We start from the raw sequence: 56,363 nt of genomic DNA on the forward strand, positions 1-56,363 counted from the left end.
GACCCCTCTTGTAGATTTGGAGCGGCATGCCTGGCCTCCTTCAAAAATCTTGTCGATTTGCGCGGGCGTGATCAGCATGGTCCGCCCCAACCGGTAGAATGCCCCAGATTCATTTGCCCGCTCGCGCAACGTTCGCTCTGAGATATCGATCCCCATGTCCGACATGACCGCGACCCATTGGGCAGGCGTCTTTCCCAGCCCCAAGATTTGAGAACCGTCAGCAGCATCTTGGTTAGGCATGGATCAACACTCCCTGCGCGAGGTTGCGGCTTTAGGTTCAGCTTTGACCGTGAACTGGGCCACATACTTTTCCCAAGCCCCGATGGGGATTTTCGGGTTCCGTTTGCCAGGCGCGGTGTAGATGTGATCCAGCATATCCTCACGGATCAGGTAGCGAACGTTGGTCACAGGAATGCCGACGCGCTCAGCAAGTTCTTTCGGTGTTTCAAGGAGTTTCATCATGCGTCACCTCTGGCTGTCTCGACCACAAAACGAAGCAAAAGATTCTGTTTTGCCTTCAGGATGAAACAAACGTACGCTCGGTATGTAAGAAACGAACGCATAGCCGCGATTTATGGTCATATTTTATATATATGACCATAATCGTGGTCAGTGCAACTAATTTTGGGGTTGCGCATGACTGTTGAAGGCCTAGGACATCGGTTGTCGGCGATAAGACGACAAGCAGAACTCTCGCAAGAAGAGATGGCGGAAAGGCTGGGAATCAGCAGAAGCGCCTATCAATACTACGAAAGAGGCGAACGGGACCTGACGGGTTCGCTGCTCCTAAAGGTATTCCGGCTGTTCGACGTTGACCCCCTTTGGGTGCTCGAGGGCGATTCCGAAAATGGTGTGAGCAGACGTGAGAGAGAGATTAGTCAGGCATACCGAAAGATCGGCTTGGCTGTGGAGCGACGTATCGAAGATCGCGGTCTGCCGGTGGCACCTGCGAAGAAGTGGGATGCAATCGACTTTCTCTTCTTCGAGTTTCTTCAGTCTGAGCCAGCCGTTGTTGTGGATACTACGCCAGACACTCATCGGATCGATAGCGTATTGAGGTTGGTTGCATGAATAGCAATGAGATGTTCCCGTCCAATATCCATTTTCTTAAGCCACGCAAGTTGGTCTTGTCAGATAGGCTGGACCGTTTTTTGAATGAGAATGCCTTAGCTCCCAAAGTCGCACCGACACGTTGCGATCCAACCCGACCAAAAGCGAATGGGATCAATGCGATCACTTGCACTTCATGCGGTCAAACGGAGTACATTCATCGCGACCACTGTCGATGTGGTCACTACTTACGCGGCCAGCTTGAGGATGAATACCTTGAATGGGAAAGCCGAATCCACTCCTGTCACGGATCACTTTCTGAGCAAACGGATAAGAAGCTTTGCAGACTTCGTCTAATATTGCTGCTAGCAATGCCCTTCTTGGTCGTTCCACTACTCCTGCTAGCGCTACAGCCTGGGAACGCTGCGTTGACTTCCCTACTATGGATGATACCGGGATTGCTTATTCTCGGGGCTTTCGCGATTATTGAGCAGATTATGACGCGGGCCTTGCGTGCGAGCGCCAGCTTCATTGGCAGCTATACATTCGATGATTTTGTTGAGCAAAAGCACCAATTTCGAAATACCACCACTGTTGGAATAGATGGCCAGTGGACAGCGACGCACAATTCGAAGACAACACCGTTATGACATTGAACTACAACAATTCTTGGAAAAATGAGAGCGTGTTTCAACAAGGACAACTTGAAGCAACCTTGGCGGCGTTCAACCAAGACACACCGCGGAACTGGCTCGTGAGCGGAGAAAAGTCCCGCCATGATTTGCATGGCTTGATCAGGTACCCCGCCATGATGGTGCCTAGCATGCAGGGTGATATTCTTGATGCAATATTGCGAGAAGTCGGAACAGATGTGCATGTAATCGACCCTTTTGTTGGGTCGGGCACGGTGATGACAGAAGCTGTCCGTAGGGGCCTGGAATTCACCGGGATAGACATCAATCCATTGGCGATCCTTATATGCCAAGCGAAGTCATCCGTGGAAGCAGGCAACTGTTTGGACTCTGCCGTTGTTCAAGTTCTTGAAGCAGTTAAGTCTGATTGGAGCGAGGTTGTCGAAGTTGATTTCCACAAGCGAGACAAATGGTTTGAGCCACATCAACTAATTCTGTTTTCTCGTTTTAGACGGGCAATATTGGGTATAAGTGACCGTGCGAAACGAGGCTGTCTTTGGGTGGTTTTCGCTGAAACTATTCGTTCTTGTTCTCGCACTAGAACAAGCACTTATAAACTACACAAGAGACCTGACGGCGAAGTTGTTTCCGAAAAGGCCATCTTGGACACGTTCGAAAGAAATCTCTATTCTCTTTTGGATCGGGTAGCTGAATATAAGGCTGATCGCGCCTTGGCCCTACAAAGTGCACCAACTCCCGAGCTCATTTGTAGCGCAACAGAGAATGCATCCTTTAAGAGACGGGGCTCTCATCGAGTGGTCATAACGTCTCCGCCCTATGGGGATAATCGAACAACGATTCCTTACGGGCAGTTCAGTTACCTCGCTTTGAATTGGATTCCATGTTCCGATCTACCCAAGGTTCCAGTGTCCACCGGTCTGGCAAACCCTGCTGCGATTGATTTTGCCAGCCTTGGCGGATCGCTGAAAGATGCTCAACAGAAGACGGAGAAGATCGAGGCGATTTCGACAACTGCAAAGGAGTTCTTTGAGAGTGCACGCGCTGCGAAAAATGAAGAAAAACTACGCAAAGTAGGAGCATTTCTTTGGGATTATTATGTAGCGTTAAAGAAAGTAAATGAGTGCGTAGGGACACCTAGCCACTGGGTGATAACTTCCGGGAATCGCACTTCAGCGGAAACGCTTGTTCCTTTTGATCTGATTGGACGAGAAATCATCGAGTCTTTCGGGGGAAAGTGGATCAAAAACGTTGAAAGGCGGCTTCCAGTCAAACGTATGCCGAGCAAGAACAATCGTGGGGATATGATAACGACTGAATCAACGTTGGTGGCCTCTTTTGGTTAGCGATACGCGAAACAACCCGCAGCTCCGAGTTGGTGCACATGTTCTGGTCCAACTCGGTCGAGAACTGGTGACCGACCCAGAACAAGCAATCCTGGAGATTGTGAAAAACGCTTATGATGCAGACTCAAAAGACTGCACAATCGAAGTGGATACTCGCGCAACTGGCACCCTCGAGCACACCTCCGTGGCCTCGGTTCTATCTAGGTTCGGCGAGTCGACAGATACTGTTGAAGCAGAGCTATTTGCTCCTGAAGAATATTCGGGACAAGAAGCCAGCGATGAAAGCGACCCGCCACTTTCTCGAAAGCTAAGTTACACCGGAAAAATCTGCATCCGTGATCAGGGTGACGGGCTATCCGCTGAAGCTGTGAGAGACTCATGGTTGGTTGTCAGTAACTCGATCAAGCGTGTCGAGTCTGGAATGCCAAAACCAAAGACAGATGAAGGAAGGACCCCGCTTGGTGACAAGGGGCTTGGTCGACTTGGTACAATGCGGTTGGGCGATATCCTGCTTCTACGATCAGCACAGGAAGGTTCGTCTACAATAAATATCGCTTGGTTTCGTTGGAAAGACTGTGATGGTGCCGAGACCTTGGACACCATTCCGGTCCAAATTTCAGCGGAGCCAAACACAGGTGGTTTCAAGGGGACCGAGGTAATCGTGCTTGGTCTCAATGATCTCGCCAAGTGGCGCGATGAACGCCGAGCTGCTGAGATTGCCTTCTCAATCGCGGCAATCGTATCTCCATTTGAATCTATCAAAACCTTCCCGGTCAGTGTGCGCATCGATGGGAAATCCTATGACATGGAGCAAGTGACGAGCGATCTCTTGGCTCAAGCCGTCTCATCGTTCGACTTCAAGTTCCAAAAGGATGATGGCCAGAGTGACGACTACCACCTCCTTGCCAAAGCTACGTTTAGACAGAGTGTCTTTACAGCTTCTGCCAACCCAGAGGCTGTAGACAGAGCGAGAAGCGTTTTCTCAAAAGACCATGGCAAAGACTTTCTTGCATGGCTCAAGCAAAGCAAGAAGCTCAACAAGAAATATGATAGCTTAGAAATTTCTCCGGGCGGTGACTGGGTAATCGAGATCAAGGACCGAACACCCTTTTCAAGAATAATCAAGGGGAACCAGTCTGTTATCGGAAATCCTGGCCAGTTCTCAGGTGCTCTACACTACTTCAATTTTGGCAGAAGTGGACCAGCCGCCGCAGGTTCGGGTGCAACGAGTGCCCGCCTGAAGAGAGTTGGCGGCATAGCAATTTTGCGTGACGGCTTTCGTGTCCGAGCAGGGGACGATTGGCTGGACTTAGCGAGAAGCATGACATCGGGTAGCACCTACCACCTTCGTGTCGACAACACGATTGGCTACTTCGCACTGAGTGGCGAGCACAACTTCAGACTAACGGAAAAGTCTGATCGTGAGGGATTTGTTGGTGATCAATACTACCGTGGCTTTGAAGAGATTGCCAAAAAATGCAGGGACTTCTCAAACAAAGCGCAAGAAGATGTAAGGCGCGGACTGGATCAGTATCTTCGGGAAATCGAAATCTCAGAGAACAACGCGGCTGGTATGTCATCAAAGGCTGCTGTCAAAACGGTAAAGAGTTCAGCGAGTAGCATCAACGCTGCGGCAAAAACCGTCGCTGCGATAGCGGAAACCCAACGAACCGCTATCGCAACATTGAATAGCAAGGTCTCTCCGGTTGAGCGGGCGGATGAGGCATTGGGTTTAGCCCAGCAAAATCTTGCAACTATGGAAAAATTGGCCGCCGATTTTGACAAAATGCGCGACCTCGCTGCTGCGGGTGCCGTCGTTGCACAGGAGATTGGGATGCGCAGCGAACAAGTTGCCGCTCTGGTTGAAAGTGCTGCTGTTGGCTTGGCAGCGCGTGGGTTGACTCACGAGTTGCACACACACCTTTCCGAAATTGAAAGAAGTACGAGTCTAATTCGAAAAACGTTGCAGGGCACTGAATGTGCCGAGAAAATTAGACTTCAGCTACGCCATATCGATCTTGCGCGTCGTGCAATGTCCGGTGCCGCAGCCCAGATTGACCCCATGTTGCCTCGTACACGAGCGGTCAAAGAGCAACTTGATGTAGCCAACTTCATTGGCGAATACTTTGCTGCCAGAAAGTCTGATCTTGAGCGTGAAGGGACACGGGCTGAAGTCGTCAGGCTTGATGGTGCTTTGGTAGTGCGGATGAATCGCAATCGATTGCTTCAGGTTGTAGACAATCTTGTTCTAAATAGCCGCTACTGGCTTCAGGATGACGGCGCTCCTGAAACAGGCCACCGACACATCACGGCAACGGTTGACTCCAGAGGCTTTACAATCTCCGACAACGGGCCCGGAGTTGAGCCAAAGCTCGAAGAAACTCTTTTTGAACTGTTTGTGACTGAAAAACCCAACAGCGAGGTGGGTCAAGGACTTGGGTTGTACATCACTACCCAACTACTTCAGCTCGACGGATGTACTATCGAGTTATTGGCCGAACGGAACGCGAAGGGTCGTCGCCACCAGTTCCGAGTAGATTTATCAAAATTAGTTGACACTAAGGCAAATTAGATGACCACAGCTGAAACGCATTCATTGCTCGACGATCTGGGTCTCGGGCGAATGATTTGGATTGATGATTTTTTTGAGGCCTCAGTTGATCGCATCAAAAATAGCCTGATGCGAGACCCAGCACCGCTCTTAGACCTTGGGCTCAAGGGTTTTGGTGAGGTGGCGGCGCTCTCAGCTGACGACGACAAACTAGCCCAGTTTGAAGAAGCACTGATTACGGCCTTGAATGCCGCCTCGCAAACAGACCTCGCGACGCTAAACGCCGCCATTAGAAATCGCGCAGCACGCCAAGAAAATGAGCAAAGCGATGTTCCGTCACCTGATGAAGACTTGCCGTCAGAAACCATTCTAGCAGCTTGCGAAATGCTACGAGTTGACGAGAATGACAGACTGGGTTTCGAAGCTGGCTTGGCTTTTCTTGAATCTCTTGACGAAGACGAGGCACAAAAAGTGTCATTTGTCGTTGATCTGCAAGATGCCTTCCAAGTTAAGGGTATCGGGGCAACAGCAGGCGTGACCATCTTAAAGAAGATCTATACACGGGGCCGCTCGGAAACGGTTTTCATTCTGACCCATGAAGCAGAAATTGCTTCCGAAGCGGCAAAAGAGGACGAAATCGCTGAGGCCTTGGTTGAAGAACTCTCTTCCAAGCCGTTGCCATGCGTGATTTCCAAACAGCGTATCTCAGTGACTGAGCAAGCCGATTTGGCAAGTGGTATCCAGGTTGCACTCAAGCGCGCTTCGTTGCGCCAAGAGGTCTATAGAGTTGGACAAGCAGCTGAGAAACATGCCGCTTCTGCTGTTGCGGAAGCTCGCAAGAACATGTGCCGCATTCCACCTGAAGAACTCGACAATTTTTTCGTAGCTCGAGCGATACGAGACGGTGCCTCAGACCTTCACATGATTGAGCGGATTTACTCTGCGCAGGTCGAAAAGAGCGTACGTCATATGTTCGTCGAAGATAGCGAAGTGAAATCTGCGGTGAGTAGAATAAGACGGTTGAGAGACGTTCCTCTGCAAACGCCCGCAAGTCCAACTCATCCCGCGATAGCGAAGTTTAGGCTGGATGAAATGTGGTTAGACGGCAATTTTTTGCAGACAAGCTTCTCGCCCCTATCATTGGGGGACATTTTCCAGACTAACGACGCAGCAAAACGCCAATTCATCCTTCTGGGACAACTATGCGACCTCACGCTTAGAGAAGATGGTAACCGAGCTGCTTTCTCTAGTGATCTTGTGCATTTCAAACCCATTGCTGAACCTGAGAAGAAATTGAAGACCATTGACCTGAAGGTCGGCCCAGATGGTGGGTTCATGCGATTTGACTTTAATAGCGCATCCCCAGCAAATTTAAGAATTCTTGACCTAGCCAGCATGAACAAGGACGGCGCAGTAAAGATCTCTACTGTTCAAGCCCCCGAAGCGGGAATGCTCCCTGGTCAGAGAACAGGCCTCGAAAAGACGTTAAAGTTGCTAAAAGCGGTACTCGGCAATGAAAAGGCGAAGGCTGCGGAGATCACAAAGGCGCATGCCCGATGCCAGCTTACTATGAAAATTGACAATCCGTTCAATGGTATAGCCAAACCTTCCCTTACGGACAAAAATGGTGTGAAGGAACTAAGTTGGAACTTAATACGTACTGGCCGCCTCCAGTCACCATACATTGATCAACTTATGGATCGACAACTAATGCTTGTTGGACGGCGCGCTCTGGACATTGAGTATCTTCCAGAGTGATGGCAGCAGCTCGACAGGGCGTCTCGACTTAGATTAAGAAAGTGTGATCGAGATTTGGGCGGTTTCAGTCCTTTCATAATCGCGTTTCAAGGATATTTTGATCCCAGTCAGGCAACCACCGGGGAGAACTGAAAAGGGACCAAGCCTAGCAACAATCTGTGCGGATCAATAGACAATGGCGCATCTGCTTTGTCTGGCCTCCAAACGGCCCCGCCGATGTCGAGGTAGTGGACTACCATTGAGAGGATAAGCTGATGAAAGTGCTTGACGTCCCGATGCACCCCGGTGAAGTGCTGAAGGAGCTATATCTCGACCCCTTGGAGATGGGGGTCATCGAATTTGCGAGGCATCTCGGCATATCTCGGACTCGGATGGAGCGGTTGATCGAAGGCACGAGCGGGATCACGCCTGACACGGCGCTACATCTGGCCCGCGAATTTAACACGAGCCCAGACTACTGGGTGAACTTGCAGACGAGCTACGACATGTCGCTGGCGGCAAACAAAAACAAATGACTGGCGACAACGGCAGGTTGTGGATCGCTCCGCGCGATGGTCAAGGTTGGCGTGATGAATACGTTCTGGCCGCCGTGAATTGGCTTTGTCAGTCATTGCCGTCGGCAGAAATTGATATACGTATGGCTTCGACTGAAAGCTACTTCCAAACTGCTAAGCAAAGGTGGGCGCAAGGCGATCGCGTACCATTGTTTGACAAAAAGGACACGATTTCTTGGTACTTACATCAGGCCGTACGATATGCTGATCCCAATTTGAGGCCAGACTTTTTCTTGCCAGAAGGGTACCGGATTGCACCACTCTTTCGTCGGCTAGGCCAACTCTTGCCCAACTTGCTTGAAGTGGAGGCGGTAGAAGAGCGTGCAGCCCGTATATTGAAAAAGGACAGAGGCCAGCCAGACGATGCGCTGTACGAACTGCTGGTAGCCGGTGCTTACAAAAGCCGTGGCTGGGATAAGGTCGAATTCTTGGACGAAACTCCCGGGCTCGGAAAGCGCAACGACCTATTTGTCGAGCGCGGCCCAGAGCACTGGGCAATAGAATGCAAGCGCACTGGGCGGTCAGGGTACGCGTATGAAGAGCGCGTCGCCGCCGAAAAGATCGCGCAAAATGCGCATTCTCTATCCAAAAGACTAGGGAAATCGTTCGTTGCACTCGTCCAGTACAAAGAAGAAGTCATTGAGCTGGCAGAGAATTATCTAGAGAGTAAGATCGAACGATTCCTTGAGAGTTCGGGTCCATTCGAATGGGATGAAGCCAGTAGCCGAGGGGTGGTTTTCGATCTGACTTGGCACGATCTTTATGTCGTTCTCAACCACGACGACATCTACTTTGGCTCGAGTCGTATGGTGGAACTCATACTTGGACAGTATGATCCAATCATGGACTTCACGATGGATGGAACTTGGACGCCGGCGGAAGGCCGCCCTTTGCACGCTACATGGGTAGATCAAGCAAGTCTTGTGGTTTGGAGAAGCACATCTGAGGTTGCGGAACAGCGAAAAGCGCGGCACTTTCGTAGCGTGGTTGGGCGCGCGTCTCAACAACTTCCGGGCAATTCTCCAGGTGCAGTTCATGTCGGTTATGAAAACGCGGGCGGCAACGGCGTTGAAAGACTTCGTCACCAGCTCAATCGACAGACTATGTTGGACTTTGACCCAGGCAAGACTGGTTTGCGCATGGTCTACGGCAATTATTTCATGCCCGAACTCGTGACCTCTCGGAACGAAAGCTGCGCGGTATCGGAAACTCTCGCTTGGTATCCTGTGGGCGGGGGACGCGAAGTTCACCCATTGCCTGAACATATGCTCTTTTCAGATGAAGATGGCTTGCCCGGCGAGCACTTTTGATCCCTCGAACTAAGCTGTGCGGGGATCGACTGCGAACGTGAACTCAATGCCGCAACCCTCGCTCCGCATGAGCCTCCTGGCTGTCTAGCTGTCCCTCAATCTCTCGGCGGCGGCTTTCGCTAAGGTCAAGCTCTGCTGCAAGGTCTCGTTCAGCGTCTTGTAGCTCGCCTCGTCGTTCAGCAATCCGCTCAAGGCCTTCATGGATGCGGCTTGTGAACGAATGAGCAAGGTCACGCAGTCTTTCAAACCAGCCAGTTCCCTCTCGATCCTGCCGGTCGAGCGTGACTCCAAGGTGGTCAAGTCCTTCGCTGAGGTTTCTGAGGCCGTGACCAACCGCTCGACGCAGGCGAGCAAGTCGCGTTCCAAGGCTGTCAGTTGGGTCATCTAATCCTCCTCGATCCGAATGCAGGTGACGTGCCTCTCGCCCATCGTGCAGGTCCTGAGCCGCGTCTTCGATGGGTCCAGGATCAGCCAGGTCCCCTCGGGCCGCTCGATCCGTGTCAGTCCCAGTTCCGTCAGCTCCGAGCGCGTCAGATGCACCGTCCAGAAAAAGCTCGCGGCCATCATCAAGGCGATCCCCGTCAGCACCATCCCCGCGATCAGCCAAGGCGAGATCGTCAGCCAGAGGCGGATCGACCTCAGCCGCGTCTCGAACATGCTCGCCGTCTCGGTCTGAAATCGGCGCGTATCGCTCGCGATGGTATGCTGCGCGGCGCCCACAATGTTCTTCAAAACGATCCTGAAGCTCTTGAGCTGGGACGAGATCGAGGCGACGTGCTCGGCCCGGATCGTGTCGAGTTCCGCATTCAGTTTCTCGCTCAGGCGGGTCGGCTTGCCAGTCTTCATGGAAAATCTCTCCTTTCAGCCGCCAGCGCTCGCCCGTGTCCGGGTCTCGCGCGGTGATGTAGGCCTTGCCGGTGCGTGGCAGGTCGAAGCCTGCGTCGGTGAGCGCCTCGATCATGGTGGCGCGGTCTGTGATCAGGCCGAGATCGATCTGGTCCTGTATCCAAGCGTGCAGCTCATCCCGGCCCTGGGCGCGGGTCGGGGCCTCAACGGTGTCGCGGACCTCCTGCGCGCGGTCCACATCCATCGGATCGGCCCAGCCGTGGCGCTGGTTCATGACGTCCCGCAGGCTGTCATAGGCATCCTGGTAACCCGGTGGTGCAATATTGAGGCTCTTGCCTGTGGTCAGCTCCAGGCGCGGCGTGCAGAAGTGAAGCTCGACCCGGCCTTCGTGGCGATGGCGGACCCAGAGCACCTCATATTGCTCAGGGTCCAGCCCCGCGAAGGCCAGCCGCTCAAACTGGTCCATGACCTCGGCCTGTTGGTCCTCAGTCGGGTTGTCGCTATCCGCGAAGCTGATCACGCCCGCGCGATAGGTCCACTGATGACGGCTGGCGTCGATCAGGGCCTCGGTGCGCTCGGGGTTGCCTCGCAGGACTTCTGGCAAAGGGTCGCGGGTGACGGTCAATGGCTGGCCGTCCTCATCGCGGATCAGGTCGCGGTTGCCGTCATAGGCCAAGACTCGCTCGGCCACGATATAGCCGACCGGCCCCGCGCCTGCGCCTTTGCCATTGGGGAAGAACTTGATCAGCACCGCCGCGCCTCATCGAGGAGCGCGGCGAGCTGGCGTTCGATCACCACAAGGCGGCGGGCGACGGTCAGCGTGTCGAGGTCCGTGCGCCCGACCTTCATGGCGTGGTTCAGCCAGCGGGCGATCTGGTTGAGGTTGCCGCCGATGCGCCCGACCGCCAGCACCAGCGCCGGATCGACGCGCGGCACGGGCTTGCGGCGGCGCGCCTCGGTCAGGCCAAGCGCCTCGCGCAGGAGCGTTGCTGCGGGCAGGCCTGCGGCCTCGGCCTTGGCGCGTAGCTCGGCCTTCTCGGCCGCCGTGCACCGGAAGACGAAGGTCTCCGTCAGCGGCTCCTTTGCGCGGGTCTTGCCCGCGCCGGTGGGGTTCGAAGGGGAGGCTTGCCGCCCCTCGCAAGGTCCCGTGTCAGAAGCGCCAGCGTATGACATGGGTCGCCTTGCTGTTTGCTCTTCGCTGGGATCGGTTGCGGTCATGATCTGAGGCCCGCTGCTTGGATTTGCGCCTTGGTCACCAGCTCTGCGGTCAAAAGCGCATCGATCTGGCCGGGCGTGATGTGGCGGCAAAGTGGATGGCGATCTGTGATCCATGTTGCCAAGCCTGCCAGCATCTGATCTTCCTTGGCCTTCGTCTCTTCGCGGTTCTTGGTGATGTCCTCCACGTAAGCGCGCCACCGTCCCGACCTGAACCAGTTGTCTGAGAAACAAACCTTGGAGCGGGTGAAGCCCGCGCTGTCCGCCGCGTAGGCCTTCACGGCCTGCAACAGGTCCTCGACCTCTGTCCCAGCGTCCAAAGCCTCCCTGATCCGACTGAGGCACTCAGCCTTCCCGCGCAGACGGTCGCGCGGATAGGAGGCCAAAATCTTCTCAGCATCTTCATCCACTGCCGCCACGCGCTCGCGCGTAGGGGGTTTATGGATGGTTTTAGGATGGTTTGGGGGCCGTGGTGGCCCCGGTACCCCGGCCACTGTGGCCCCCGTTCTGGGTCCAGTCTGGACGGGGTCCACTGTGGCCCCCGTCTCAATCTCGGGCTCGGCGGTCAGTTCAAGCGCCTCGATCCGAGCCAGATCGATCCGGTAAACGACGGTGAATCCGTTCTTGCACCCGCGCGCGCCAGTTTCGATCAGGATGCCTTCCTTCAGGAACTCCCGGATTGTCCGCTTGACGGTGGTCTCCCCCAGCTCCGTGTGCCGCTGGATCGTCCCCTTCGAACACCAGATGCCGGAACCATCATCAGAGGCCTTGTCCGCCAGAAACATGATGATCTGCTTACGCGTCGCACTCCCGAACTTCCGCTCCGCACACGTATTCGCCACCCGCCAGCTCATCGGATGGCCCCAAAAGCCGCACAGACGTGCGAATTTTGTACAGGTTTTGTACGAGATTTCGGTCGTTTTCGGAGAAATCGGCGGAAATCCAAACGGGACTTTCTGCACACTGCTGCAGAACCCCTTGCAAATAAGCCATATTTTTCAGGTAGTTTTGGCGACCCCGGCAGGATTCGAACCTGCAACCTGCCCCTTAGGAGGGGGCTGCTCTATCCAGTTGAGCCACGGGGCCACGCCTCCATTCCATGCCCGGCTTTGTTCAGCCCGTCAACGTCGCTTGGACAAGCCCGTCGCCTCGCCCTATAGCTCTGGCACCCATTCCATCCCCGGACCCTGCCCATGACCATCCCGCCCCGCCGCCCCCTCACCCTGCGCGACGTCTCCGAGGCTTCGGGCGTCAGCGAGATGACGGTGAGCCGGGTGCTGCGCAACAAGGGCGACGTGAGCGAGGCCACCCGCGCCAAGGTGCGCGCGGCGGCCAAGAAGCTCGGCTACGTGCCCAACCGCATCGCGGGATCATTGGCGTCGAGCCGGGTCAACCTCGTGGCCGTGATCATCCCCTCCTTGGGCAACATGGTGTTCCCCGAGGTGCTGTCGGGCATCTCCGAGACGCTGGCGGGGACCGGGTTGCAGCCGGTGTTCGGCGTCACCGACTACCTGCCCGAGACCGAGGAGCGGGTGCTCTTCGAGATGCTGTCTTGGCGCCCCTCGGGGGTGATCATCGCCGGGCTGGAGCACACCGAGGCAAGCCGGGCGATGCTGATGCGCGCCGAGATCCCGGTGGTCGAGATCATGGACAGCGACGGCGCGCCGATCGACGCCTGCGTCGGCATCAGCCATCGCCGCGCCGGACGCGAGATGGCCGAGGCGATCCTGCGCGAGGGGTATCGCCGCATCGGGTTTCTGGGCACCAAGATGCCCGCCGATCACCGGGCCCGCAAACGCTTCGAAGGGTTCACCCGTCACCTCGCCCGCGCAGGCGTCGAGATCGCGGATCAGGAGTTCTATTCGGGCGGCTCGGCCCTCAAGAAGGGCCGCGAGATGACCGAGGCGCTGCTGTCCCGGACGCCCGATCTCGACTTCCTCTATTTCTCCAACGACATGATCGGCGCGGGCGGGCTGTTGTGGCTGCTCGAACAGGGCTTCGATATCCCCGGCCAGATCGGGCTCGCGGGGTTCAACGGGGTCGAGCTTCTCGACGGGTTGCCGCGCCAGCTGGCCACCATGGACGCCTGCCGCCGCGAGATCGGTCGCGAGGCGGCGCGGATCATCGCGGCGCGCTGCGCCAACCCCGCCGAGGGCGGCGCCGAACGGGTCGAGCTGACGCCGCTGATCGCGCGCGGCGACACGCTCCGGCGACGCTGAGAGGCCGTCTCGCAGCGCGTACGAAGCCGGACATCCCCGGCTTTGCGGACAATACCCCCTTCGCATAGGTTGTCACTTGGCCTAGCGTCTTATCCACAGTCGCATCGAGGTTGGACGAGTGCCGGGAGATGCCCGGACGAAGGGGGCGCGGGCCATGACGAAAATGCCGCTGCAGATGACACCGCGCGAGATCGATTCCATCTTGGGTTTTCTGGCCGACGGGTTCTGCCTGTGCGAGATGCTGACCGATGCGCAGGGGCGCCCGGTCGATTACCGGTTCCTGCAGACCAACCCGCAGTTCGAGGAAATGACCGGGTTGCACGACGCCATCGGACGCACTGCGCGTGAGATGGTCCCCGATCTCGAACCCTTTTGGGTCGAAACCTATGGGCAGATCGCCTTCGACGGCGAATCCCGGCGATTTCAACACGAATCCCCCGCCATGGGCCGGTATTTCGACGTCCATGCCATGCCCACCGAGCCGCTCGGTTGCTTCGCGCTGCATTTTCGCGACATCACCGAGACCAAGCGCATCGAGGCCGAGCGCGAGCAGGCGCTGGCCGAGGCCCGGCAGCTCTTGATCGAGTTGAACCACCGCGTGATGAACAGCCTCGGCACCATCTCCTCGATCATCTCGATGGAATCGCGTGCCCGCCCCGAAGGCGAGGGGCGGCTGGCGCTGGGGCGAATCGGCCGACGGGTGCAGGCGGTGGCCAATCTCTACCGCAGGCTCAACGCCTCGGATTCGATCGACACCGTTTGCTCGCGGGACTATCTCGGCCAGATCGTAGCCGGGCTCACCGCCTCGATCGGCCGCGACGACGTGCGGATCGAGGCCCGTATCGCACCCGTGCGCCTCTCGACCCGGATCGCGGTGCCGCTGGGGCTGATCGTCAACGAGCTGGTGACCAACAGCCTGAAATACGCCTTTGCCCCCGGCATCGACGGGACCGTGATCGTGGCGCTCGACACCATCGGGACGGACGAGCTGCGTCTTGAGATCCGCGACGATGGCCGCGGCCTCGCCTCGGAGGCGCGCGATGCCGAAGCCAGCGGCATCGGCCAGAAGCTGGTCCGGTCCTTCGCCACCCAGCTTGGCGGCGACCCGGTGATCGACACCGGCCCCGAGGGTACGGCGGTGACGCTGCGCTTCCCGACCGGCTAGGCCCGCGCACCACCCGGCCACCGCGGCCGGCTGCGACAAACTGCGACAATGCCGTGCTGGAATTCGCGGCCCGTGCCTGCGATCTCTTTACAGGTCATCCGCGTTGCGCGGCGCGCCGTCGTCGGCGGCGGACGTGCCCGATGACGGATCGACCGACTGCCACGGGGGCGGGCGGCGCAGAGCGAGCGGATCCCATGGGCCATTTCTTGAGAACCTGCCTTGCCATAGCGGCCCTCCTCGGGGCCTATGCCTTCGCCTTCGGCCTGCCCTTCGGCAACGAAGGCGCGCAGCTGCCGGACACGCAGGCCGCCCCGACGGGGCGCGGGCCGGGCCGGGGCGGGGCCGGTAGGCCCGGTGGCGGCGGTGGTGGCCGTGAAACGGTCGCCGTGCTCGAAATCGTCGAAGTCACCCCCTATTCGCAGCGGATCACCGCGCTGGGCACCGCGCAGTCACGCGCCAGCGTGGCGCTCGTGGCCGAGGTGTCGGGCCGGATCACGGCACTGTCCCTGCCGGCCGATCGGCAGGTCGCCGAAGGCGCAGCGCTGGTCACGCTCGATTCCGAACGAGAGGCCGCCGAGCTGCGCATCGCCGAGGCCGAGCTGGCCCGCACCACCGACGCGCTCGACCGCTACGAAACCCTCGCCGCGAGCAATAGCGGCGCGGTTCAGGCCAGCGCACTCAGCGAAGCGCGCGCGGCCCAGCAGACCGCGCAGGCGCGGCTTGAACTGGCCCGCATCGCCCTCGACGAGCGGGTGATCCGCGCGCCGATTTCAGGCCGTGCGAGCCTCAGTGACCTCAGCGTCGGCCAGAGCCTGTCATCAGACGATGCGGTGACGACCATCGACGACACGGCCCGGCTCGTGGTCTCCTTCGAACTGCCCGAAAAGGCGCTCGACCTGCTCGACATCGGCACGACCATCGAAGCGCGCGCCCCCGCCCGACCGGGCGAAGTCTATGTGGCGCGCATCAGCGCCATCGACAGCCGGGTCGACCCGGTAACGCGCGGTGTCGCGCTGCGGGCCGAGATCGACAACGCGAAAGGCGACCTCAGACCGGGCACGGCGCTGCACCTGTCGGTGGCGGCCGAGGGCGAGGCGCTGCCGGTCGTGCCGGAAACGGCGCTCGGATACACGGCGCAGGGCATCCGGGTTTGGGAGGTCGAGGACGGGCTGGCGCGCGAGCGGTCCGTGCTGATCCGCGCGCGGCAGGATGGCCGCGTCTGGGTCGAGGCCGATCTGCAGACGGGGGCGACGGTGGTGGCCGACGGGGCCACGCGGCTGCGCGAAGGTGCTGCGGTGACCGGCCTCGGGGCGACAGCCGCCGACCCCACGCGCCGTGGCGAGGGCGATGGCCCGGCACCGACGACGCGGCGCACCCCCGACGGGCAGGACATCGCGGACGAAACCGTCGACAGCCCGAACGACGCCGCGCGATCGGCCCCGTCGCCCCGGCCGGAGGGCCGGGGATGAGTGCGGCCCCGCAGGGCGGCGTCACCGCCATCTTCGTCAAGCGCCCGATTCTCGCTCTGGTCTTGAACCTGCTGGTGCTGATCGCGGGCGGGCTGGCCTTTCTGGGCGTCGATCTGCGCGAGCTACCCAGCGTCGAGCTGCCGGTGCTGTCGGTACGCGCCAGTTATGACGGGGCCGCCCCCGAGGTCGTCGAGCGCGAGGTGACGGCGGTACTGGAACAGGCGCTGCGGCGGCTCGAAGGGGTCGAGACGATCTCGGCCAGCTCGGACTACGGCAGCGCGAGGCTGGTGCTCGACCTCGCAGCGGGCAGCGACGTGGACGCCAGCGCCAACGACGCGCGCGAAATCATCGCCCAGACGCTGCGCGAACTTCCCGATATCGAGACGCCCACCGTGGCGCAGAACGACACCGACGCCGACCCGATTCTGAGACTGGCGCTGACCGGCGCGGCAGGCCTGCCGGAGCTGACCGATTTGGCCGAGGGGCTGGTGAGCGAGCGGCTCACTTCGGTCGAGGGCGTGGCCGAGGTGACCGTGACGGGCAGCCAGTCGCGGCTCTTCAGGGTCGAGGTCGACATGACGGCGCTGCTGACGCGTGGCCTCGGGCTGTCGGACATCGCCACGGCACTCGACGCTCTCGACGGCACCGCGCCACTGGGCGCGCTCGAAAGCGACACCGGCACGCTGGCGTTGCGCGCCGCCGCCACCGCCATCGACACCGAAAGCCTGTCGCAGACCCGCATCGACGCGCGCACCCGGCTGGGCGACGTGGCGACGGTGCGGCTCGCGGTCGAGACGGGGCGCGGCGGGGCCAGCATCGACGGGCAGGCCTCGGTCGGGCTCGATATCGTGCGCCGGTCCGTCGGCAACACGCTGGCGATCTCGCGCGCCGTGCGCGCCGAGGTGGCGGCCCTCGCCCCCGCCCTGCCCGAGGGCGTGAGCCTCATGGTGACATCCGACGACGGCGTCTTCATCGAGGGCGCGCTGCGCGAGGTCGCAGGCTCGATCGCCGTGGCGACGGGGATCGTGATCGTCACGATCTATGCCTTTCTAGGCTCGATGCGGGCCACGCTGATCCCGGCTGTGACGATTCCCGTGGCGCTCACCGGGACCATCGCGGCGATCTGGCTGGCGGGGTTCTCGGTCAACACCATCACGCTTCTGGCGCTCGTGCTGGCCACCGGCATGGTTGTCGACGACGCCATCGTCGTGGTCGAGAACGTGGTGCGCCGCAGGCGCGAGGGGTTGGGCCCGCGCGCCGCCGCGATCCTTGGCACGCGCGAGGTCTTCTTCGCGGTGATCTCGACCACCGCGACACTGGCGGCGGTGTTCATCCCGATCTCCTTCCTGCCCGGACAGGCGGGCGGCATTTTTTCCGAGTTCGGCTTCGTGCTGGCCTTCGCGGTGAGCCTGTCGTCGCTGGCCGCGCTGACTCTGGCGCCGATGCTCGCGGGGCTTCTCGATCCGGGCCGCACCGCGCCGGGCACCGAAGCCATGGCCCGCCCCCCCTCCTGGGCCGAACGCGGTATCGACCGTCTCGTAGGCTGGATCGTCCGCGCGCCGGTGCTGACGCTGGCGCTGTGCGGCGCGCTCGCGATCCTCGCGCTGGGAACGGCGCGCGACCTGCCCGTGGCGATCACCCCGGACGAGGATCGCGGCGGCTTTGTGGTGTTCATGCGCGCGGCGGCGGGGCAGACCGCCGACAGCCTCGACGAGGGCGTGGCGCAGGTCGAGACGGTCCTCGCCCCCTACCGCGCGGCGGGGGTGGTCGATCTGGTGCAGAGCCTGAGCGGGCGCGGCGGCGCAAACACGGCCTTCATCATCGTCAAGCTCGCCCCTTGGGAGGAACGCGCCACGGCGCAGGCCGAGGTAATGCGCGACCTTTCGGCCCGACTGTCGGGCATCCCCGGCCTCAACGCCCGCGTCATCGGCGGCAACAGCCTCGGGATTCGCGGCGCTTCGGGCAGCGGCTCTCTCGACGTGGCCGTGGCGAGCACCGACCGCGCCGCCCTGCCGGGTGCCGCCGAGGCGCTGCTCGCCGCGATGTTCGACGATCCGGCCTTTACCGCGCCGCAACTGGCCAGCGACGCATGGGAGCCGATGCTCGAAGTCAGTCTCGACCACGAGGCGCTGCGCGATCTGGGCCTCGACGAGGCCGCGGTTTCGGCCACCGTCAACGCGATGCTCGAAGGGGTGAGCGCGGGGCCGGTGTTCCTCGGCGGCGAGGAAATGGAGATCGAGATCGTCCCCGCCGGCCCTGCGATCAACGATCCCGGCGATCTGGCGGGGGTCTTCCTGCGCGCCGAGGATGGACGACACCTATCGCTCGGCAGCGTGGTCACACTTGACACGGTGGTCGCCCCCGCCGACCTCCTGCGCGAGGATTCGGCCCCGGCGCTGGAGCTTCAGGCCGGAATGGGCGATGGCTACAGGCTGGCCGACGCGGTGGCGCGACTCGAGACGCTGGCCGCCGAAACGCTGCCCGATGGCACCCGGCTGGTGCTTCTGGGCGAGGCGGCGGCGCTGGGCGAGACCACGCGCGGCTTCACGATGGTCTTCGGCGCGGCCTTCGTGATCGTGCTGCTGGTTCTCGCGGCGCAGTTCGAAAGCTTCGGCAGCGCCATCGTGATCATGCTGACCGTGCCCTTCGGCCTTGCGGCGGCGGCACTGGCGATCGCGTTCACGGGTGGATCTCTCAACTATTACAGCCAGATCGGCCTCGTCCTCCTTGTCGGGGTGATGGCCAAGAACGGCATCCTGATCGTGGAGTTCGCCAACACGCAGCGCGCCTTGGGCCTCGAGCGCGAGGCGGCGATCCGCACGGCGCTGCGGCTGCGGCTGCGTCCGGTGATGATGACGATGATCTCGACCGTGCTGGGCGCGCTGCCGCTGGTTCTGTCGAGCGGCGCGGGCGCCGAGGCGCGCGCTGCCGTCGGTTGGGTGATCATCGGCGGGCTGGGCATGGCGACGCTGTTCACACTGTTCCTGACCCCGGCGCTCTACACGCTCATCTCGCGGTTCGGCCCCCGCCCCGGGATGCGGGCGCGGCAGGCCGATGACGAATTGACCATGGCCGAGCGCGCCGTGGCCGAAAGCGGATAAGGCTTCGGGTTCGAACGAGGAATGAAGGGAGGGATGATCCTGCCTGACGGCATGCCGCGGCTGGGGAAGGCATGCGCTCCCGCCCCGTCCGCGATCGATGATCCTAGAGTGATCAGTGGTGAGCCGTGCAGGATTCGAACCTGCGACCCACTGATTAAAAGTCAGTTGCTCTACCAACTGAGCTAACGGCCCACTGGGCGGGTCTCTAAGGGGAGTGGCGGGGGGGGTCAACCGCAAAATTACCCTTTCTCTGGATTAAGTTCGCTGGCTTTGCTATTGGCCCGCCATGCAGGAAAACACCCCCTCCGGCCTGCCGTTCATGAAGATGCACGGGCTTGGCAACGACTTCGTCGTGATCGACGCGCGCGGGCCCGTGACGGCCGTGGCGCCCGACCTCGCGCGCGCCATCGCCGACCGGCATCGCGGCGTCGGCTTCGATCAGCTGGCGACGATCCACACGGCCAAAGACGCGGATCTGCATCTCGTGTTCTGGAACGCCGACGGCTCGCAATCTGCGGCCTGCGGCAACGCCACGCGCTGCATTGCGGCGTGGGAGATGGCCCGCACGGGCAAACCCGCCCTCGACATCACCACCGAGCGTGGCCGCCTAGCCGCGCGCGGTGCGGGCAATGGGCTGGTGGCGGTCAACATGGGCCAGCCGCAGCTGCGCTGGGACGAGATTCCGCTGGCGCGCGAGATGGACACGCTCACCCTGCCGATCGAGGGCGGGCCCACCGCCACCGGCATGGGCAACCCGCATTGCAGCTTCTTCGTGGACAACGTTTCTGCCATCGACATCGAGAGCTTCGGCGCGGCGCATGAGCATCATCCGCTCTACCCCGAGCGCACCAACGTACAGGTGGCGCAGGTCACGGGTCCCGACCGCATCCGCATGCGGGTCTGGGAGCGCGGCGCGGGGCTGACGCTGGCCTCCGGGTCCTCCTCCTGCGCCGTGGCCGTGGCGGCGGCGCGGCGGGGGCTGACGGGCCGGGCCGTCAGCATCGATCTCGACGGCGGCACGCTTCACATCGACTGGCGCGAGGACGGGGTCTGGATGACCGGTCCGACGGCGCATGTCTTCGACGGGGTCTGGAGGCTCTGATGGACCGAAAAGCACCGATCTTCGCCACCATGGGGTGCCGCCTCAACGCCTATGAGACCGAGGCGATGAAGGATCTCGCCACGCGCGCGGGCGTCGAGGACGCCGTGGTGGTCAACACCTGCGCCGTCACCGCCGAGGCCGTGCGCAAGGCGGGCCAGGAGATTCGCCGCCTGCGGCGCGAAAATCCGACCGCGAAGATCATCGTGACCGGCTGTGCCGCACAGACCGATCCCAAGCGGTTCTCGGACATGGACGAGGTCGACCTCGTCATCGGCAACACCGAGAAGATGAACCCCGAGACATGGAAGGGCATGGCCCCTGATCTGATCGGCGCGACCGAGCCGGTGCAGGTCGACGACATCATGAGCGTGACCGAGACAGCCGGTCACCTGATCGACGGCTTCGGCAGCCGCAGCCGCGCCTATGTGCAGGTGCAGAACGGCTGCGACCACCGCTGCACCTTCTGCATCATCCCCTATGGCCGGGGCAATTCGCGCTCGGTCCCGGCGGGCGTGGTGGTCGAACAGATCCGAAGGCTCGTGGATCGCGGCTATGAGGAGGTGGTGCTGACCGGTGTCGACCTGACCTCATGGGGGGCCGACCTGCCCGCCAGGCCGCGGCTGGGCGATCTGGTGATGCGCATTCTCAAGCTGATCCCCGACCTGCCGCGCCTGCGCATCTCCTCGATCGATTCGATCGAGGTGGACGAGAACCTGATGCAGGCCATCGCCACCGAACCACGGCTGATGCCGCATCTGCATCTGAGCCTCCAGCATGGCGACGACCTGATCCTCAAACGGATGAAGCGTCGCCACCTGCGCGACGACGCGATCCGCTTTGCCGAAGAGGCGCGGCGGCTGCGCCCCGACATGACCTTTGGCGCCGACATCATCGCCGGTTTCCCGACCGAAACCGAGGCGATGTTCGAGAACTCGCTCAGGCTGGTCGAGGAGTGCGGCCTCACCTGGCTGCATGTCTTTCCCTATTCGCCCCGCCCCGGCACCCCGGCGGCGCGGATGCCGCAGGTCAGGGGGCCCGCGATCAAGGCGCGCGCGGCCCGGTTGCGGGCGGCGGGAGAGCGGGCGGCGCAGGCGCATCTCGCGGCACAGGTCGGCCGGACGCACCGCATCCTCATGGAAAGCCCGCGCATGGGGCGGACCGAGCATTTCGCCGAGGTTGATTTTGCCACCGACCAGCCCGAGGGCCGGATCGTCGAGGCGCGGATCACCGGGGTGGGCGGGAGCCGGCTGACCGCCTGAGCGCGGATCGCCTCGATCGGCGTCCGGCCCTCGCCCCATTCGTGGCCGTGCGAAACCACGCAGTTCGGAGAGCGGCGAAGGAGAGCCCCTCACCGATCTCCTCGCTGCGCCCCTTGCGGGCCGCGAAGGACACTGCTTGACTGCCCGGGGCCAACCGGAGTGTTCCACATGAAACTTCTCACCTCCCCCGCCTCGCCCTTTGCGCGCAAGGTTCGTGTGGTGCTGATCGAGACAGGTCAGGCCGATCAGGTCACGGAGATCGCCGCCGCGACCGACCCGCTTGGCGATCCGGTGGACGTGATCCACGCCAATCCCTTGGGCAAGATCCCCGCATTGGTGCGCGACGATGGCCCTGCGCTTTATGACAGCCGCGTCATCACCCGGTATCTCGACGCCCGCGCAGGGGCGCGCCTCTACCCCGAGGCCCGGATCTGGGAGGTTCTGACGCTCGAGGCGACCGCCGATGGGATCATGGACGCGGCGCTGTCGATGGTGCTCGAGACCCGTATCCGTGCGGAGACCGAACGCTCGGCAAAATGGGTCGAGGGACAATGGCGCAAGGTGGAACGCGGGCTGGATGCGATCGAGGCACGTTGGATCAGCCATCTCGAGGGTCAGATCGACATTGGCCAGATCGCCGTGGCCTGTGCGCTGGGCTATCTCGACCTGCGGCATGGCGGGCGCGACTGGCGCGCGGGACGACCGCAGCTCGCCGCATGGGCCGAGCGCTTCGCAGCCCGTGACAGCATGGTGAACACGGCTCCGCCTGCCTGAGGCGAAAGGACAAGACGTGGCAATCGGGGTGAGCAAGCTGGCCGAAGGCCGAGCCGGGCCTAGCCCCTTGCGGAATCAGAAGTTGAAGCTGACGCCGAGGTTGAGCGCGTTGGTGACGATGTCCGATTCCAGCGTGCCGCCCCCCACGAGGTCGGCCTCGTTCTGCGAATAGGTGCCCTTGTACTCGCCGAAGACCGACATGCTGTCGGTGACGGAGTAGCTTGCCCCCGCCATCAGCGCGACCGCCGGGCCGGTAAGCTGGTACTCGTCTGTGCGGCCCTCGCCATCGTCATACTCGACCCGCGGCGCCGCGACACCGAAGCCGCCGCCCACATAGGGCGTCAGCCCGTAGGCGGCGTCGGGAAAGCGGCGATAGGCGTTCAATGTCAGGATGTTCAGCCCGTCGGTGAACTCCAACGTATCGAGCCCCTGTTCCGCGCGGGTTTCCGCGTCGGAATAGACCTTGGTATGGTTGAAATCGACACCGAAGCCGAGGTTGTTCTCGCGCCACCAGGTCGCGCGCAGGCCGTAATAGGGCGGCGCGTCGAAGGAGTTGCCCTCCCAGCCGGCGGTAAAATCGCGGTCGCTTGCGGTGCCGGGCCGGTCGACCGTGACGCCCGAATGCGGCGCGCCCTGCACGCCGCCATAGAAACTCAACTCGACCTCGGCATGCGCGAGGGCGGGAAGAAGGATCAGGATCAGCGAAGCGGCAAGGCGGGACATCGGATTGACTTTCGGTCGGACGGTGGCGGACGGGGATCGGCGGTACGGGGCAGGCGCAGCAGACTCGCGCCACTATCACCCGAATCTGGAGATCACAGATACAAACTCCAACAGGGAAACGTTTCAATTTTCCGTTGTCGCATTCCCGCAACGGCAGGCGGGTTTCTCCCCCTTGTCGGTGCGGGACCCAAGACCTAGCTCGGCCCTCGGGTGCCCCGCCCTGCGCGGTATTGTCCGCTGGACGGGCGCGGGATTGATGGCTAAACAGCGCCAAAACGCCAAGCGGGTCACGGCCCGCGGTCTTTTGCCGTCCGGGCGACGCCGCCCCAGCCATACCGGAGATCAACCCGTGTCACACGCCGACGATCATCAGGGCACCCGCCGCGATTTTCTCTACTATGCCACCGCCGGCGCGGGGGCGGTCGTGGCCGGTGCCGCAGTCTGGCCGCTGGTCAACCAGATGAACCCCTCGGCCGACGTGCTGGCGCTCGCCTCGATCCGGGTAGACGTCTCGGGCGTCCAGCCGGGCACCCAGCTCACCGTGCTGTGGCAGGGCAAGCCGGTATTCATCCGCTCGCGCACCGAGGAGGAGATTGCCGCCGCGCGCGAGGTCGATGTGGCCTCCCTGCCCGATCCGGTGGCCCAAAACGAGAACCTGAACGGTGCCGCCCTTGCGACCGACGAGAACCGCGCGCTGGACGAAACCGGCACATGGCTCGTGCAGATGGGCGTCTGCACCCATCTGGGCTGCGTGCCGCTGGGCGAGCAGGGTGATTTCGGCGGCTGGTTCTGCCCCTGTCACGGGTCGCACTACGACACCGCCGGCCGCATCCGCAAAGGGCCCGCGCCGCGCAACCTGCCCATTCCCGTCGCCGAATTCGTCGACGAGACGACCATCAAGCTCGGCTGAGGAGACCCCTGATGTCCGGTATTCCGCACGATCATTACGAACCCAAGACAGGCGGCGAGCGCTGGCTCAACAACCGTCTGCCGGTCCTCGGCCTGCTCTATGACACGCTGATGATCCCAACGCCGAAGAACCTCAACTGGATGTGGATCTGGGGCATCGTCCTGACCTTCACGCTGGCGTTGCAGATCGTCACCGGCATCGTGCTGGTGATGCATTACACGCCGCATGTCGACATGGCCTTCTCGAGCGTCGAGAAGATCATGCGCGACGTGAATGGCGGCTTCATGCTGCGTTACCTGCACGCCAACGGCGCCTCGCTGTTCTTCGTCGCGGTCTATGCGCACATTTTCCGCAGCCTCTACTACGGCAACTACAAGTCGCCGCGCGAGGTGACCTGGATCATCGGCATCCTGATGTACCTGCTGATGATGGGCACCGCCTTCATGGGCTACGTTCTGCCCTGGGGTCAGATGTCGTTCCACGGCACGGCCGTGATCACCGGCCTGTTCGGCGCCATCCCCTTCGTGGGCGAAGCGATCCAGACCTGGCTTCTGGGTGCATCGGCCGTGGGCCAGCCCGCGCTGAACCGCTTCTTCTCGCTGCACTACCTGATGCCTTTCATTCTGGCGGGCCTGACCGTCGTACACATCTGGGCCTTCCACTCGACCGGCAACAACAACCCCACCGGGGTCGAGGTGCGCCGCACCTCGAAGGAAGAGGCCAAGCGCGACACCCTGCCCTTCTGGCCCTACTTCGTGATGAAGGACCTGTTCGCGCTGGCGATCGTGCTGATGATCTTCTTTGCGATCGTCGGCTTCATGCCGAACTACCTCGGCCACCCCGACAACTACATCGAGGCAAACCCGCTCGCGACCCCGGCGCATATCGTGCCCGAATGGTACTTCCTGCCCTTCTACGCGATCCTGCGCGCCTTCACCGCCGACGTCTGGGTCGTGATGTTCGCCGAATGGATCACCTTCGGCATCGTCGACGCCAAGTTCTTCGGCGTGCTGGCGATGTTCGGTGCCATCGCGGTGATCGCGCTCGCGCCGTGGCTCGACACCTCGTCGGTGCGCTCGGGCCGGTATCGCCCGATGTTCAAGTGGTGGTTCGCGCTGCTCGTGGTCGACTTCTTCGTCCTGATGTGGGGCGGCGCAATGCCGGCCGAAGGCATCTACCCCTACATCTCGCTGATCGGTGCGGCCTACTGGTTCGGCTACTTCCTCGTGATCCTGCCGCTTCTGGGCGTGATCGAGAAGCCGCTGCCGATGCCCGCGACGATCGAGGACGATTTCAACGCGCATTACGACCCCAAGACCGGCGGCACCCACACCGTCGTCAAGCCGGCCGAGTGAGAGAGGCAAGACTGATGTTGAAAACCGCCATCCTGGCCGCGATCGCGGCGATGGGCCTCGCCGGTACCGCTATCGCGGAGGCCGAAACGCACATCACGGATTACGACTTTTCCTACGAGGGTCCCTTCGGGGCCTTCGACCAGATGCAGCTGCAGCGCGGCCTGCAGGTCTACACCGAGGTCTGCGCCGCCTGTCACGGCCTGAAATACGTCTCCTACCGCAACCTCGCGGATGAGGGCGGCCCCGGCCTGCCCGAGGATCAGGTCCGCGCCTATGCCGCGCAGTTCGAGACCTTCGACGAGGAGCTCGACGACTTCCGCCCGGCGACCCCGGCTGACAAGTTCCCCGAGAGCGCACTGCCCGAAGCGCCCGACCTGTCGCTGATGGCCAAGTCGCGCGCCGGTTTCCACGGCCCCTACGGATCGGGCCTGAACCAGCTCTTCAAAGGCATGGGTGGGCCGGAATACGTCGCTTCCCTGCTGACCGGCTACGAGGAGGCGCCCGCTTGCGCCCCCGAGGATTTCGCGGGCTACTACAACGTGGCCTTCGCCTCGGGCGGCTTCCCCGAGAGCTGTATCGACGACGAAGGCCACCACGAGGTGCCCGGCTCGTGGATCGCCATGCCGCCGCCGCTTCTGGGCGACGACGTGACCTACGAGGACGGCCACGAAGCCTCCGTCGTGGAAGAAGCGAAGGACGTGACCGCTTTCATGATGTGGACCGCCGAACCCAAGATGATGGCGCGCAAGCAGGCCGGCTTTACCGGCGTGCTGTTCCTCGGCCTGCTCGCGGTGCTGCTCTACTTCACCAACAAGCGGATCTGGCACCGCGCCAAATACGGCCCCCGCGACAAGTGATCGCAAGGGCCTGACGGCAAGAGAGGGCGCTCTGGAAGGAGCGCCCTTTTTTCATGTCAGGACGCCAAAGAAGGGAAAGCTTTGCCCATCGGCGGCGCGCTGAAGCACGGCATGGCCTCGTCACCAATGCGCAAACATGTCCATTGGCCGTAACAGCGGTGTTCCCTGCGCGGGCCTCAGCGTCCCAGATAGGCCCTGAGAGCGGGCGGGGGATCGGCCAGAAGCGGACCCGCCGCCTGGGGCGGGGCGGCGCGGCCCGCATCCACCAGCACGATGTGACTGGCGATACGCGTGGCGTCCTCGGGCGCGTGGCTCACCATCAACACCGTCCTCCCCTCCCCCGCTAACACCTCGCGCGCGAGGTCGAGCATCTCGGCCCGCAGCCCCGGCCCGAGGGCCGCGAAGGGCTCGTCGAGCAGAACCAGCGCGCGGTCCATCAGCAGCACCCGCGCCAGCGCCGCGCGGCTTTGCTGCCCGCCCGAGAGAGCGGCAGGCTTGCGCGCGGCCATGCCGGTCAGGCCGACACGCTCCAGCACCGCGCCGATGGCGTGCCGCCGCGCCGCGTCGAGCCGACCGCGCGGGTCGAGACCCAGCGCGAGGTTGCGCTCCACCGTCAGGTGCGGAAACAGATTGTTATCCTGAAACAGGATCGAGATCGGCCGACCCGCGGGGGCGATCGGCGTCAGGTCGCGCCCGTCCCAGACGACGCGACCCGCGCTCGGCGCGAGAAAGCCCGCGATGGTGGCGAGCAGCGTCGACTTGCCGCCACCCGACGGCCCCATGACCGCGCAGACCGCGCCGTCCTCCAGCGCCCAATCCGCGGAGAGCGAGAACTCACCCTGCCGAATCTCCAGCCCGTCAAGCCGCAGCATCGCCCCGCCCTCCGTGATCGAAGATCCAGAACAGCGCGAGGCTGAGCGCCAGAAGCACCAACGCCACCCCCGCCGCCTGCTCCATCCGGTAGGCCGACATCAGCCGCACCATCAATAGCGGCAGCGTCGCCTCGCCATCGCCAGCGAACAGCGCGATGACCCCGAGATCGCCCATCGACAGCGCCGCCGTCAGCCCGGCGGCAAAGCCCAAGGGGCGGCGCAGGCGCGGCAGAATCAGCCAGCGCAGGCGCGCCCAGCCCGTGAGGCCCAGAGAGGTCGCGAGCCGCCCATGCGCGGCCTCGGCCTGTGCTGCGGCAGGGGCCAGAACCCGCGCCGCGAAGGGCAGCGCCATCGCAGCGTTCACCAGCCCCGTCACGAGCAGCGCCACTTCGCGGGGGGAAACCAGCGGGTAAAGCACGACGAACAGCCCCGTGCCCATCACGAGGCTGGACGCGGCAAGCGGCAGCAGCATCGACAACTGCGCCAGCGCGCCGCCGCGCAGCACCAGCGCCAGCGCCAGCACAAGCGTCAGCGCCGTCGCCCCCAGCGCCACCGAAACCGATCGCAGCGCCGCCGCCCAGATCCCGTCGGGAAGATCCAGCAGCCCCGGCACCCCGCGCGCCACGATCATTGCGAGGGGCGCCATGAGGAACAGCGCAGCGAGCGCGATAGCCAAGGCATCGACGCTGCGCCCGCCCGGCTCGAACCGCTCGACCACCCGGTCGAGGCCCGTGCCCAGCGCATCGGGCGCGCCCGCCATGCGCACCAGCAGCGCGGCGGCGGCGCAGAGGCCGAACTGCACCATCGCCAGCACTGCGGCCCGACCCAGATCGAAGTCGAATCGCAGCGATTGGTAGATGGCAAGCTCGACCGTAGTGGCGCGCGGCCCGCCGCCCAGCGTCAGCGCCACCGCAAAGCTTGTCAGGCAGATGAGGAAGATGACCGCGAAGGCCCCCGGCGCCACCGCGCGCAGCATCGGTGCTTCCAGCAGCCGCCCCACCGGCGCCCCGAGAGAGGCGGCGAGGCGGAAGCGCTCGGCGGGAATCGCGATCCAGCCCTGAAGGATCAACCGCACCGCCAGCGGCAGGTTGAAGAACACATGCGCCAACACCACCCCGTGCCAGCCATAGACCGACACCGGCCCGAGCCCCGCGAGACCCAGCGCGTCGTTGAGGAGGCCGCCGCGTCCGAACACGCCGATCAGCCCGATCACCGCGACGATGACCGGCAGGATGAACGGCGCGCCCAGAAGCGTCACCAGAGCGCCGCGCCCAACGAAGCGCCGCCGCGCCAGCGCCCGCGCCACCGGCACGGCGAGCACGACCGACAGCGCCGCCGAAAGGGCGGCCTGCCAAATGGTGAACCAGATGGCCGAGAGATCGGCGGGGCCGAGCTGTAGGGCGAAGCCCGCGCGCCATGCCACCGCCGCCAGCGTGCCCAGCGTCAGCGTCAGCACCAGCCCGGCGGCGATCGCGCCGGGCCATCTCGCCCATGTACTTATTGCGACAGCCCCTGCCGCCATGCTTCGATCGCGGGGGCGCGCAGCGCGTCGGCCTCGGTCTCGGACAGCCAGATCGCCTTTTCGGGCATGGCGATGTCGCGGAAGGCTTCGGGCCATTCGGCTTCGGGCAGTGCCGAAGGATAGGACCAGTTCGAGGTCGGGATAAGTGATTGGAACGCCTCGCTGGTGACGAAGCGCATGAATTGCTGCGCCAGATCGGGATCGTCGGTGCCCTTGAGCTGGGCCGCCAGCTCGATCGTCATGTAATGCCCCTCCTCGAAGATCGCCGCCGACACGGTGTCGTCCTCCTCGGCGATCGCGTGGTAGGCGGGCGATGTGGTGTAGCTCAGCACCATGTCGACCTCGCCCTCGGTGAAGAGGCCGTAGGATTCGGACCAGCCTGGCGTGACGGTGGTGATCTTGGGCGCAAGCTCGGCCCACTTGGCCTCCGCTTCGTCGCCGAACACCTCCTCGGCCCAGAGCACCAGCGACAGACCCGAGACCGAGCTGCGCGGATCCTGGATGGCGATGCGCAGATCGTCGGGGGCGTTCACCAGCGCCTCGAAGCTGGCGGGCACCTCCTTGAGCGCCTCGTTATCGTAGACGAAGGCGAGGTAGGACCAGTCGAAGGGCAGGAAAACCTCGTCGTCCCACGCGATCGGCAGCGTCAGCGCGGAGGTGTCGACGCCATGCGGCGCGAACAGCCCGGTCTCGCGCGCCTTCCTCATCTCGGTCGAATCAAAACCGATGGCGACGTCGGCCTCCGTGCGCTCTCCTTCGAGCAGCAGCCGCGGCAGCAGATCGCCGGTCTGGTAATCGATCGTGCAGCCGCACTCGGCCTCGAAGGCCTCCTTGATCGCGGGGCCGGGGCCCCATTCGGAGCCGAAGTAGTCGGGGGCATAGACGGTGAGGGTCTTGTCCTGCGCGAGCGCCGGGGTGGCGGCGAGTGCGAGGGTAAGACCCGCGATCAGGCGATGGTGCATGGTCATCCTCCGATGCGGGCGAAGAGCAAGGAGGACGCCTGTCCCGAAACCTTCCCTCCGCCGGTGTGATCCGGTTCAGGTTCAACGGGTCCGCGCGACGCGCATCTCAGCCAGTGGCCCCCCGAGGTGGAGCGGACAGTAGGGCATCGGGGGCCATGCGCAAGCCCCCGGCCTTTCCCCCGCGTCCGCGCCGCGCTACACCGGCCCGGCCACAAGGAGAGCGCGCCCATGTCCCTCAACAGCTTCGGCCACCTGTTCCGCGTCACCACATGGGGCGAAAGCCACGGCCCCGCGCTCGGCGCCACGGTCGACGGTTGTCCGCCGGGGGTGGAGATCACCGAAGCCGACCTGCAGGTCTGGCTCGACAAGCGGCGTCCGGGCCAGAACAAGCATACCACGCAGCGGCGCGAACCCGACGCGGTGGAGATCCTGTCGGGCGTGTTCGAGGGCAGGTCTACAGGCACGCCGATCCAGCTGATGATCCGCAACACCGACCAGCGCTCCAAGGATTACGGCGACATCGCCGAGACCTTCCGCCCCGGCCATGCCGACATCGCCTATCACCTGAAATACGGGCTGCGCGACTATCGCGGCGGCGGTCGCTCCAGCGCGCGTGAAACGGCGGCGCGGGTCGCGGCGGGCGGCGTGGCACGAGCCGCGCTCAAGGCCGCGCTGCCGGATCTGAAGATCACCGGCTACATGGTCCAGATGGGCGAGAAGACGATCGATCGTGCGAAGATCGACATGGAGGAGATCGCCCAAAACGATTTCTGGTGTCCTGACGCGGCTGCGGCGACCGAATGGGCCGACTATCTCGACGCGCTGCGCAAGGACCACAACTCGGTCGGCGCGATGATCGAGGTGACGGCCTCGGGCGTGCCCGCGGGCCTCGGCGCGCCGGTATACGGCAAGCTCGACACCGATCTGGCGGCGGCGATGATGTCGATCAACGCCGTAAAGGGCGTGGAGATCGGCGAGGGCATGGCGGCGGCGGCGCTGACGGGCCGCGACAATGCCGACGAGATCTTCATGGGCGAGAACGGTCCCGAATACGGCTCGAACCATGCAGGCGGCATCTTGGGCGGGATAAGCTCCGGACAGGACGTGGTGCTGCGCTTCGCGGTGAAGCCGACCTCATCGATCCTGAGCCCGCGCCGCTCGATCCGCATCGACGGAAGCCCCACCGAAGTCGTCACCAAGGGGCGCCACGATCCCTGCGTCGGCATCCGCGCCGTGCCGGTGGCCGAGGCGATGATGGCTTGCGTGCTGCTCGATCATTATCTGCTCGATCGCGGCCAGACCGGCGGGCATCGCGGCACCATCGGCTGAACGGCGCGCCAGTTCGGCCGTGAGCGCCCGTGCCCCGCGCGCCATGGCCCAACGGTGATTCCACGCGAAAGCCGGGCCGAGAAGCGGCGCGAGACGGCGCAGCAGCGGCCGCTCGACCCGGACCCGCCAGTCATAGATGGCGAGCGTCCCCGTGCCGTACGGCCGGATGCGCCAGACACCCCTGCCCCGCAGGTCGCCCATGGCAGCGATGACGCAGCCATCCGGGCGCCACGCCACGAGACGCCCCCGCCAAACCAGCCGGTAGGGCAGGAAGCCGCGCGACCGCATTTCCACGATCCGGCCGATCCCGTCGGGACGGCCCGGCTCGAGGATGCGCACCCCGAGATAGACCTCGCCCCACCAGTCGGGAAAGCGTTCGGGCTCGGACAGGAGCGCCACCACGGCGCGAGGCGGGGCCGCGAGCTCCCAACGTGTCACGATATGAAACCGCCCCGCCCGCGCCAGCCCTCGACGCAGGGCATGCAAAAGGCCGCCGGAGCGTGTCCGGCGGCCTCGGGGCCATGTCGGGGGCCGCATCAGATCCAGTAGTAGGGCGCGCCGTAATGGGAATAGGTCGCCTCTTCCCAACGACGATCCTCGTACCAGCGGTCGGGCCGCTCGGGTGCACCTTGAAGCTGCGTCTCGGTGATGTCGGTGCGGTAGCCGCCCAAACCCGTGTCGTAGTCAAGCTTGGCCCAAGGGATCGGATGATGCTCTTCCCCCATCCCGAGGAAACCGCCAAAGCCCATCACCGCATAGGTGATCTTGCCGGACTTCTTGTCGATCACGAGGTGGTCGATATGGCCGATCTTTTCGCCACCGGCGCCATAGACTTCGGTGCCGTTGACGCGATCGGACGAAATCGTGCTGTGGCTGTCGCTGTAGTCGAACATGATGTCCTCCTGTGCTGTCTCGGAAGTAAAACCAACAGCCCCGCCCGGCTGTTCCACCGGGTTTCGCGATGCGCCGATTGTGGCCGATGGCCGCCGCGCCAGCTGCACGGCGAGGATGCCCGCCGCCACCACCGCCACGCCCAGCGCATCGGTCGTGCCCAGCGCCTCACCCAAAAGAACGGCGGCGATCACGACCCCGAACACCGGGTTGAGGAAATGGAAGGTCGCCGCCTTCACCGCGCCGATCCGTTCGACCAGCACGAACCACACCAGCGTCGCCAGCACGCCTGGCACCAGCACGGTGTAGCTGAAGGCCACGACGAGTGGCCACGACCATGTCACCGCCCAGCTTTCGAAGATCAGCGCCGGTGGCAGCAACGCCGCCGCGCCGACCAGCATCTGCAATCCGACGACCATCATCAGGTTGCCGCCCGACGCCGCGCCGCGCACCACGAGCGTCGCCGTGGCCAGCGCCAGCGCCGCCACGCCGCACAGAGCGACCGCAACGAGGTCGAGCCCGCCCGCCATGCGCCCGCCCATGATGATCGCCACGCCGGCAAAACCCGCCAGCAGCCCGATCGCCGCCACGGGCGGCAGCCGGTCGCGCAGCACCACCCAGCCGATCAACGCCACCAGAAGCGGCATGGTCGAGGCGATGATCGAGGCGACTGACGCGCCGATCCACTGCATCGCCACGAAGTTCAGCCCCAGATAGAGCGCGTTCTGGCACAAACCGAAGATCACCACGCCGCGCCACTGCGCCCGGCTGAGCCGTGCGGTCTGGCGCAGCATCAGCGCGATGCCGATGGCAATGACACCGGAGGCCAGAAACCGCAGCGTCAGCGCAGTGAGCGGCGGCGCATGAGCAACCACCACCCGCGCCGAGGTGAAGGCCGACGACCACATCAGCGCGAAGGCGAGCCCGAGTGCGAGTGACCTGACATCCATCGACAACCTCCCGGCAGCATCGAGCGGGCAGAAACGAGAAAGGGCCGCCCCTCGGGGCGACCCTTTCGTCATTTCGTCCGCACCGCAAGGCCGCGGCGCATCGAGGATCACTCCTCGTTGACGCTGTCCTTGAGCGCCTTGGCAATGGTCATCTTGACCACCTTGTCGGCGTCCTTCTTGATCTGCTCGCCCGTCGCGGGGTTGCGGACCATGCGCTCGGGGCGCTCGCGGCAGTAGATCTTGCCGACGTTCGGCAGGGTCACGGCGCCGCCCTGCGACACTTCGCGGGTGATGATGGCGACCAGCGCGTCCAGATGGGCGCCGGCGGATTTCTTGTCGCCGCCGGTCTCGTCGGCGATGGCGCTGACGAGCTGCGCCTTGGTCATCGGTTTGGCCATTCCAGGTCTCCTTACCACAGCCCGCTTGGGGCGTATTCCTGCGCCGCTTGGTGCGACGTGTTGCCTAGACCCACAATGAAACAATCGCCAATGCAAGCAAAAACCGATGTTTCCTTGCGGTATCGGCGGGTTTCAGAGAAAAGCCGTCTCTTCGAAGCTACGCAGTTTGCGGCTGTGAATGCGCTCCAGCGGCATTTCGCGCAGCCGCTCCATCGCCCGGATCCCGATCATCAGGTGGCGCGCCACCTGCGTCTTGTAGAAATCCGACGCCATGCCCGGCAGCTTCAGCTCGCCATGCAGCGGCTTGTCGGAAACGCAGAGCAGCGTGCCGTAGGGCACCCGGAAGCGGAAGCCGTTGGCCGCGATGGTGGCGCTTTCCATGTCGAGCGCCACGGCCCGCGACTGCGACAGACGCTGCACCGGGCCGGACTGGTCGCGCAACTCCCAGTTGCGGTTGTCGATGGTCGCCACGGTGCCGGTGCGCATGATCCGCTTGAGATCATAGCCCTCGAGCGCCGTGACCTGCTCCACCGCCTCCTCGAGCGCGATCTGGATCTCGGCCAGCGCCGGGATCGGGACCCAGACCGGCAGGTCGTCATCGAGCACGTGATCCTCGCGCAGGTAGCCATGCGCCAGAACGAAATCGCCCAGACGCTGCGAATTGCGCAGCCCCGCGCAGTGCCCGACCATCAGCCAGGCATGCGGGCGCAGCACCGCGATGTGGTCGGTCGCGGTTTTGGCGTTGGACGGCCCGACGCCGATATTGACCAGCGTGATCCCCTGCCCGTTCGCCCGCTTGAGGTGATAGGTCGGCATCTGCGGCATCTTGGCGGGGATGTGCATCGCGCCTTCGGGATCGGTGATCACCTGATTGTTCGGCCCGACAAAGCTGGTGTAGCCGCTCTCGGGATCGGCCAGCACGTGGCGTGCATAGGCCTCGAATTCCTCGACGTAGAACTGGTAGTTGGTGAACAGCACGTGGTTCTGGAAATGCTGCGGGTCGGTCGCGGTGTAATGCGCAAGCCGGGCCAGCGAATAGTCGATGCGCTGCGCCGTGAAGGGGGCCAGGGGCCGTGCCCCGTCGGGATAAGTGAAGCCGTTGCCGTTGACGATGTCGTCATGCGTGGTCGAGAGATCCGGCACGTCGAACACGTCGCGCAGATGAAAATCCATCGCCCCGTCCTGCGGCACCGTCACGGAGGAGTCGTTGGCCACGGCGAAATGCACCGGCATAGGCGTCTCGGAGGCGCCGATCACGACCGGCACGCCGTGGTTCTCGATCAGCAGGCGCATCTGCTGCTTGAGGTAATTGCCGAACAGCCCGGGCCGGGTGACGGTGGTGGCATAGGTGCCCGGCTCGGCCACATGGCCAAAGCTCAGCCGACTGTCGGCCTGTGCGAAGGTCGCGGTGGAAAACCGGATCTCGGGATAGAAGGCGCGAAACCGCGTCTCCGGCACGCCGCCCTTCAGCGTTTCGGTGAATTTCTCGCATAGAAAGCGCGAGGCGCCGTCGTAGATCTCCCTGAGCCGCGCCAGCGCCGCTTCGGGATCGGTGAAGGCCTCGGCGGCGGGGAGCGGGGGGGTCTCGATCTTCAGCGTCTTCTCCATCTCGTTCAGTCCTGTCCTTCGAATGGTCCCGTGATCTCGAAGCGGGTGACGTCCACCAGCCCCAGATCCGATATGCGCAGCTCGGGGATCACCACGAGCGCGAGCAGCGAGTGCTGCATGTAGGCGTTGTTGAGCGTGCAGCCAGTGTCGCGCATCGCCGCGACCATGGCGTCGGCTTGGGCGGCCACCTCGCGCGCGGGCGCGTCCGACATCAGCCCCGCGATCGGCAGCCGCACCAGCGCGCGCTCCGCGTCGTCGCGCCAGACCGTGACGCCGCCGCCGACCTCTCCGAGCCGGTTCGCGGCTTTCGCCATCATCGCGGCATCGGTGCCGACGACGATCATGTGGTGGCTGTCATGCGCCACGGTCGAGGCGATCGCCATGCGGCCTTCATAGCCGAAGCCCTCGACGAAGCCGTTCACCACGCCGCCGGTGCCGCGGTGCCGCTCCACCAGAGCAATCCGCGCGACCGGGCCTTCGGGCATCACGCTGCCCTCATCGACGGGCAGCTCGCGTACCAGCGCCTTGGTCGGGGCTTGGTTCTCGACCACGCCGATCACCCGCGCCCGCACCGTCTCGGCCCCGTCGGGCGCCGCCAGCCTGAAATCATCCGCCTTCAACTCCCGGCCCAGATGCACGGTCCGCCGCGCGCGCTCGGGCCAGTCGTAATGCGGGCATGTGACACGCAGATCACCATTCTCGGCCACCAGCACCCCGCGCGCGAAGACCGTCTCGATCGGCAACGCCTCCAGATCCGAGGTCAGGATCACGTCGGCCCGCCGCCCCGGCGCGATGCTGCCCAGCTCGCGTTCCATGCCGAAATGCGTGGCCGTGTTGATCGTCGCCATCTGCAGCGCCACCAAAGGCGCGCAGCCGCATTCGATCGCGTGGCGCACCACCCGGTCCATGTGGCCGTCATTCGCCAGCGTCCCGGAATGACAGTCATCGGTGCACAGCACGAAGTTGCGCGGGTCGAGACCCTTTTCGGTGACGGCGGTGATCTGGCTCTTCACGTCGTACCACGCGCTGCCCAATCGCAGCATGGAGCGCATGCCCTGCCGCACCCGGTCGATGGCGTCGCTCTCGCGCGTGCCTTCGTGGTCGTCGGCGGGACCCCCCGCGACATAGGCGTGGAACGGCACGCCCCGGTCGGGGCTCGCGTAGTGCCCGCCCACGGTCTTGCCCGCGCGCATGGTGGCCGCGATCTCCGAGAGCATCTTGGGATCGCCTGCGACGACGCCGGGATAGTTCATCATCTCGCCCAGACCCACGATGCCGGGCCAAACCATCGCCTCGGCCACGTCCTCGGGGCTGATCTCGTGGCCCGTGGTCTCCAGCCCCGGTGCCGATGGCGCGCAGGACGGCATCTGGGTAAAGATGTTGACGGGCTGCATCAGCGCCTCATCATGCATCATCCGCACCCCTTCAAGGCCAAGCACGTTGGCGATCTCGTGCGGGTCGGTGAACATGGTCGTCGTGCCATGCGGGATCACGGCGGCGGCGAATTCGGCTGGGGTCAGCATACCGCTCTCGATATGCATATGCGCGTCGATCAGGCCGGGGATCAGGTAACGATCGGCGGCATCCACCACCTTCGTCCCCTCGCCGATGCAATGGCTCGCATCCGGGCCGACATAGGCGAACCGCCCTTCGGCCACCGCCACCTCCCAACCGTCGAGGATCTCGCGGCTCTGCACGTTCACCAGACGGCCGCCACGGATCACGAGATCGGCGGCTTCGCGGCCCGCGGCCACGGCAACGAGACGGGGGGCAGCTTCGGCCCAAGATCTGATGGCATGTTCCATCTTCGGATTTCATACCAATGAACCGGCCGCCGCAACCCCGGCCCGGCGGGATGGGAAAGCTGCAAAGCGCCATGACGGCAAGGCGGCTCCACCCCCGTTCCGTGCGCATTTGAGGAATGAGGTGCGCAGCCCCCGCGCGAGAGTGTGATCGCACCCTTCGGAACGGCCCCAGCCCATGCGGCGTTGCGCGCCCGAGGAGACCTCGCCATGCCGCCCCCCGCCCAGCTCGTCTATTATCCCGATTCAGAACCTGGCATCACCCGCCGACGCTGCGGGCGCGGGTTCACCTATACCGCCCCCGACGGCACCACCATCGCGCGCGGGGCCGAGCGTCGTCGCCTCGACGCGCTCGCGGTGCCACCCGCCTATGAAAGCGTCTGGATCTGTCCCAAGCCGCAGGGCCATTTGCAGGCCACCGGCCTCGACGCGCGCACCCGCAAGCAGTACCGCTATCACCCCGACTGGCGTGCTTGGCGCGAGGCGCACAAGTTCGACCATCTCGCGGAGTTCGGCGAGGCGCTTCCCGCGATCCGCCGCCGCATCCGCCGCGACCTGTCGGGTGAGGCGGGGGAGCTCGACTTTGCCATCGCCGCCGTGCTGGCATTGATCGACCGGGTGTCGATCCGCGTGGGCAACCCTGAATACGCCGCCGAGAACCGCACCTATGGCGCCACGACCCTGACGGGGCGGCACATCCGGCTCGACGAAGACGAGTTGCGTCTGCGCTACACCGCCAAGGGCAACAAGAAGGTGGACCGCCACCTCAGGGACCGCCGCCTGATGAAGGTGCTGGGCGAGTTGCACGACCTGCCGGGCAGGCAGCTCATCGGCTGGGTCGATGAGGACGGCACCCCGCATGGCGTCTCCTCGGGGCAGGTCAACGACCGGCTGGCCGAGATCACCGGCTCGGACCACATCACCGCCAAGACCTTTCGCACATGGGCGGGCTCCGAGGTGGCGCTGGCCCGTGCGTTGTCGGACGAGGCGCTTACCATCAAGGGCATGAGCGAGGCCGCCGCGGAGCGGCTTTCCAACACGCCGACCATCGCGCGCAACAGCTACATCCACCCCAAGGTCATCGCCCTACACGACACCGACCCCGAGGAGCGCGCTGCCCTGCTCGAAGACCTCCCCGAGACGGCGGGACTGCGGCAGGCCGAGAGGGCCCTGCTGAGGCTTTTGTCATGAGCCTCGCGCGGTTCATCGAGGCGCAGGAGGGCAGCTATGCGACGGCGCTGTCCGAAATCGAGGCGGGCCGCAAGCGCAGCCATTGGATGTGGTACATCTGGCCGCAGCTGCGCGGCCTCGGCCATTCGCCCATGGCGCAGCACTATGGCATCGACGGGGCCGCCGAGGCGCGCGCCTATCTGGCCCATCCCATCCTCGGCCCTCGTCTTGTCGAGATCAGCCACGCCATGCTCACCTATGAGGGGCGCGCCCCCGAGGACATCCTCGGCGGCATCGACGCGCTCAAGCTGCGCAGCAGCGCCACGCTCTTTGCCGCTCAGCCGGGTGCCGACCCGGTGTTCGCGCGGCTCATCGAAGCGTTCTATGACAGCCCCGACGCCAAGACGCTGGCGCTTCTGGACCCCTGACCGCGCATCGGGCACATAAGGCGCATGACCACGCTTCTCTCCTTCGGCCACGGCTACTCGGCCCGCGCGCTCACCCGCCTGTTGCCCGAGGACTGGCGCGTCATCGGCACCACCCGCTCGCCCGACAGGGTCGAAGCTTTGCGCGCCGAAGGAGTGGAGCCGGTGATCTGGCCCGGCGGCGATCTCATACCGGCGCTTGATGCTGCGACGCATCTGTTGATCTCCGCCGCGCCCGATGCCGATGGTGACCCGGTGCTGCGCGACTGGCAGGATGCCATCGCCGCGCGTGCGGAGCGCTTCGCATGGGTCGGCTACCTCTCGACGACCGGCGTTTATGGCGACCGCGACGGCGGCTGGGTCGACGAGGAGAGCGAGCTGCGCCCCGCGACGAAGCGCGGGCAGGCGCGCGTCGGGGCCGAAGCGGCGTGGCGGGCGATCCCCGGCCTGCCGCTGCATGTCTTCCGGCTTGCCGGCATCTACGGCCCTGGGCGCGGCCCGTTCGAGAAGGTGCGGCAGGGCACGGCCCGACGCATCGTGAAACAGGGGCAGGTCTTCAGCCGCATCCATGTGGATGACATTGCACAGGTGCTCAAGGCGAGCATCGACCGACCCCACACCGGTGCGACCTACAATTTGTGCGACGACGACCCGGCCCCGCCGCAAGAGGTCATCGCCCATGCCGCCGAGCTGCTCGGCCTGCCGGTGCCGCAGGAGGTGCCCTTCGAAGAGGCCGAGATGACGTTGATGGCGCGCAGCTTCTATGCCGAATCGAAGAAGGTGCGGAACGACCGGATCAAGGACGAGCTGAAGGTGACGCTGATCCACCCCGATTACCGCTCGGGGCTGGCCGCGCTGTTGCGCGCCGAAGCCGCGGACTGATCCGCGGCGGTATCCTTCAGGCGCGCTTGCCGATCACCTCGACGCCGAGCACCGAGAGCACCTTTTCCTCGATATGCCGTGCGGACAGACCGGCAGTCTCGTACATGTCCGAGGGGCTCGCCTGATCGATGAAGATGTCGGGCAGCACCATGGAGCGGAACTTCAGCCCCCGGTCGAACACACCCTCGTCGGAGAGAAGCTGCGCCACATGGCTGCCGAAGCCGCCGACAGCCCCCTCCTCGATGGTGATCAGCGCCTCGTGATCCGCTGCCAGCTTCAGGATCATCTCGCGGTCCAGCGGCTTGGCGAATCGCGCATCGGCGATGCTGGGCGTGATGCCGCGCGCCGTGAGCGCCTCGGCGGCCTTGACCACCTCGGACAACCGCGTGCCGAAGGAAAGAAGCGCCACGCGGCTTCCCTCCCGCACCATGCGGCCCTTGCCGACCTCGAGCGGTTCGGCTTCGACCGGGATCTCGACGCCGACGCCTTCGCCACGCGGAAAGCGGAAGGCGATGGGGCCTTCGTCATGCGCCGCCGCCGTGACGACCATGCGTGCAAGTTCGCCCTCATCCGCGGCGGCCATCACTACCATGCCCGGCAGGTTGGCCATGAAGCCTACGTCGAAGCTGCCCGCATGGGTCGCGCCATCGGCACCCACCAATCCTGCGCGGTCGATCGCGAAGCGCACCGGCAGCCGCTGGATCGCCACGTCGTGCACGACCTGGTCATAGCCACGCTGCAGGAAGGTCGAATAGATCGCGCAGAACGGCTTCATGCCGCCCGCCGCGAGACCGGCGGCAAAGGTCACGGCGTGCTGCTCGGCAATGCCGACATCGAAGCATCGGCTGGCATAGCGGTCCATGAACCGCGCCAGCCCCGTGCCGTCGGGCATCGCCGCCGTCACCGCGACGATCTTGTCGTCCTTCTCCGCTGCCTTGATCAGGCTTTCCGAAAACACCGATGTATAGGATGGCGCGTTGCTCTTGGCCTTGGCCTGCTCACCCGAGATCACGTCGAATTTGGCGGTGGCGTGACCTTTATCCGAGGCAGCCTCGGCCGGGGCATAACCCTTGCCCTTCTTGGTGATCGCGTGGATCAGGATCGGCCCGTCGGCGCGCGATTTGACCGTGCGCAGCACCGACAGAAGCTGCTCCATGTCGTGCCCGTCGATCGGCCCGATATAGGAAAACCCCAGCTCCTCGAACAACGTGCCGCCGACGGTCATGTGCTTGAACACATCCTTGGCGCGCTTGGCCCCCTCCTGAAACGGCGGCGGCAGGAAGCTGACGGCCCCCTTGGCCAGAGCCTTGAATTCCTGGAACGGCGCCCCTGCATAGAGCCGCGAGAGATAGGAGGACATCGCGCCCACGGGCGGCGCGATGCTCATCTCGTTGTCGTTGAGGATGACGATCATCCGCTTGCCCAGATGGCCCGCGTTGTTCATCGCCTCATAGGCCATGCCAGCGCTCATCGCGCCGTCGCCGATCACCGCGATGCAGTCGCCGACGCTCTCGCCCTCGAGCCCGCGCCCGCCCAGGTCGCGCGCCGCCGCCATGCCCAGCGCCGCCGAGATCGAGGTCGAGCTATGCGCCGTGCCGAAGGGGTCGTAGGGGCTTTCGGACCGCTTGGTGAAGCCCGAAAGACCATCCTTTTGGCGCAGGGTCCGGATGCGGTCGCGCCGTCCTGTGAGGATCTTGTGCGGATAGGACTGATGGCTCACATCCCAGATCAGCCGGTCGCGCGGCGCATCGAACACCGCGTGCAGCGCCACGGTCAGTTCGACCACGCCGAGCCCGGCCCCGAGATGGCCGCCGGTCTCGCTCACCGCCGAGATCGTCTCGGCGCGCAACTCGTCGGCGAGGCGCTTGAGCTCGGCGTCGCTCAGCCGCTTCATGTCCTCGGGGATCTTCACCCGGTCGAGAACGGGGGTGACGGGGCGGTTCGGCGTCTGGGTCATGGCGAGCCCCCTTTGTTCAATTGTCGCGCGCGATAACGAAGCGGGCGGCGTCGCGCAAGGTTCCGGCCTGCGCACCATAAGGCGACAGCGCGTCGCAAGCCGTCTCGATGAGCTCGGCGGCGCGTGTCCGGGCGGCTTCGAGCCCGAGCAGCGACACGAAGGTCGCCTTGCCGGCGCCCGCGTCCTTGCGCAGCGCCTTGCCCATCTTTTCGGCGTCGCCCTCCACGTCGAGGATGTCGTCCGCGATCTGAAAGGCAAGGCCCAGCGCCGCAGCGTAACGCCCCAGCGGACGCGCATCGGCCCCCGCCATCACCGCGCCCGCCTCGGCCGACCAACGGATCAGCGCCCCGGTCTTGCCCTGCTGCAGCTCGGTGATCTGGTCGAGATCGAGCGGTGCGTCGGCGCTTTCGGCCATGATGTCGCGTGCCTGCCCGCCGACCATGCCCGCGATGCCGCCCGCGCGTGCGAGCGACAGGCACAGATCGGCGCGGTGCGGTCCCACCGCCGGATCGGCACAAAGCTCGAAGGCGAGACTTTGCAGCGCATCGCCCGCAAGAATCGCGGTCGCCTCGTCCCAAGCGACATGCACGGTCGGTTGCCCGCGTCGCAGGTCGTCATCATCCATCGCGGGAAGATCGTCATGCACGAGGGAATAGGCGTGCAGCGCCTCGATCCCGGCGGCGGGCAGACGCGCGGCCTCGCGCGTCACGCCGTGCAACCGCGCGCCTTCGAGCACGAGGAAGCCGCGCAGTCCCTTGCCGCCCATGACCGCGTGCTCCATCGCACGGGCCACCGGCAGGTCGTGACCCGCGAGCCGCTCGCGCAGCAGTGCCTGCGTCTCGCGCCCGGCCTGCGCCAGCGCCGAGCCGAAGCCCTCAGCCATCGAGCGGCGCGGTGCCCTGCGCCTGCCCGTCGGGCCCTTGGGTGATCTTCGCAACCTTCTCCTCGGCCTCGGCGAGCTGCTTTTCGCAGCGCGCCTTCAACTCGGCGCCCCGCTGGTAGAGCGCGATCGAATCGTCGAGCGCGACATCGCCGCGCTCCAGCTTGCCCACCACCTGCTCCAGTTCCTTGATCGCCGCCTCGAAGCTCAGTTCCCCGACGGGTGTCGCATCGCTCATCGCCCGCGTTCCTCCAGTATCCTCACATGGGCGGCCACCGAGGCCGCCAGCGCCTCGAGGTCATAACCGCCTTCGAGCGCGGAGACCACGCGCCCCTCGCACTGCGCATCGGCAAGATCGCAGATCCGCGTGGTGATCGCCGCGAAATCCTCGGCCTCGAGCATCAGCCCGGCCAGCGGATCGGCCCGGTGCGCGTCGAATCCCGCCGAAACGAGAATCAGTTCGGGCGCATGCGCTTCGATCCGCGGAAACACCTCGCGCTCCAGCGCCGCCATCATCCCCGCCCCGTCGCACCCGGCCCGCAGCGCCACGTTGACCACCGTGCCGTGCGGGCCGGTGTCCGTCGGATCGCCCGTGCCCGGATAAAGCGGCATCTCGTGGGTCGAGCAGAACAGGATGCGCGGGTCGTCCTCGACCAGATCCTGCGTGCCATTGCCGTGATGCACGTCGAAATCGATGATGGCGACGCGCGAGAGCCCGTGATGCCCGAGCGCGTGATGCGCGGCGGCAGCGACATTGCCCAAAAGGCAGAATCCCATCGCCGTCTCGCGTTCGGCATGGTGCCCCGGCGGGCGCGTCGCGCAAAAGGCGTTGGACGCCTCGCCCGAGAGCACGAGATCCACCGCCCGGATCGCCGCGCCCGCGCCGCGCCACGCGGCCCCGAGGCTGCCCGCCGAGAGCCACGTGTCGGCGTCGATCTGGCGCGTGCCCTGTTCGGGCGTGTCGCGGCGCAGATCGTCGAGATAGGATTTCGGATGCACCCGCAGCAGGTCCGCCTCAGCGGCGAGCGGCGCCTTGACGCGCATCAGGTTCATACCCTCAAGCGCACCGAGCACGGCGTCGAGCCGCGCCACCTGCTCGGGGTGGCCGGGGGGCGTGGCATGGTCGAAACCGTCGGGATGGGTCAGGAGCGCTGTGGTCATGAGAGTGCAGGCAATCCCAGATCGCCGCCGGGCGCAAGCGCCACGATGTCACCGCCGCGCGAGCCGCATTTGTCCTGTCTTCAGCTGCGCCGCACTCAATCCGGCGTCAGCATGTAACCTTCGCCGCGCACCGTCTGCAGATAGCGCGGCTGGCGCGGGTCGGCCTCGAACTTGCGGCGCAGCCGGGTGATCTGCACGTCGACCGCGCGCTCCTGGCTCTGACCGCCGCCGCGGCCCAACTCCTCGACCAGATGGGCACGGGTCACCGGCTCGCGCGGCTGCGCGGCAAAGATCCGCATCAACTGCGATTCGGTGGCGGTCAGGCGGATCTGGCTCTCGCCCTCCCACATCTCGCCGCGCGCCACGTCGTAGCGCACCGGTCCAAGATCCAGCATAGCGGGCCGCTCGGGCTCGGGTTCGGGCACCGGCTGGCGTCGCAGCACGGCGTTGATCCTGAGCAGCAGTTCCTTGGGATCGAAGGGCTTGGCGAGGTAATCGTCGGCCCCGGCCTCGAGCCCGGTGATCCGGTCCCCGGTCTCGCCGCGCGCGGTGAGCAGCAGGATCGGCACGGGCAGCGTCTCGCGCAGCGACCGGCAGAGCGAGATGCCGTCCTCGCCGGGCATCATCACGTCGAGGACGATGAGGTCGAAATCGAGACCCGACAACAGGCGGCGCGCATGGCCAGCATCGCGCGCCCCGGTGACGAGGTAGCCGTGCCGCGAAAGGAACTTCTGCAACAGCGCCCGCAGCCGCGCGTCGTCATCGACCACCAAGAGATGCGCGAGATCGGTGCTCATCATCCGCCCCTTCCGGCCAAAGCTTCGTACTGGCGGCGGCTTTCGTCGTCCATCATCGCCTCGAGCACCTGCCGGAAGCCCGCCACCGCGACCGGCCCTGCGGTGCGGTAGGCGGCGCGCATCCGCTCGCGCTGCGCATCGGACAGCTCACGCTCGAGCCGCGCGCCCTCCTCGGTCAGATGCAAGTGCCGCTCACGCCGGTCGCGCCGCCCTACCCGCGCCTCGACCAGACCCGCCGCGATCAGGGCGCGCAGCACCCGATTCAGCGATTGCTTGGTGACGCCCAGAAGCGCCATCAGGTTCGATACGGTGGTGCCGGGCGAGCGGTGGATGAAATGGATCGCCCGGTGATGCGCGCGGCCCATCTCGCGGCCCTCAAGGATGCGGTCGGGATCGGCAGTAAAGCCGCGGTAGGCGAAGAACATCGCTTCGATGCCCTTCCTGAGCTGTTCGTCCGTCAGGAAGAGAAGGCTCGATCCCCCCTGCGGCGCCGGTGCCTCGGCCATGCGCTGTCGTCCCTTCGGTCGTTCGCCTTTGGGTCACAATACGTCAGCCTTGTTGACATTCCAAGAGCGAAGCACTAGCGATTTGCCCCATGAAGCGCAATTTTCGGTCTTGGAGCCCGACTCCGCATCCGAAATCTTGACAGGGAGGCACGCCATGTCCGGTGGCTATGACGATCGCGACGGAAAGATCTGGCTCGACGGCCAGCTTGTGGAATGGCGCGACGCGCAGGTGCATGTCCTGACCCACGCGCTGCATTACGCCTCCTCGGTGTTCGAGGGCGAGCGCTGCTATGACGGCCGCATCTTCAAGGGCGTCGAACATTCGCAGCGGCTGCGCAAATCGGCCGAGCTGCTGGATTTCGAGATCCCCTATTCGGTCGAGGAGATCGAAACGGCGAAATACGCAGTGCTCGAGGCCAATGGCTGGTCCAATGCCTATGTGCGGGCGCTGGCGTGGCGCGGTGCCGGTCCCGACATGGGCGTGGCGTCCTTGCGCAACCCGGTGCGCATGGCCGTCGCGGCCTGGGAATGGGGCAGCTATTACGGCGACGCCAAGATGAAGGGTGCCAAGCTCGACATCGCCAAGTGGAAGCGCCCTTCCCCCGAGACCGCGCCGAGCCAGGCCAAGGCCGCGGGTCTCTACATGATCTGCACGATGTCCAAGCACGCCGCCGAGGCCAAGGGCTGCTCCGACGCGCTGATGTTCGACTATCGCGGCTATGTCGCCGAGGCGACGGGCGCCAACATGTTCTTCGTCAAGGATGGCGAGGTGCACACGCCGCTGGCCGATTGCTTCCTCAACGGAATCACGCGCCAGACCGTGATCGCGATGCTCAAGGACAAGGGACTGACCGTGCATGAGCGGCACATCATGCCCGAGGAGCTCGAGGGCTTCGAGCAGTGCTGGCTCACCGGCACTGCAGCCGAGGTGACCCCGGTAGGGCAGATCGGCGACTACAGCTTCGAGGTCGGCGCGCTGACCCGCGACGTGGCCGAAAGCTACGAAAAGCTCGTGCGCGCCTGAGCCTGTGCGCGGTCCGCGGTGCCGGGCCGCGCTTTCCGACGGCACCCATCGCCTTACCTCCTCGCGGACAAGCCGCAGGAGACTTCATGTACAACGCCCCGCACCGCGATCCCGAGCATGCCGACCACGTGCGCAACAAGGCCGAGGCCAAGGCCGTCAACGAGGCGAGCCATCTGAGCGCGCGACTGGTCTATCATGTCGTGTTGCGCGAGGGCGAAGAAGAGCTCAAGCGGCCCAACGCAGCGCTGTTCTGGGCCGGCATCGCGGCGGGGCTGATGATCTCGGTCTCGGTGATGGCCGAGGCCGTGCTCAAGGCACATCTGCCCGAAGTGCCATGGGCCGTCTACATCGCCGATTTCGGCTATTGCTTCGGCTTCCTGCTGGTGATCCTGAGCCGGATGCAGCTTTTCACCGAAAACACCATTTCGACCGTCCTGCCGCTGCTCACCCATCGTGACGGCACCACGCTGTGGAAGGTGGCGCGGCTTTGGGCGCTCGTGCTCGGGGCCAATATCATCGGTGCCTTTCTTGCCGCGGCGTTTTTCGTCCACACCTCTGCCCTGCCGCCGGAGATGTCGACAGCTATGGGTAAGATCAGCGTCACCGCCACTTCGGCCGGGGCATGGGAGAATTTCTGGCGCGCGATTCCCGCCGGGATTCTGATCGCGGCGCTGGTCTGGATGATTTCCTCGGGCGATCACGAGTATTTCCTCATCATCACCGCCTTCACATGGCTGATCGCTGCGGGCGATTTCCAGCATGTCATCGCGGGCTCGGTCGAGATGGCGCATGTGGTGCTGTCGGGGGCGGGCGACCTACCCGAACTGCTGGTGCGCTGGTTCGGACCGGTGCTGCTGGGCAATGTGATTGGCGGCACGGCGATCTTCACCCTGACCGCATGGGGGCAGGTCCAGCAGGAAGTACAGGGCTAGCCGTTCGGGCTCATCGCGCGGCGCCCGCGGCCGCGCTCCAGCCCAAGCTTGCGCTCGCGCAGGATGATGGCGATACCGGCCGAGACGATGATCGCGGCCCCCGCGAGCATCGCCGCCGTCGGCACTTCGTCGAAGAGGAAATAGCCCACGCCCAGCGCCAGCAGCATCGAGGCGTATTCGAACGGTGCGATCAGCGAGGCGTCGGCGTAGCGGTAGCTGGAGGTGAGGAAGATCTGCCCCAGCCCCCCGAGAAGCCCCGCCGCGACCAGCAGCGCGAAGGTGCCAGGACCCGGCATGGTCCAGCCGAAGGGCAGCGTCAGCAGCGCCAGCACGCTTGCCGTGGCCGAGAACCAGAAGACGATCGTCGCCGTGCTTTCGGTGCGGGTTAGCTTTCGCACGAAGACCTGCGCCAGCGCCGCGCAAAGCGCGCCGCCCAGCGCCACCACCGCGCCCAGCGTCTCGGCCATGCTGAGAGGATCGGAGGTCACCGTGAGCCGGGGCGACATGACGATCAGCACCCCGACGAGCCCCGCCCCCACCGCCGAAAGCCGGAACAGCCGCACCTCCTCGCCCAGAAACATCGCCGCCAGCACCACCACCATCAGCGGTGCGGCATAGCCGATCGCCGTCACCTCGGGAAAGGAGAGTAGCCCCAGCGCGGTGAATCCGAGCCCCATGGCCGCGGTGCCGACGAGACCGCGCCACAGATGCCCCATCGGGTTGGGTGTCTCGAGCCCGTGGCGCAGTTCGCCGCGCCACAGGAGCCACGCGATGATGACGGGAAGCGCGAAGAAAGATCGGAAGAACACCGCCTCACCCGGCGGTACCACGTCCGAGGTCGCTTTGATGATCGAAGCCATGGCGACGAAGACGCAGACCGAGGCGACCTTGAACAGGATGCCGCGCATCGGCTGCTGTGCAGGCGAGGTGACGGCATCGGTCGAAGCCGGGGAGGCGCTGGAACGGGGCATGGGTGTCCTTTCGCCCCGACCCTAGCCCCCCGGCCAGCGGGGGCAAGCAGGCATTGCCCGGCAGGACACCGGTGCCGGAGGCGATGCCCCTGTTAACGAGGGCGCAGCCCGTCCGACCCTGACAAAAGCCAGCGCCACCTCCGGGATCCGGAAGTGGCGCGTCATGTCATCTGGTTCAAGGTCTCTTAGATCTGCCGCTACCGGGCCGATCTTACCCCGACAGAGACACAGGTCTCAGGCCTCGCGACCGCGCTCGATCCGCAGAAACTCGCGTATCCGCGCCGCGCCGCGGGCGCCGAGGCCGCGGGCGTGAAGCTGTTTCGTCGCGCGATGCGGGCCTTCCTCGCGCTCGAGCCGCATGTATTCGCGCGCCTTGATCTCGGAGCGGTCCTTGGGCTTGTCGATCACGTGCTTGGTCATCGAAATCTCCTCCCTTGGGGGTATCGCGGGTCTGCAACCTAGCCGATCCCGCCGATTCGGTCTGCATCTTTCGCATGAGTGCCCCGGCGCGCGCCATGCACCGCCGGAGCTTGGCCTTCACGGTCAGTTCGCAGGGCTCATTTTCAGGATCGCGCCCGCTTCGCTGTCGATCAGAAACAGCACCTCGCCGGATTCGGTGATTTCCACGTCGCGCACCCGGCCATTGCCGCCCGCGAGGGCTTCCTCGCCGACCACGAGGCCTTCCTCGTTGATGTCGAGGCGCACCACCTCACCGGGCACGAGCGAGGCGATGACCAGATCGCCTTCCCATCCATCGAAGGCGCCGCCCTCGTAGAAGGCCATGCCGCCCGGCGCGATCACCGGGTCCCAATAATAGACCGGCTCCTCGATGCCCTCGGCGCGCGGCTCGCCGATGCCGACCGGCTCACCATCATAGCGGACGCCATAGCTCACCTTGGGCCAGCCGTAATTGGCACCCGGCTCGGGGCGGTTAAGCTCGTCGCCACCCGCGGGTCCGTGTTCGATGGTCCAGTAGTCTCCTGTGGAGGGTTGGATCGCCGCGCCCTGAATGTTGCGGTGGCCATAGGACCAGATCGCGTCCTCGCCTTCCTGGCCCACGAAGGGGTTGTCCTCGGGCACCGAGCCATCTGGATTGAGCCGCACCACCACGCCATAGGTGTTGGTGATGTCCTGCGCCATCTCGCGGTATTCGTCGGTGAAATGCTCGCCCGTGGTGATGAAGACATGCCCTTCGCCGTCGAAGGTGATGCGCGAGCCGTAATGCATCGGCGCGTCGGCGGGCGGGCCTTGAACGAAGATGTCTTCGACATTCTCCAGCGCGGTCATGTCCTCCGACAACGTGCCACGCGCGGCCGCCGTGGCAACGCCGCCATCGACCGGCTTGGCATAGGTGAAATAGACCATGCGGTCGCTGTCGAATTCGGGGCTCGGCGTCACATCGAGAAGGCCGCCCTGTTCGCGCGCGTCGATCTCGGGCAGGCCGGTGATCGGCTGGTGCACCTCGCCCGAGGCCGAGACATGGCGCAACCGACCGGGACGCTCGGTGACGAGATAGCTTCCATCGGGCAGCGGCGCGATGCCCCAAGGCCGCTCTAGCCCCTCGGCAAAGGTCTCGATGGTGGTTTCGGTGGCCTCCATCTTGGGCGCGTTGGCTTGCTCGGGGAAAGCGGGTTCGTAATCGGCGTTGGCCGGACCGCGATCGACGGGCTGCTTGACGCCGCCATGATCGGCATCGGCGAGGGCGAGGCCGGGGATCAGCGCGGCCAGAGCTGCCGCAACAAAAGGCGAAATGGACTTCATGTCGGTCTCCCTGTGCTTGTCAGGAACTTGACCTAGCCGCCTTTTCCGCCCCTTCCAGCCGCCTCACGGCCCATTGACCGGCCTCGGCCAGAACCGGATCGGCTTCGGCGGCCAGATCACGGGCCACCCCAAGCAGGCCCCGGTCGCTGGAGTTGCCAATGGCATAGGCGACGTTGCGCAGGAACCGGTCGCGTCCGATCCGCTTGATCGCAGAACCGGAGAACATCTCGCGGAAGGTCGCATCGTCGAGCTTTGCCAGATCGGCGAGCGGCGGCGCATCGACCTTGCCGAAATAGCGCATTTCGGTCGCCTCTTGGGCAAACTTGTTCCACGGGCAGATGGCGAGGCAGTCGTCGCAGCCATAGATGCGGTTGCCCAGAGCCTCGCGAAACTCCTCGGGCACCGGTCCCTTGTGTTCGATGGTGAGGTAGGAAATGCAGCGCCGCGCATCGAGTTGGAAGGGCGCCGGAAAGGCGTTGGTCGGACAGATGTCGAGACAGCGCGTGCAGGAGCCACATTTCTCGACCGCGGGTGCATCGACGGGAAGATCGACGGTTGTGAAGATCGCGCCGAGGAACACCCAGTTGCCGACCGTGCGGCCCAGAAGATTGGTGTGCTTGCCTTGCCAGCCCAGACCGGCGGCCTGTGCCAGCGGCTTCTCCATCACCGGCGCGGTGTCGACGAAGACCTTGATCTGCTCGTCGGGGCATTGCTCCAGAAGCCAGCGCCCGACCCGCTTGAGGCGCTTCTTGACGAGGTCGTGGTAATCGCGGCCATGGGCATAGACGCTGATCGCGGCGCGGTCGCGCTGTTCAAGCACCTCGAGCGGATCGTGGTGCGGCGTATAGGCCTCGGCCAGCATGATCACGGAGCGCACCTCTGGCCAGAGCGCGGCCGGATCGCCGCGCCAATGCATGCGCTCCTCCATCCAGCCCATCTGACCGTGGCGGCCCTCATCGACATAGGTGGCGAGGCGTCCGGCGGCCTCGGGGATGGCATCGGGGCGGCAGATTCCCATCTCGGCGAATCCCTCGCCGAGCGCGGCCTCGCGCAGCCTGTCCTTCAAACCCGGATCCGTCACCATTCCCAGATACGCATCCGGATCGGCGACCCCAAGCGGGGCATCTCAGAAATCAAGATCGGCGTAATGGGCGGGCTGTGGAAAGCCCGGAAGCTGGTCGGCCAGAAGCGAACGGAAGGCCGGGCGCGACTTGATCTTGGCGTACCAGTCCTTGACCGTCTCGGAACGGTTCCAGTCCACGTCCGAGATGTAGTCGAGGCACGACAGATGCGAGGCGGCGGCGAAATCGGCGAGCGACAGCTCGTTGCCCGCGAGCCAGCGCCGCTGGTCCAGCAGCCACGCCATGTAGTCGAGGTGATACTTGATCGCACGCGCGCCTGCCTTGACGTTGGTGCTGTCGGGGTAACCGCCGCCCATGACCTTCTTGAACACCCGTTCGCCCAAGAGCTTCGAGGTCACCTCGCGGTGGAACTTGTCGTCGAACCACGCCACCAGACGGCGCACCTCGTAGCGGGCATCGACCGATTGCGGCAACAGCGGCGGATCGGGCTGCACCTCTTCGAGATATTCGCAGATCGCGGCGCTCTCCGACATCATGCGGTTGCCGAGCTTGAGCACCGGCACCTTGCCCGCCGGGTTGCGGCGCAGGAATTCGGGATCCTGCTCCCAGTAACGCTCTTCCACGAGTTCGACCTCGATCCGCTTTTCGGCGAGGCTGAGCCGCACCTTTCGCGAGAAAGGCGAGAGCGGGTAGTGATAAAGGCGGTGCGTGGCGGGACGGTTGTTCTGCATGCTCCCCTATCTGCCGCAACTGTCGCGCCGCTTCAATCCCGTGCGCATCACTCGAAGCAGTCGTCTCGCCCGTCGCGCCGGATCGTCGCGGCGCCGTCGAGAATCGCGGCGGCGCGGCGGCGTACGAAGTCCGACGGGTCCGAAGCCGATCGCGCCTTTGGGTCCGGCAGAATCGCGGCGAGGCGGGCGGCCTGCACCTCCGACAGGTCGGCGGCGGACACGCCGAAATAATGCGGTGCGGCCCTGCCGACGCCGAACACCCCCTCGTCGAACTCGGCCACGTTGAGATAGGTCTCGAGGATCCGCCTCTTGGACCAGACCGCCTCGACGGCAGGCGTCATCCCGGCCTCGAGCGCCTTGCGCAGCCAGCTGCGCCCCTGCCAGAGATAGACGTTCTTGACCACCTGCTGGCTGATGGTCGACGCGCCGCGATTGCCGCCCGAAGCCATCGCCGTGCGGATCGCCTTGAGGTCGAGACCCCAGTGCAGGCAGAAATTGGCGTCCTCTGCGGCAACGGCGGCGCGGGCCATGACGGGCGCGATCTCCTCCATCGGCACCCAATCATGGGCGATCTCGCCCAGCCGCGCGCGCTCGGACATCATGTAGGGGGTGATCGGCGGGTTGAAGGTCGAAAACAGCAGGACCAGCGCGCCCGCCAGGCCGACGAGGCCCAGAGCGGCCCAGAGGGCGACGCGCGCGAACCAGCGCGCGGGCGTGCGCAGAGCGGCATCGGCGGGCGTCTCGGCGGCGCTTTTTGCCTTGCGGTTGCGTCGGGCGGCGGTGCCGGTCTTGGAAGTGTTCACGGGTTTGGCCATGCCGCCATAGACCTTGCCCGCCGGGGTCCGGTCAAGCCGAACCTCGGACCCGTTTCCAAGGAGCGATGCGGTGTCGCATCGCCCACGCCGCACTCCGTTCAGGCCCCGTTCAAGCCGCGCGGTTGCGCGGCACGGCCACCTTGTCGATCGCCGCCATGAGGGCATGTGTCGCGGTCTGCTGGATCATATGGCCCTCTCCCGGCAGACGCTCAAAGCTGCTCTGGGCGATCTCCCCATGCAGCCGGGCCGACTGCGCCTCGCAATCGATGAGCCGGTCTTCGGCGCCCGCGACGATGGCGACGGGCATCGATAGTGCCGCGTAACGGGACCGTGCCGCGGCGGCGCGGGGGATCATCATCGCGGTCTCGGCGGCACTGGCGCGGATCTGCGAGGGGCGCACCGCCATTTCCTTGGGAAACTGCGCGAACTTCGCGGGCACCGGGCGCGGCGCGAAAAGATGCTCCAGCACGGCGGGCCATATCACCCGCGCCAGATGCGGCGAGACGGCATAGCGCAGCACGTCGCCCAGCACCGGCACCGCCGGAGCCGAAAGGCCGACGACATCGGCGCGCGGGCTCGGGTAATAATAACCCGAGGCCAGCACCAGCCCCGAGACCGCCTCGGGGAAGCGGTCGGCGAGCGCGACCGCCACCGAACAGCCCCAGGAATGGCCCAGCACCGTCGCGCGCGTCACGCCGATCCGGCCCAGCGCCTCGTGTAGCAGCATTGCCTGCACCTCGGGCGTCCAGACGGTGTTGCGCGGGCGGGCGCTGTGACCAAAGCCGGGCCGGTCGAAGACAATGACCCGGTGGTGCCGCGCCGCCATGTCGATCAGCCCGCTGCTCTCGAAATCCTGGATCATGCTGCCATTGCCATGCAGCAGCACCAACGCCGGGCCGGTGCCGCGTTCGAGGTAGTGCAGCCGCACACCCTTCACCGTGATGAACCGCCCCATGGGCGGGTTGTCCCGTTCGGCGCGCTTCGCAAGGCGGTGGTTGGCATAGGCCGAGGCCGCCATGGTCGCGATGGCGGTCCCCGCGACGGCGCGGATCTTGAACCGCTGCGCGGCCTTGCGCGAGAGGGAAGCCGGATCTCGTTTGTTCATGGAGGTCATCGGGCACATCCGTTTGTCAGGTTGCCGCCGTCGCGCCGGTGTTCCGGGCTATGTTGCGGTGCGGCATGACTACCCTTGAGGGCCCCGCCGGGTTCCCGCATGGCTGCCATGCCCCCTCCCCGCTTGGATGCGAAAGGGCCGGGGCGTCGCCGCCCCGGCCCTTCGATTCTCGACCGCGATTCGCGATCACTCGGCGGGCAGCGCCACCTCCTCGACGGTGAGGGGATGCGGGATGTGGCGCAGCATTTCCTTGGGGCAGACCTGCAGGAAGTTGTGCTTCTCGCTGTCCCAATGCTGCAGGATCTCGGCGGCCTTACGGCTCCCGGTCTCGAGCTGGTGACGCTCGATCAGCCCGTGCAGCTCGCGCTCCCAGTGATCGACCGTGACGCCGCAGGTGACGAGCGTCTCGGTGTTCATCAACGGCTCGGCGAGGCCTTCGGGATCGTAAAGATAGGCCATGCCACCGGTCATGCCGGCGCCGAAGTTGGCACCGATCGAGCCAAGGATCACAGCGACACCGCCGGTCATGTATTCGCAACCATTGGTGCCGCAGCCCTCGATCACCACATGCGCGCCCGAGTTGCGCACCGCGAAACGCTCGCCCGCGCGGCCGGCGGCAAAGAGATAGCCTGCCGTCGCACCATAGAGCACGGTGTTGCCGATGATGGTGTTCTCGCTCGCCACCAACGGGCTTTGCATCTGCGGGCGCACCACGATGGTGCCGCCCGAGAGACCCTTGCCCACATAGTCGTTGGCGTCGCCGGACACCTCGAGCTTGAGGCCGGGGGCCGCGAAGGCGCCGAGCGACTGCCCCGCCGAGCCGGTGAGCTTGACGGTCAGGTGGTCGGGCTGCAGCTGGTTCCGCATCCCGAAATTCTCGACGATATGCGCCGAGGTCCGGGTGCCGATGGTGCGGTGCGTGTTCTGCACCGCGTATTGCAGCTGCATCTTCTCGCCATCCTCGAGGAAGCGCTGGGCGTCCTTGACGATTTCGGCGTCGAGCGTGTCGAGCACCTCGTTGCGCGGCTTATTGCGGTCGTAGCGGATGCTCTTGGTGCCATCGACCGTAATCAAGAGCGGGTTGAGGTCGAGATCGTCAAGATGCGCCGAGCCACGCGACACCTGCGTCAGCAGGTCGGCCCGGCCGATCACGTCATCAAGCGAACGCGCGCCGATCGAGGCCAGGATCTCGCGCACTTCCTGCGCGTAGAAGGTGATCAGGTTCACCACCTTGTCGGCGTTGCCCGCGAACTTGCCGCGCAGCGCCTCGTCCTGGGTGCAGACCCCCACCGGGCAGGTGTTGGACTGGCACTGGCGCACCATGATGCAGCCCATGGCGATGAGCGCCGCGGTGCCGATGCCGTATTCCTCGGCCCCCATCATCGCCGCCATGACGATGTCGCGCCCGGTGCGCAGACCGCCATCGGTGCGAAGCGTCACCCGGCCGCGCAGGTTGTTCATCGACAGCACCTGATGCGCCTCGGTGAGACCCATCTCCCACGGCAGGCCCGCATATTTGATCGAGGTCGCGGGGCTGGCCCCGGTGCCGCCATTATGGCCCGAGATCAGGATCACGTCGGCCTTGGCCTTGGCCACGCCCGCCGCGATCGTGCCGACGCCCGAGGAGGAGACGAGCTTCACCGTCACCTTGGCGCGCGGGTTGATCTGCTTGAGATCGTAGATCAGCTGCGCAAGGTCCTCGATCGAGTAGATGTCGTGGTGCGGCGGCGGCGAGATCAGCGTGACCCCTTCCGTCGAATGCCGCAGACGCGCGATCAGCTTGGTGACCTTCATCCCCGGAAGCTGGCCGCCCTCGCCGGGCTTGGCGCCTTGCGCCACCTTGATCTCCAGTTCCTCGCAGGCGCCCAAGTATTCGGCGGTGACGCCGAAGCGGCCCGAGGCCACCTGCTTGATCTTGGCGCTCGGGTTGTCGCCATTGGCCTCGGGCAGGAAATGCGCCGGATCCTCGCCACCCTCGCCCGAGTCGGATTTGGCGCCAATGCGGTTCATCGCGACGTTGAGCGTCTTGTGCGCCTCGGGGCTGAGCGCGCCCAGCGACATGCCCGGCGTGACGAAACGCTTGCGGATCGAGGTGATGCTCTCGACCTGCTCGATCGGGATGGCCTCGCCCATCGGCTTGATCGCGAGAAGGTCGCGCAGGTGGATCGGCGGGTTGGCCTGCATGGTCGAGGCGTATTGCTTCCACAGCTCATAGGAGGCGCGGTCGCAGGCGGCCTGCATCATGTGCATGGTCGTGGCTTCCCAGGCGTGCTTCTCGCCCGAGCGGCGCGACTTGTAGAAACCGCCGATCGGCAGCGTGCCGAGATCCGCGCCCGCCTTGGTCCAGCCGCGGGCGTGCACCTCTTCGAGCTTCTTCTGGATGCCGGTGAGGCCGATGCCGGAGATGCGGCTGTGCATGCCGGGGAAATACTCGGCGCACATCGCACGGCTGAGGCCCACGGCCTCGAAGTTGAGACCGCCGCGATACGACGAGATCACCGAGATGCCCATCTTGGCCATGATCTTGAGCAGGCCCGCATCCACCGCATCGCGGTAGCGGCGCATGATGTCGGTGAGCGTGCCTTCGAGCAGGCCACGGTTCAGGCGATCCGCAAGGCTGTCCTGCGCGAGATAGGCGTTCACCGTGGTCGCCCCCGAGGAGATCAGCACCGCGAAGTAATGCGGATCGATGCACTCAGCCGAGCGCACATTGACCGAGCAGAAGGTCCGCAGCCCCTTGCGGGTCAGCCACGAATGCACCGCCGAGGTGGCGAGGATCATCGGCATCGGGACGCGGTCCTCGTCCTGATGCTGGTCGGTGAGCACGATGTGCCCGGCGCCCGAGCGCACCGCGTCCTCGGCCTCGGCGCGGATCCGCTCCAGCCCCGCGCGCAGCCCGTCGGGCGCGCCGCCCGTCGGGAAGGTGCAGTCGATGAAGGCCACCTGGTCACCGAACTGCTCGACCATGGTGTCGAACTCGGCATTGGCGATGAACGGACTCTCCAGCACAAGGATCTCGGCTTGGCTGGAGCTTTCGTCGAGCACGTTCTTGAGGTTGCCGAACCGCGTCTTGAGAGACATCACCCGGCTTTCGCGAAGGCTGTCGATCGGCGGGTTGGTGACTTGGGAGAAGTTCTGCCGGAAGAAATGCGACAGCGGCCGGTACTTGGTCGAGAGCACGGCCGAGGGCGTGTCGTCGCCCATCGACGCGATCATCTCCTTGCCGTCCTCGGCCATCGGGGCCAGCACCTGCTCCAGTTCCTCGACCGAGTAGCCGGCGGCGATCTGGCGCTTGCGCAGCTCGGGGCCCTCGAACAGCGGCTCCTCGGGCACGTCGCGCAGGATGTCGTTGAGATTCACGACCTTTTCGATCCACTCGCCGAAGGGCTGCGAGGCGGCGAGCTTGTCCTTCATTTCGCTGTCATGGAACAGCCGGCCCTCGCCCATGTCGACCGCGATGAGCTGGCCCGGGCCGAGCGCGCCCTTCTCGACGACGCGGGCCTCGTCCACCGGCACCATGCCGGCCTCGGAGCCCGCGACGAGCAGGCCGTCGCCGGTGACGACGTAGCGCATCGGGCGCAGGCCGTTGCGGTCGAGACCAGCGCAG

General features: G+C 64.7%; 49 protein-coding genes, 2 tRNA genes, 2 pseudogenes and 1 riboswitch (2 of these 54 running past the window's edge). Of the genes and pseudogenes, 22 read left to right on the forward strand and 31 right to left on the reverse strand.

Translation table 11 applies throughout. The annotated features are described in order from the left end of the window. Nucleotides 1-28 carry the 5' portion of a tyrosine-type recombinase/integrase gene (locus ACJASC_RS02360; RefSeq protein ID WP_415143235.1) on the reverse strand. Its footprint begins 1,067 nt before the window's first position, so only the first 28 of its 1,095 coding nucleotides appear in the window; the start codon lies at nt 26-28; its stop codon lies off the left edge, out of view. Nucleotides 29-243: 215 nt separating this feature from the next. After that, the gene (locus ACJASC_RS02365) at nt 244-459 is read right to left on the reverse strand and encodes a hypothetical protein (RefSeq protein WP_415143237.1); all 216 of its coding nucleotides are present in this window, start codon (nt 457-459) and stop codon (nt 244-246) included. Between the two features lie 177 nt (nt 460-636). Between ACJASC_RS02365 and ACJASC_RS02370 the strand changes: the two genes are divergently transcribed. The 6 genes from ACJASC_RS02370 (at nt 637) to ACJASC_RS02395 (ending at nt 9,219) form a co-directional block, all read left to right on the forward strand. Continuing rightward, complete coding sequence (locus ACJASC_RS02370; protein WP_415143239.1) at nt 637-1,071, forward strand: helix-turn-helix domain-containing protein; 435 nt, start codon at nt 637-639, stop codon at nt 1,069-1,071. A gap of 589 nt (nt 1,072-1,660) precedes the next feature. Continuing rightward, nucleotides 1,661-3,046 carry a TRM11 family methyltransferase gene (locus tag ACJASC_RS02375; RefSeq protein ID WP_415143241.1) on the forward strand — a complete coding sequence of 462 codons (1,386 nt, stop codon included), beginning with the start codon at nt 1,661-1,663 and terminating at the stop codon, nt 3,044-3,046. A gap of 67 nt (nt 3,047-3,113) precedes the next feature. Next, entirely contained in the window at nt 3,114-5,618 is a 2,505-nt protein-coding gene (locus tag ACJASC_RS02380; protein WP_415143243.1) for an ATP-binding protein, read from the forward strand. Beyond that, nucleotides 5,619-7,355 carry a hypothetical protein gene (locus tag ACJASC_RS02385; RefSeq protein ID WP_415143245.1) on the forward strand — a complete coding sequence of 579 codons (1,737 nt, stop codon included), beginning with the start codon at nt 5,619-5,621 and terminating at the stop codon, nt 7,353-7,355. A 254-nt stretch (nt 7,356-7,609) separates the two neighbouring features. Then, entirely contained in the window at nt 7,610-7,870 is a 261-nt protein-coding gene (locus tag ACJASC_RS02390) for a HigA family addiction module antitoxin (protein ID WP_415143247.1), read from the forward strand. 17 nt (nt 7,871-7,887) lie between these two features. Next, nucleotides 7,888-9,219 carry a hypothetical protein gene (locus tag ACJASC_RS02395; protein WP_415143249.1) on the forward strand — a complete coding sequence of 444 codons (1,332 nt, stop codon included), beginning with the start codon at nt 7,888-7,890 and terminating at the stop codon, nt 9,217-9,219. Nucleotides 9,220-9,262: 43 nt separating this feature from the next. Here the strand turns inward: ACJASC_RS02395 and ACJASC_RS02400 are convergent, their stop codons facing one another. The 4 genes from ACJASC_RS02400 to ACJASC_RS02415 all read right to left on the reverse strand — a co-directional run bounded on the left by ACJASC_RS02400 (nt 9,263) and on the right by ACJASC_RS02415 (nt 12,366). Next, nucleotides 9,263-10,816 (reverse strand): relaxase/mobilization nuclease domain-containing protein, encoded by a 1,554-nt coding sequence (locus ACJASC_RS02400; RefSeq protein ID WP_415143251.1) that lies wholly within the window; start codon nt 10,814-10,816, stop codon nt 9,263-9,265. Continuing rightward, nucleotides 10,810-11,238 (reverse strand): plasmid mobilization protein, encoded by a 429-nt coding sequence (locus ACJASC_RS02405; protein ID WP_415143253.1) that lies wholly within the window; start codon nt 11,236-11,238, stop codon nt 10,810-10,812. Before ACJASC_RS02405 ends, ACJASC_RS02400 begins: the two co-directional genes overlap by 7 nt. A gap of 41 nt (nt 11,239-11,279) precedes the next feature. Then, nucleotides 11,280-12,065 carry a hypothetical protein gene (locus ACJASC_RS02410; protein ID WP_415143255.1) on the reverse strand — a complete coding sequence of 262 codons (786 nt, stop codon included), beginning with the start codon at nt 12,063-12,065 and terminating at the stop codon, nt 11,280-11,282. 224 nt (nt 12,066-12,289) lie between these two features. Further along, a tRNA-Arg gene (locus ACJASC_RS02415) sits at nt 12,290-12,366 on the reverse strand. Between the two features lie 107 nt (nt 12,367-12,473). Here ACJASC_RS02415 and ACJASC_RS02420 point away from each other — a divergent pair. From ACJASC_RS02420 to ACJASC_RS02435, 4 genes are all read left to right on the forward strand, one after another. Further along, the gene (locus tag ACJASC_RS02420) at nt 12,474-13,499 is read left to right on the forward strand and encodes a LacI family DNA-binding transcriptional regulator (protein ID WP_021692914.1); all 1,026 of its coding nucleotides are present in this window, start codon (nt 12,474-12,476) and stop codon (nt 13,497-13,499) included. A gap of 154 nt (nt 13,500-13,653) precedes the next feature. Next, nucleotides 13,654-14,664: a histidine kinase dimerization/phosphoacceptor domain -containing protein gene (locus ACJASC_RS02425; protein WP_052512673.1), complete on the forward strand. Its 1,011-nt coding sequence runs from the start codon at nt 13,654-13,656 to the stop codon at nt 14,662-14,664. 194 nt (nt 14,665-14,858) lie between these two features. Continuing rightward, nucleotides 14,859-16,133, forward strand: a complete 1,275-nt coding sequence (locus ACJASC_RS02430; protein WP_415143258.1) for an efflux RND transporter periplasmic adaptor subunit — start codon at nt 14,859-14,861, stop codon at nt 16,131-16,133. After that, a complete protein-coding gene (locus tag ACJASC_RS02435; RefSeq protein ID WP_415143260.1) occupies nt 16,130-19,234 on the forward strand; it encodes an efflux RND transporter permease subunit in 3,105 nt (1,034 codons plus the stop codon). The genes ACJASC_RS02430 and ACJASC_RS02435 overlap by 4 nt, the downstream gene beginning before the upstream one ends. A gap of 116 nt (nt 19,235-19,350) precedes the next feature. Here ACJASC_RS02435 and ACJASC_RS02440 read toward each other — a convergent pair. Continuing rightward, nucleotides 19,351-19,426 (reverse strand) — tRNA-Lys (locus ACJASC_RS02440). Nucleotides 19,427-19,520: 94 nt separating this feature from the next. Here ACJASC_RS02440 and dapF point away from each other — a divergent pair. The 3 genes from dapF (at nt 19,521) to ACJASC_RS02455 (ending at nt 22,369) form a co-directional block, all read left to right on the forward strand. Then, entirely contained in the window at nt 19,521-20,336 is an 816-nt protein-coding gene (dapF, locus tag ACJASC_RS02445; protein ID WP_415143262.1) for a diaminopimelate epimerase, read from the forward strand. Next, nucleotides 20,336-21,595 carry a tRNA (N(6)-L-threonylcarbamoyladenosine(37)-C(2))-methylthiotransferase MtaB gene (gene mtaB, locus ACJASC_RS02450; RefSeq protein WP_415143264.1) on the forward strand — a complete coding sequence of 420 codons (1,260 nt, stop codon included), beginning with the start codon at nt 20,336-20,338 and terminating at the stop codon, nt 21,593-21,595. The genes dapF and mtaB overlap by 1 nt, the downstream gene beginning before the upstream one ends. Before the next feature lie 168 nt (nt 21,596-21,763). Continuing rightward, complete coding sequence (locus tag ACJASC_RS02455; protein WP_021692907.1) at nt 21,764-22,369, forward strand: glutathione S-transferase; 606 nt, start codon at nt 21,764-21,766, stop codon at nt 22,367-22,369. 75 nt (nt 22,370-22,444) lie between these two features. Here the strand turns inward: ACJASC_RS02455 and ACJASC_RS02460 are convergent, their stop codons facing one another. Beyond that, on the reverse strand, nt 22,445-23,092 hold the full coding sequence (locus tag ACJASC_RS02460) for an outer membrane protein (RefSeq protein WP_415143268.1): 648 nt from the start codon (nt 23,090-23,092) through the stop codon (nt 22,445-22,447). 349 nt (nt 23,093-23,441) lie between these two features. Here ACJASC_RS02460 and petA point away from each other — a divergent pair, with 349 nt between their 5' ends. From petA to ACJASC_RS02475, 3 genes are read left to right on the forward strand one after another with little or no spacing between them, the layout of a single operon-like run. After that, complete coding sequence (petA, locus tag ACJASC_RS02465; protein ID WP_415143270.1) at nt 23,442-24,002, forward strand: ubiquinol-cytochrome c reductase iron-sulfur subunit; 561 nt, start codon at nt 23,442-23,444, stop codon at nt 24,000-24,002. Between the two features lie 11 nt (nt 24,003-24,013). Beyond that, complete coding sequence (locus ACJASC_RS02470; protein WP_021692904.1) at nt 24,014-25,357, forward strand: cytochrome b; 1,344 nt, start codon at nt 24,014-24,016, stop codon at nt 25,355-25,357. A gap of 14 nt (nt 25,358-25,371) precedes the next feature. Beyond that, entirely contained in the window at nt 25,372-26,214 is an 843-nt protein-coding gene (locus ACJASC_RS02475; RefSeq protein WP_021692903.1) for a cytochrome c1, read from the forward strand. 176 nt (nt 26,215-26,390) lie between these two features. Here the strand turns inward: ACJASC_RS02475 and ACJASC_RS02480 are convergent, their stop codons facing one another. From ACJASC_RS02480 to ACJASC_RS02490, 3 genes are read right to left on the reverse strand one after another with little or no spacing between them, the layout of a single operon-like run. Then, entirely contained in the window at nt 26,391-27,086 is a 696-nt protein-coding gene (locus tag ACJASC_RS02480; RefSeq protein WP_021692902.1) for a thiamine ABC transporter ATP-binding protein, read from the reverse strand. Then, entirely contained in the window at nt 27,073-28,608 is a 1,536-nt protein-coding gene (locus tag ACJASC_RS02485) for an ABC transporter permease family protein (RefSeq protein ID WP_415143274.1), read from the reverse strand. The genes ACJASC_RS02480 and ACJASC_RS02485 overlap by 14 nt, the downstream gene beginning before the upstream one ends. Beyond that, the gene (locus ACJASC_RS02490) at nt 28,584-29,570 is read right to left on the reverse strand and encodes a thiamine ABC transporter substrate-binding protein (protein WP_021692900.1); all 987 of its coding nucleotides are present in this window, start codon (nt 29,568-29,570) and stop codon (nt 28,584-28,586) included. Before ACJASC_RS02490 ends, ACJASC_RS02485 begins: the two co-directional genes overlap by 25 nt. Before the next feature lie 35 nt (nt 29,571-29,605). Further along, nucleotides 29,606-29,704: riboswitch (TPP riboswitch) on the reverse strand. A gap of 94 nt (nt 29,705-29,798) precedes the next feature. On the opposite strand from ACJASC_RS02490, the gene aroC reads away from it, so the two are divergent. Further along, entirely contained in the window at nt 29,799-30,899 is a 1,101-nt protein-coding gene (aroC, locus tag ACJASC_RS02495; protein WP_021692899.1) for a chorismate synthase, read from the forward strand. Between the two features lie 24 nt (nt 30,900-30,923). Here the strand turns inward: aroC and ACJASC_RS02500 are convergent. The 6 genes and pseudogenes from ACJASC_RS02500 to ACJASC_RS02525 all read right to left on the reverse strand — a co-directional run. Further along, nucleotides 30,924-31,436: pseudogene (locus tag ACJASC_RS02500) on the reverse strand (SRPBCC family protein); the annotation flags it as partial. Then, complete coding sequence (locus ACJASC_RS02505; RefSeq protein ID WP_200861249.1) at nt 31,436-31,792, reverse strand: PRC-barrel domain-containing protein; 357 nt, start codon at nt 31,790-31,792, stop codon at nt 31,436-31,438. The gene ACJASC_RS02505 and the pseudogene ACJASC_RS02500, both read right to left, overlap by 1 nt. Nucleotides 31,793-31,873: 81 nt before the next feature. Further along, nucleotides 31,874-32,740: pseudogene (locus ACJASC_RS02510) on the reverse strand (DMT family transporter); the annotation flags it as partial. Between the two features lie 107 nt (nt 32,741-32,847). Beyond that, a complete protein-coding gene (locus tag ACJASC_RS02515; RefSeq protein ID WP_341212587.1) occupies nt 32,848-33,138 on the reverse strand; it encodes an HU family DNA-binding protein in 291 nt (96 codons plus the stop codon). Nucleotides 33,139-33,270: 132 nt separating this feature from the next. Continuing rightward, complete coding sequence (locus tag ACJASC_RS02520; protein WP_415143277.1) at nt 33,271-34,746, reverse strand: AMP nucleosidase; 1,476 nt, start codon at nt 34,744-34,746, stop codon at nt 33,271-33,273. A 5-nt stretch (nt 34,747-34,751) separates the two neighbouring features. Beyond that, the gene (locus tag ACJASC_RS02525; RefSeq protein WP_415143279.1) at nt 34,752-36,551 is read right to left on the reverse strand and encodes an adenine deaminase; all 1,800 of its coding nucleotides are present in this window, start codon (nt 36,549-36,551) and stop codon (nt 34,752-34,754) included. Nucleotides 36,552-36,758: 207 nt separating this feature from the next. Between ACJASC_RS02525 and ACJASC_RS02530 the strand changes: the two genes are divergently transcribed. The 3 genes from ACJASC_RS02530 to ACJASC_RS02540 are packed head-to-tail and all read left to right on the forward strand — an operon-like array spanning nt 36,759 to nt 39,025. Next, nucleotides 36,759-37,739, forward strand: a complete 981-nt coding sequence (locus ACJASC_RS02530; protein WP_415143281.1) for a DNA topoisomerase IB — start codon at nt 36,759-36,761, stop codon at nt 37,737-37,739. Continuing rightward, on the forward strand, nt 37,736-38,146 hold the full coding sequence (locus ACJASC_RS02535; RefSeq protein WP_415143283.1) for a DUF1810 domain-containing protein: 411 nt from the start codon (nt 37,736-37,738) through the stop codon (nt 38,144-38,146). The genes ACJASC_RS02530 and ACJASC_RS02535 overlap by 4 nt, the downstream gene beginning before the upstream one ends. A 24-nt stretch (nt 38,147-38,170) precedes the next feature. Next, a complete protein-coding gene (locus ACJASC_RS02540; protein WP_415143285.1) occupies nt 38,171-39,025 on the forward strand; it encodes an SDR family oxidoreductase in 855 nt (284 codons plus the stop codon). A gap of 16 nt (nt 39,026-39,041) precedes the next feature. Here the strand turns inward: ACJASC_RS02540 and dxs are convergent, their stop codons facing one another. The 6 genes from dxs to ACJASC_RS02570 form a co-directional block, all read right to left on the reverse strand. Beyond that, nucleotides 39,042-40,982 (reverse strand): 1-deoxy-D-xylulose-5-phosphate synthase, encoded by a 1,941-nt coding sequence (gene dxs / locus ACJASC_RS02545; RefSeq protein ID WP_415143287.1) that lies wholly within the window; start codon nt 40,980-40,982, stop codon nt 39,042-39,044. Nucleotides 40,983-40,998: 16 nt separating this feature from the next. Beyond that, the gene (locus ACJASC_RS02550) at nt 40,999-41,865 is read right to left on the reverse strand and encodes a polyprenyl synthetase family protein (protein ID WP_415143289.1); all 867 of its coding nucleotides are present in this window, start codon (nt 41,863-41,865) and stop codon (nt 40,999-41,001) included. Then, nucleotides 41,858-42,100: an exodeoxyribonuclease VII small subunit gene (locus tag ACJASC_RS02555; RefSeq protein WP_341212596.1), complete on the reverse strand. Its 243-nt coding sequence runs from the start codon at nt 42,098-42,100 to the stop codon at nt 41,858-41,860. The genes ACJASC_RS02550 and ACJASC_RS02555 overlap by 8 nt, the downstream gene beginning before the upstream one ends. Then, the gene (locus ACJASC_RS02560) at nt 42,097-43,023 is read right to left on the reverse strand and encodes a histone deacetylase family protein (RefSeq protein WP_415143292.1); all 927 of its coding nucleotides are present in this window, start codon (nt 43,021-43,023) and stop codon (nt 42,097-42,099) included. Before ACJASC_RS02560 ends, ACJASC_RS02555 begins: the two co-directional genes overlap by 4 nt. Before the next feature lie 95 nt (nt 43,024-43,118). Further along, nucleotides 43,119-43,820, reverse strand: coding sequence for a response regulator (locus ACJASC_RS02565; protein WP_045319687.1), 702 nt, complete (start codon nt 43,818-43,820; stop codon nt 43,119-43,121). Then, a complete protein-coding gene (locus tag ACJASC_RS02570; protein WP_045319676.1) occupies nt 43,820-44,326 on the reverse strand; it encodes a MarR family winged helix-turn-helix transcriptional regulator in 507 nt (168 codons plus the stop codon). Before ACJASC_RS02570 ends, ACJASC_RS02565 begins: the two co-directional genes overlap by 1 nt. A 154-nt stretch (nt 44,327-44,480) precedes the next feature. Between ACJASC_RS02570 and ACJASC_RS02575 the strand changes: the two genes are divergently transcribed. After that, a complete protein-coding gene (locus ACJASC_RS02575) occupies nt 44,481-45,350 on the forward strand; it encodes a branched-chain amino acid aminotransferase (RefSeq protein WP_415143295.1) in 870 nt (289 codons plus the stop codon). An 86-nt stretch (nt 45,351-45,436) separates the two neighbouring features. Beyond that, on the forward strand, nt 45,437-46,282 hold the full coding sequence (locus tag ACJASC_RS02580; protein WP_415143297.1) for a formate/nitrite transporter family protein: 846 nt from the start codon (nt 45,437-45,439) through the stop codon (nt 46,280-46,282). On the opposite strand, the gene ACJASC_RS02585 is transcribed toward ACJASC_RS02580, so the two are convergent. From ACJASC_RS02585 to gltB, 8 genes are all read right to left on the reverse strand, one after another. Next, nucleotides 46,279-47,253, reverse strand: a complete 975-nt coding sequence (locus ACJASC_RS02585) for a DMT family transporter (RefSeq protein WP_415143299.1) — start codon at nt 47,251-47,253, stop codon at nt 46,279-46,281. The genes ACJASC_RS02580 and ACJASC_RS02585 overlap by 4 nt on opposite strands. 234 nt (nt 47,254-47,487) lie before the next feature. Then, nucleotides 47,488-47,673 carry a hypothetical protein gene (locus ACJASC_RS02590; RefSeq protein WP_021692884.1) on the reverse strand — a complete coding sequence of 62 codons (186 nt, stop codon included), beginning with the start codon at nt 47,671-47,673 and terminating at the stop codon, nt 47,488-47,490. Between the two features lie 123 nt (nt 47,674-47,796). Beyond that, nucleotides 47,797-49,014 (reverse strand): PQQ-dependent sugar dehydrogenase, encoded by a 1,218-nt coding sequence (locus ACJASC_RS02595; protein WP_415143301.1) that lies wholly within the window; start codon nt 49,012-49,014, stop codon nt 47,797-47,799. A gap of 19 nt (nt 49,015-49,033) precedes the next feature. Then, nucleotides 49,034-50,098 carry a tRNA epoxyqueuosine(34) reductase QueG gene (gene queG / locus ACJASC_RS02600; protein WP_415143303.1) on the reverse strand — a complete coding sequence of 355 codons (1,065 nt, stop codon included), beginning with the start codon at nt 50,096-50,098 and terminating at the stop codon, nt 49,034-49,036. A gap of 42 nt (nt 50,099-50,140) precedes the next feature. Further along, nucleotides 50,141-50,827, reverse strand: a complete 687-nt coding sequence (gene fzlA, locus ACJASC_RS02605) for an FtsZ-binding protein FzlA (protein ID WP_045319675.1) — start codon at nt 50,825-50,827, stop codon at nt 50,141-50,143. A 47-nt stretch (nt 50,828-50,874) separates the two neighbouring features. Then, entirely contained in the window at nt 50,875-51,642 is a 768-nt protein-coding gene (mtgA, locus tag ACJASC_RS02610; protein ID WP_415143306.1) for a monofunctional biosynthetic peptidoglycan transglycosylase, read from the reverse strand. A 109-nt stretch (nt 51,643-51,751) separates the two neighbouring features. After that, on the reverse strand, nt 51,752-52,756 hold the full coding sequence (locus tag ACJASC_RS02615) for an alpha/beta fold hydrolase (RefSeq protein ID WP_415143308.1): 1,005 nt from the start codon (nt 52,754-52,756) through the stop codon (nt 51,752-51,754). A gap of 186 nt (nt 52,757-52,942) precedes the next feature. Further along, nucleotides 52,943-56,363: the 3' portion of a glutamate synthase large subunit gene (gene gltB, locus ACJASC_RS02620; RefSeq protein ID WP_415143310.1), read on the reverse strand. 1,127 nt of this gene lie beyond the right edge of the window; 3,421 of the gene's 4,548 nt are visible here — the last part of the coding sequence; its start codon lies off the right edge, out of view — the gene reads right to left on this strand; its stop codon occupies nt 52,943-52,945.

Origin of the sequence: Limimaricola cinnabarinus, assembly GCF_047631075.1 — a bacterium.
GTDB lineage: Bacteria > Pseudomonadota > Alphaproteobacteria > Rhodobacterales > Rhodobacteraceae > Limimaricola > Limimaricola cinnabarinus.

What these genes read in the sequence shown, in the direction of transcription:
- ACJASC_RS02365 (WP_415143237.1), bottom strand. Translation starts at nt 459, where the DNA reads ATGAAACTCCTTGAAACACCGAAAGAACTTGCTGAGCGCGTCGGCATT.
- ACJASC_RS02370 (WP_415143239.1), top strand. Translation starts at nt 637, where the DNA reads ATGACTGTTGAAGGCCTAGGACATCGGTTGTCGGCGATAAGACGACAA.
- ACJASC_RS02385 (WP_415143245.1), top strand. Translation starts at nt 5,619, where the DNA reads ATGACCACAGCTGAAACGCATTCATTGCTCGACGATCTGGGTCTCGGG.
- ACJASC_RS02390 (WP_415143247.1), top strand. Translation starts at nt 7,610, where the DNA reads ATGAAAGTGCTTGACGTCCCGATGCACCCCGGTGAAGTGCTGAAGGAG.
- ACJASC_RS02405 (WP_415143253.1), bottom strand. Translation starts at nt 11,238, where the DNA reads ATGTCATACGCTGGCGCTTCTGACACGGGACCTTGCGAGGGGCGGCAA.
- ACJASC_RS02410 (WP_415143255.1), bottom strand. Translation starts at nt 12,065, where the DNA reads ATGTTTCTGGCGGACAAGGCCTCTGATGATGGTTCCGGCATCTGGTGT.
- ACJASC_RS02420 (WP_021692914.1), top strand. Translation starts at nt 12,474, where the DNA reads ATGACCATCCCGCCCCGCCGCCCCCTCACCCTGCGCGACGTCTCCGAG.
- ACJASC_RS02425 (WP_052512673.1), top strand. Translation starts at nt 13,654, where the DNA reads ATGACGAAAATGCCGCTGCAGATGACACCGCGCGAGATCGATTCCATC.
- ACJASC_RS02430 (WP_415143258.1), top strand. Translation starts at nt 14,859, where the DNA reads ATGGGCCATTTCTTGAGAACCTGCCTTGCCATAGCGGCCCTCCTCGGG.
- ACJASC_RS02435 (WP_415143260.1), top strand. Translation starts at nt 16,130, where the DNA reads ATGAGTGCGGCCCCGCAGGGCGGCGTCACCGCCATCTTCGTCAAGCGC.
- dapF (WP_415143262.1), top strand. Translation starts at nt 19,521, where the DNA reads ATGCAGGAAAACACCCCCTCCGGCCTGCCGTTCATGAAGATGCACGGG.
- mtaB (WP_415143264.1), top strand. Translation starts at nt 20,336, where the DNA reads ATGGACCGAAAAGCACCGATCTTCGCCACCATGGGGTGCCGCCTCAAC.
- ACJASC_RS02455 (WP_021692907.1), top strand. Translation starts at nt 21,764, where the DNA reads ATGAAACTTCTCACCTCCCCCGCCTCGCCCTTTGCGCGCAAGGTTCGT.
- ACJASC_RS02460 (WP_415143268.1), bottom strand. Translation starts at nt 23,092, where the DNA reads ATGTCCCGCCTTGCCGCTTCGCTGATCCTGATCCTTCTTCCCGCCCTC.
- ACJASC_RS02470 (WP_021692904.1), top strand. Translation starts at nt 24,014, where the DNA reads ATGTCCGGTATTCCGCACGATCATTACGAACCCAAGACAGGCGGCGAG.
- ACJASC_RS02475 (WP_021692903.1), top strand. Translation starts at nt 25,372, where the DNA reads ATGTTGAAAACCGCCATCCTGGCCGCGATCGCGGCGATGGGCCTCGCC.
- ACJASC_RS02480 (WP_021692902.1), bottom strand. Translation starts at nt 27,086, where the DNA reads ATGCTGCGGCTTGACGGGCTGGAGATTCGGCAGGGTGAGTTCTCGCTC.
- ACJASC_RS02485 (WP_415143274.1), bottom strand. Translation starts at nt 28,608, where the DNA reads ATGGCGGCAGGGGCTGTCGCAATAAGTACATGGGCGAGATGGCCCGGC.
- ACJASC_RS02490 (WP_021692900.1), bottom strand. Translation starts at nt 29,570, where the DNA reads ATGCACCATCGCCTGATCGCGGGTCTTACCCTCGCACTCGCCGCCACC.
- aroC (WP_021692899.1), top strand. Translation starts at nt 29,799, where the DNA reads ATGTCCCTCAACAGCTTCGGCCACCTGTTCCGCGTCACCACATGGGGC.
- ACJASC_RS02505 (WP_200861249.1), bottom strand. Translation starts at nt 31,792, where the DNA reads ATGTTCGACTACAGCGACAGCCACAGCACGATTTCGTCCGATCGCGTC.
- ACJASC_RS02515 (WP_341212587.1), bottom strand. Translation starts at nt 33,138, where the DNA reads ATGGCCAAACCGATGACCAAGGCGCAGCTCGTCAGCGCCATCGCCGAC.
- ACJASC_RS02520 (WP_415143277.1), bottom strand. Translation starts at nt 34,746, where the DNA reads ATGGAGAAGACGCTGAAGATCGAGACCCCCCCGCTCCCCGCCGCCGAG.
- ACJASC_RS02525 (WP_415143279.1), bottom strand. Translation starts at nt 36,551, where the DNA reads ATGGAACATGCCATCAGATCTTGGGCCGAAGCTGCCCCCCGTCTCGTT.
- ACJASC_RS02530 (WP_415143281.1), top strand. Translation starts at nt 36,759, where the DNA reads ATGCCGCCCCCCGCCCAGCTCGTCTATTATCCCGATTCAGAACCTGGC.
- ACJASC_RS02535 (WP_415143283.1), top strand. Translation starts at nt 37,736, where the DNA reads ATGAGCCTCGCGCGGTTCATCGAGGCGCAGGAGGGCAGCTATGCGACG.
- ACJASC_RS02540 (WP_415143285.1), top strand. Translation starts at nt 38,171, where the DNA reads ATGACCACGCTTCTCTCCTTCGGCCACGGCTACTCGGCCCGCGCGCTC.
- dxs (WP_415143287.1), bottom strand. Translation starts at nt 40,982, where the DNA reads ATGACCCAGACGCCGAACCGCCCCGTCACCCCCGTTCTCGACCGGGTG.
- ACJASC_RS02550 (WP_415143289.1), bottom strand. Translation starts at nt 41,865, where the DNA reads ATGGCTGAGGGCTTCGGCTCGGCGCTGGCGCAGGCCGGGCGCGAGACG.
- ACJASC_RS02555 (WP_341212596.1), bottom strand. Translation starts at nt 42,100, where the DNA reads ATGAGCGATGCGACACCCGTCGGGGAACTGAGCTTCGAGGCGGCGATC.
- ACJASC_RS02560 (WP_415143292.1), bottom strand. Translation starts at nt 43,023, where the DNA reads ATGACCACAGCGCTCCTGACCCATCCCGACGGTTTCGACCATGCCACG.
- ACJASC_RS02565 (WP_045319687.1), bottom strand. Translation starts at nt 43,820, where the DNA reads ATGAGCACCGATCTCGCGCATCTCTTGGTGGTCGATGACGACGCGCGG.
- ACJASC_RS02570 (WP_045319676.1), bottom strand. Translation starts at nt 44,326, where the DNA reads ATGGCCGAGGCACCGGCGCCGCAGGGGGGATCGAGCCTTCTCTTCCTG.
- ACJASC_RS02575 (WP_415143295.1), top strand. Translation starts at nt 44,481, where the DNA reads ATGTCCGGTGGCTATGACGATCGCGACGGAAAGATCTGGCTCGACGGC.
- ACJASC_RS02580 (WP_415143297.1), top strand. Translation starts at nt 45,437, where the DNA reads ATGTACAACGCCCCGCACCGCGATCCCGAGCATGCCGACCACGTGCGC.
- ACJASC_RS02585 (WP_415143299.1), bottom strand. Translation starts at nt 47,253, where the DNA reads ATGCCCCGTTCCAGCGCCTCCCCGGCTTCGACCGATGCCGTCACCTCG.
- ACJASC_RS02590 (WP_021692884.1), bottom strand. Translation starts at nt 47,673, where the DNA reads ATGACCAAGCACGTGATCGACAAGCCCAAGGACCGCTCCGAGATCAAG.
- ACJASC_RS02595 (WP_415143301.1), bottom strand. Translation starts at nt 49,014, where the DNA reads ATGAAGTCCATTTCGCCTTTTGTTGCGGCAGCTCTGGCCGCGCTGATC.
- queG (WP_415143303.1), bottom strand. Translation starts at nt 50,098, where the DNA reads ATGGTGACGGATCCGGGTTTGAAGGACAGGCTGCGCGAGGCCGCGCTC.
- fzlA (WP_045319675.1), bottom strand. Translation starts at nt 50,827, where the DNA reads ATGCAGAACAACCGTCCCGCCACGCACCGCCTTTATCACTACCCGCTC.
- mtgA (WP_415143306.1), bottom strand. Translation starts at nt 51,642, where the DNA reads ATGGCCAAACCCGTGAACACTTCCAAGACCGGCACCGCCGCCCGACGC.
- ACJASC_RS02615 (WP_415143308.1), bottom strand. Translation starts at nt 52,756, where the DNA reads ATGACCTCCATGAACAAACGAGATCCGGCTTCCCTCTCGCGCAAGGCC.